Origin of the sequence: Crystallibacter degradans, from assembly GCF_012952295.1 — a bacterium.
Taxonomy (GTDB): Bacteria; Actinomycetota; Actinomycetes; order Actinomycetales; family Micrococcaceae; genus Crystallibacter; species Crystallibacter degradans.
The window spans coordinates 1-57179 of sequence record NZ_JABBCH010000003.1 but is presented as its reverse complement, the minus strand read 5'-3'; the positions used below and the strand labels follow the sequence as shown (position 1 = coordinate 57179).

General features: G+C 63.2%; 56 protein-coding genes and 2 pseudogenes (1 of these 58 running past the window's edge). 32 read left to right on the top strand and 26 right to left on the bottom strand.

Translation table 11 applies throughout. From position 1 onward, the window contains the following. From HGO92_RS06865 to HGO92_RS24240, 9 genes and pseudogenes are all read right to left on the bottom strand, one after another. Positions 1–542: the 5' portion of a type II secretion system F family protein gene (locus tag HGO92_RS06865; protein WP_169993198.1), read on the bottom strand. The gene continues 343 nt to the left of window position 1, outside the view; 542 of the gene's 885 nt are visible here — the first part of the coding sequence; it begins with the start codon at positions 540–542; the stop codon falls past the left edge of the window. Between the two features lie 13 nt (positions 543–555). Further along, positions 556–1473: a type II secretion system F family protein gene (locus tag HGO92_RS06860; protein WP_240974479.1), complete on the bottom strand. Its 918-nt coding sequence runs from the start codon at positions 1471–1473 to the stop codon at positions 556–558. A gap of 14 nt (positions 1474–1487) precedes the next feature. Next, on the bottom strand, positions 1488–2924 hold the full coding sequence (locus HGO92_RS06855) for a TadA family conjugal transfer-associated ATPase (RefSeq protein WP_240974478.1): 1437 nt from the start codon (positions 2922–2924) through the stop codon (positions 1488–1490). A gap of 14 nt (positions 2925–2938) precedes the next feature. Then, positions 2939–4135, bottom strand: coding sequence for a CpaE/TadZ family protein (locus HGO92_RS06850; protein WP_169993194.1), 1197 nt, complete (start codon positions 4133–4135; stop codon positions 2939–2941). Further along, positions 4132–4872, bottom strand: coding sequence for a Flp pilus assembly protein CpaB (cpaB, locus tag HGO92_RS06845; protein WP_169993192.1), 741 nt, complete (start codon positions 4870–4872; stop codon positions 4132–4134). The genes HGO92_RS06850 and cpaB overlap by 4 nt, the downstream gene beginning before the upstream one ends. Positions 4873–5003: 131 nt before the next feature. Then, positions 5004–6008, bottom strand: a complete 1005-nt coding sequence (locus HGO92_RS06840; protein WP_169993190.1) for a pilus assembly protein TadG-related protein — start codon at positions 6006–6008, stop codon at positions 5004–5006. Next, positions 6005–6409 (bottom strand): TadE/TadG family type IV pilus assembly protein, encoded by a 405-nt coding sequence (locus HGO92_RS06835; RefSeq protein WP_169993188.1) that lies wholly within the window; start codon positions 6407–6409, stop codon positions 6005–6007. The genes HGO92_RS06840 and HGO92_RS06835 overlap by 4 nt, the downstream gene beginning before the upstream one ends. Positions 6410–6509: 100 nt before the next feature. Then, the gene (locus tag HGO92_RS24510) at positions 6510–6923 is read right to left on the bottom strand and encodes a Flp family type IVb pilin (RefSeq protein ID WP_346768882.1); all 414 of its coding nucleotides are present in this window, start codon (positions 6921–6923) and stop codon (positions 6510–6512) included. Positions 6924–7389: 466 nt separating this feature from the next. Next, positions 7390–9007 (bottom strand): annotated as a pseudogene (locus HGO92_RS24240) (putative PEP-binding protein). A 109-nt stretch (positions 9008–9116) separates the two neighbouring features. Between HGO92_RS24240 and HGO92_RS06815 the strand changes: the two are divergent. The 7 genes from HGO92_RS06815 (at position 9117) to glmM (ending at position 17218) form a co-directional block, all read left to right on the top strand. Then, positions 9117–9842, top strand: a complete 726-nt coding sequence (locus tag HGO92_RS06815) for a TetR/AcrR family transcriptional regulator (RefSeq protein ID WP_169993186.1) — start codon at positions 9117–9119, stop codon at positions 9840–9842. 64 nt (positions 9843–9906) lie between these two features. After that, positions 9907–11946: a PTS mannitol transporter subunit IICBA gene (locus HGO92_RS06810; protein WP_169993184.1), complete on the top strand. Its 2040-nt coding sequence runs from the start codon at positions 9907–9909 to the stop codon at positions 11944–11946. Further along, a complete protein-coding gene (locus tag HGO92_RS06805; RefSeq protein WP_169993182.1) occupies positions 11946–13094 on the top strand; it encodes a mannitol-1-phosphate 5-dehydrogenase in 1149 nt (382 codons plus the stop codon). The genes HGO92_RS06810 and HGO92_RS06805 overlap by 1 nt, the downstream gene beginning before the upstream one ends. A 146-nt stretch (positions 13095–13240) precedes the next feature. After that, positions 13241–14326, top strand: a complete 1086-nt coding sequence (locus tag HGO92_RS06800) for an inositol-3-phosphate synthase (RefSeq protein ID WP_169993180.1) — start codon at positions 13241–13243, stop codon at positions 14324–14326. A gap of 387 nt (positions 14327–14713) precedes the next feature. Next, positions 14714–15157: a 50S ribosomal protein L13 gene (gene rplM / locus HGO92_RS06795; protein WP_169993178.1), complete on the top strand. Its 444-nt coding sequence runs from the start codon at positions 14714–14716 to the stop codon at positions 15155–15157. A 39-nt stretch (positions 15158–15196) separates the two neighbouring features. Beyond that, entirely contained in the window at positions 15197–15697 is a 501-nt protein-coding gene (gene rpsI, locus HGO92_RS06790; RefSeq protein ID WP_169993176.1) for a 30S ribosomal protein S9, read from the top strand. A gap of 153 nt (positions 15698–15850) precedes the next feature. Then, on the top strand, positions 15851–17218 hold the full coding sequence (glmM, locus tag HGO92_RS06785) for a phosphoglucosamine mutase (protein WP_169993175.1): 1368 nt from the start codon (positions 15851–15853) through the stop codon (positions 17216–17218). Positions 17219–17221: 3 nt separating this feature from the next. Here the strand turns inward: glmM and HGO92_RS06780 are convergent, their stop codons facing one another. Beyond that, positions 17222–18214, bottom strand: a complete 993-nt coding sequence (locus HGO92_RS06780) for an SMP-30/gluconolactonase/LRE family protein (protein WP_240974475.1) — start codon at positions 18212–18214, stop codon at positions 17222–17224. A gap of 138 nt (positions 18215–18352) precedes the next feature. On the opposite strand from HGO92_RS06780, the pseudogene HGO92_RS06775 reads away from it, so the two are divergent. Beyond that, positions 18353–18757 (top strand): annotated as a pseudogene (locus tag HGO92_RS06775) (cation:dicarboxylate symporter family transporter); the annotation flags it as partial. 540 nt (positions 18758–19297) lie between these two features. Next, a complete protein-coding gene (locus HGO92_RS06770; protein WP_169993173.1) occupies positions 19298–21217 on the top strand; it encodes a hypothetical protein in 1920 nt (639 codons plus the stop codon). 142 nt (positions 21218–21359) lie between these two features. Here HGO92_RS06770 and mscL read toward each other — a convergent pair whose 3' ends face one another. The 3 genes from mscL to coaA form a co-directional block, all read right to left on the bottom strand. Then, positions 21360–21740 carry a large conductance mechanosensitive channel protein MscL gene (gene mscL, locus HGO92_RS06765; RefSeq protein WP_169993171.1) on the bottom strand — a complete coding sequence of 127 codons (381 nt, stop codon included), beginning with the start codon at positions 21738–21740 and terminating at the stop codon, positions 21360–21362. A 64-nt stretch (positions 21741–21804) separates the two neighbouring features. Next, entirely contained in the window at positions 21805–22599 is a 795-nt protein-coding gene (locus HGO92_RS23680) for a M15 family metallopeptidase (RefSeq protein ID WP_240974474.1), read from the bottom strand. 103 nt (positions 22600–22702) lie between these two features. Next, on the bottom strand, positions 22703–23680 hold the full coding sequence (gene coaA / locus HGO92_RS06755) for a type I pantothenate kinase (RefSeq protein WP_169993169.1): 978 nt from the start codon (positions 23678–23680) through the stop codon (positions 22703–22705). Between the two features lie 147 nt (positions 23681–23827). Here coaA and glmS point away from each other — a divergent pair, with 147 nt between their 5' ends. Both glmS and HGO92_RS06745 read left to right on the top strand, forming a co-directional pair. Then, positions 23828–25750, top strand: a complete 1923-nt coding sequence (gene glmS / locus HGO92_RS06750; protein ID WP_169993168.1) for a glutamine--fructose-6-phosphate transaminase (isomerizing) — start codon at positions 23828–23830, stop codon at positions 25748–25750. Positions 25751–25860: 110 nt separating this feature from the next. Further along, positions 25861–26211 (top strand): holo-ACP synthase, encoded by a 351-nt coding sequence (locus HGO92_RS06745; protein WP_169993166.1) that lies wholly within the window; start codon positions 25861–25863, stop codon positions 26209–26211. 257 nt (positions 26212–26468) lie between these two features. Here the strand turns inward: HGO92_RS06745 and HGO92_RS06740 are convergent, their stop codons facing one another. The 3 genes from HGO92_RS06740 to HGO92_RS06730 all read right to left on the bottom strand — a co-directional run bounded on the left by HGO92_RS06740 (position 26469) and on the right by HGO92_RS06730 (position 28381). After that, positions 26469–27722, bottom strand: coding sequence for a hypothetical protein (locus HGO92_RS06740; RefSeq protein ID WP_169993164.1), 1254 nt, complete (start codon positions 27720–27722; stop codon positions 26469–26471). 191 nt (positions 27723–27913) lie between these two features. Next, positions 27914–28075, bottom strand: a complete 162-nt coding sequence (locus HGO92_RS06735) for a hypothetical protein (RefSeq protein ID WP_169993162.1) — start codon at positions 28073–28075, stop codon at positions 27914–27916. Positions 28076–28177: 102 nt separating this feature from the next. Continuing rightward, a complete protein-coding gene (locus HGO92_RS06730; protein ID WP_169993160.1) occupies positions 28178–28381 on the bottom strand; it encodes a hypothetical protein in 204 nt (67 codons plus the stop codon). Positions 28382–28448: 67 nt separating this feature from the next. Here HGO92_RS06730 and HGO92_RS06725 point away from each other — a divergent pair, with 67 nt between their 5' ends. Then, on the top strand, positions 28449–28688 hold the full coding sequence (locus tag HGO92_RS06725) for a hypothetical protein (RefSeq protein ID WP_169993158.1): 240 nt from the start codon (positions 28449–28451) through the stop codon (positions 28686–28688). A 195-nt stretch (positions 28689–28883) separates the two neighbouring features. Here HGO92_RS06725 and HGO92_RS24235 read toward each other — a convergent pair whose 3' ends face one another. Beyond that, positions 28884–29012, bottom strand: coding sequence for a hypothetical protein (locus tag HGO92_RS24235; RefSeq protein WP_277351877.1), 129 nt, complete (start codon positions 29010–29012; stop codon positions 28884–28886). A 254-nt stretch (positions 29013–29266) separates the two neighbouring features. Next, positions 29267–29827 (bottom strand): hypothetical protein, encoded by a 561-nt coding sequence (locus HGO92_RS06720; protein ID WP_169993156.1) that lies wholly within the window; start codon positions 29825–29827, stop codon positions 29267–29269. A 451-nt stretch (positions 29828–30278) separates the two neighbouring features. Here HGO92_RS06720 and HGO92_RS24720 point away from each other — a divergent pair, with 451 nt between their 5' ends. Then, positions 30279–30410 (top strand): S26 family signal peptidase, encoded by a 132-nt coding sequence (locus tag HGO92_RS24720; protein ID WP_440915765.1) that lies wholly within the window; start codon positions 30279–30281, stop codon positions 30408–30410. On the opposite strand, the gene HGO92_RS06715 is transcribed toward HGO92_RS24720, so the two are convergent. Both HGO92_RS06715 and HGO92_RS06710 read right to left on the bottom strand, forming a co-directional pair. Next, a complete protein-coding gene (locus HGO92_RS06715) occupies positions 30396–31064 on the bottom strand; it encodes a response regulator transcription factor (RefSeq protein ID WP_169993678.1) in 669 nt (222 codons plus the stop codon). The genes HGO92_RS24720 and HGO92_RS06715 overlap by 15 nt on opposite strands. Further along, positions 31061–32236 carry a sensor histidine kinase gene (locus HGO92_RS06710; protein ID WP_169993154.1) on the bottom strand — a complete coding sequence of 392 codons (1176 nt, stop codon included), beginning with the start codon at positions 32234–32236 and terminating at the stop codon, positions 31061–31063. The genes HGO92_RS06715 and HGO92_RS06710 overlap by 4 nt, the downstream gene beginning before the upstream one ends. A 152-nt stretch (positions 32237–32388) precedes the next feature. Here HGO92_RS06710 and HGO92_RS06705 point away from each other — a divergent pair, with 152 nt between their 5' ends. The 3 genes from HGO92_RS06705 to HGO92_RS23670 are packed head-to-tail and all read left to right on the top strand — an operon-like array spanning position 32389 to position 34358. Continuing rightward, positions 32389–32814 (top strand): hypothetical protein, encoded by a 426-nt coding sequence (locus tag HGO92_RS06705; protein ID WP_169993152.1) that lies wholly within the window; start codon positions 32389–32391, stop codon positions 32812–32814. Further along, entirely contained in the window at positions 32811–33251 is a 441-nt protein-coding gene (locus tag HGO92_RS23675; protein ID WP_240974473.1) for a multicopper oxidase domain-containing protein, read from the top strand. The genes HGO92_RS06705 and HGO92_RS23675 overlap by 4 nt, the downstream gene beginning before the upstream one ends. Before the next feature lie 54 nt (positions 33252–33305). Then, positions 33306–34358, top strand: a complete 1053-nt coding sequence (locus tag HGO92_RS23670) for a multicopper oxidase family protein (RefSeq protein WP_346768880.1) — start codon at positions 33306–33308, stop codon at positions 34356–34358. Here HGO92_RS23670 and HGO92_RS06695 read toward each other — a convergent pair. Then, complete coding sequence (locus HGO92_RS06695) at positions 34323–35441, bottom strand: FUSC family protein (RefSeq protein WP_169993150.1); 1119 nt, start codon at positions 35439–35441, stop codon at positions 34323–34325. The genes HGO92_RS23670 and HGO92_RS06695 overlap by 36 nt on opposite strands. A 103-nt stretch (positions 35442–35544) precedes the next feature. Here HGO92_RS06695 and HGO92_RS23665 point away from each other — a divergent pair, with 103 nt between their 5' ends. Further along, the gene (locus tag HGO92_RS23665) at positions 35545–36702 is read left to right on the top strand and encodes a DUF6226 family protein (protein ID WP_240974472.1); all 1158 of its coding nucleotides are present in this window, start codon (positions 35545–35547) and stop codon (positions 36700–36702) included. A 42-nt stretch (positions 36703–36744) separates the two neighbouring features. Here HGO92_RS23665 and HGO92_RS06685 read toward each other — a convergent pair whose 3' ends face one another. Continuing rightward, positions 36745–38421 carry a glycoside hydrolase family 10-like protein gene (locus HGO92_RS06685; protein WP_169993148.1) on the bottom strand — a complete coding sequence of 559 codons (1677 nt, stop codon included), beginning with the start codon at positions 38419–38421 and terminating at the stop codon, positions 36745–36747. A gap of 101 nt (positions 38422–38522) precedes the next feature. Here HGO92_RS06685 and HGO92_RS06680 point away from each other — a divergent pair, with 101 nt between their 5' ends. Beyond that, complete coding sequence (locus HGO92_RS06680; RefSeq protein WP_169993146.1) at positions 38523–38906, top strand: VOC family protein; 384 nt, start codon at positions 38523–38525, stop codon at positions 38904–38906. Between the two features lie 31 nt (positions 38907–38937). Next, positions 38938–39174 (top strand): hypothetical protein, encoded by a 237-nt coding sequence (locus HGO92_RS06675; protein WP_169993144.1) that lies wholly within the window; start codon positions 38938–38940, stop codon positions 39172–39174. A 19-nt stretch (positions 39175–39193) separates the two neighbouring features. Here the strand turns inward: HGO92_RS06675 and HGO92_RS06670 are convergent, their stop codons facing one another. Next, a complete protein-coding gene (locus HGO92_RS06670; RefSeq protein ID WP_169993142.1) occupies positions 39194–39559 on the bottom strand; it encodes a TfoX/Sxy family protein in 366 nt (121 codons plus the stop codon). Between the two features lie 148 nt (positions 39560–39707). Here HGO92_RS06670 and glgX point away from each other — a divergent pair, with 148 nt between their 5' ends. The 4 genes from glgX to HGO92_RS06650 are packed head-to-tail and all read left to right on the top strand — an operon-like array spanning position 39708 to position 47512. After that, a complete protein-coding gene (gene glgX, locus HGO92_RS06665; RefSeq protein WP_169993140.1) occupies positions 39708–41897 on the top strand; it encodes a glycogen debranching protein GlgX in 2190 nt (729 codons plus the stop codon). Beyond that, positions 41894–44197: a malto-oligosyltrehalose synthase gene (treY, locus tag HGO92_RS06660; RefSeq protein ID WP_169993138.1), complete on the top strand. Its 2304-nt coding sequence runs from the start codon at positions 41894–41896 to the stop codon at positions 44195–44197. The genes glgX and treY overlap by 4 nt, the downstream gene beginning before the upstream one ends. Continuing rightward, positions 44194–45954, top strand: a complete 1761-nt coding sequence (gene treZ, locus HGO92_RS06655) for a malto-oligosyltrehalose trehalohydrolase (RefSeq protein ID WP_169993136.1) — start codon at positions 44194–44196, stop codon at positions 45952–45954. Before treY ends, treZ begins: the two co-directional genes overlap by 4 nt. A 4-nt stretch (positions 45955–45958) precedes the next feature. Then, positions 45959–47512: an NAD(P)H-hydrate epimerase gene (locus HGO92_RS06650; RefSeq protein WP_169993134.1), complete on the top strand. Its 1554-nt coding sequence runs from the start codon at positions 45959–45961 to the stop codon at positions 47510–47512. Between the two features lie 23 nt (positions 47513–47535). Here the strand turns inward: HGO92_RS06650 and HGO92_RS06645 are convergent, their stop codons facing one another. Continuing rightward, positions 47536–48207 (bottom strand): helix-turn-helix transcriptional regulator, encoded by a 672-nt coding sequence (locus HGO92_RS06645; protein WP_169993133.1) that lies wholly within the window; start codon positions 48205–48207, stop codon positions 47536–47538. Between the two features lie 91 nt (positions 48208–48298). On the opposite strand from HGO92_RS06645, the gene HGO92_RS06640 reads away from it, so the two are divergent. Then, positions 48299–48709 carry a hypothetical protein gene (locus HGO92_RS06640; protein ID WP_169993131.1) on the top strand — a complete coding sequence of 137 codons (411 nt, stop codon included), beginning with the start codon at positions 48299–48301 and terminating at the stop codon, positions 48707–48709. A gap of 45 nt (positions 48710–48754) precedes the next feature. Next, the gene (gene mgrA / locus HGO92_RS06635; protein ID WP_169993129.1) at positions 48755–49792 is read left to right on the top strand and encodes an L-glyceraldehyde 3-phosphate reductase; all 1038 of its coding nucleotides are present in this window, start codon (positions 48755–48757) and stop codon (positions 49790–49792) included. On the opposite strand, the gene HGO92_RS06630 is transcribed toward mgrA, so the two are convergent. Further along, positions 49770–50501 (bottom strand): hypothetical protein, encoded by a 732-nt coding sequence (locus HGO92_RS06630; protein ID WP_169993128.1) that lies wholly within the window; start codon positions 50499–50501, stop codon positions 49770–49772. The genes mgrA and HGO92_RS06630 overlap by 23 nt on opposite strands. Positions 50502–50687: 186 nt before the next feature. On the opposite strand from HGO92_RS06630, the gene HGO92_RS06625 reads away from it, so the two are divergent. The 4 genes from HGO92_RS06625 to HGO92_RS06610 all read left to right on the top strand — a co-directional run bounded on the left by HGO92_RS06625 (position 50688) and on the right by HGO92_RS06610 (position 55188). Continuing rightward, a complete protein-coding gene (locus HGO92_RS06625) occupies positions 50688–51284 on the top strand; it encodes a hypothetical protein (RefSeq protein WP_169993127.1) in 597 nt (198 codons plus the stop codon). A 62-nt stretch (positions 51285–51346) separates the two neighbouring features. After that, positions 51347–51985, top strand: a complete 639-nt coding sequence (locus tag HGO92_RS06620) for a TetR family transcriptional regulator (RefSeq protein ID WP_169993126.1) — start codon at positions 51347–51349, stop codon at positions 51983–51985. Positions 51986–51988: 3 nt separating this feature from the next. Then, the gene (locus tag HGO92_RS06615) at positions 51989–54607 is read left to right on the top strand and encodes an MMPL family transporter (protein ID WP_169993125.1); all 2619 of its coding nucleotides are present in this window, start codon (positions 51989–51991) and stop codon (positions 54605–54607) included. An 86-nt stretch (positions 54608–54693) separates the two neighbouring features. Then, the gene (locus tag HGO92_RS06610) at positions 54694–55188 is read left to right on the top strand and encodes a GNAT family N-acetyltransferase (RefSeq protein ID WP_169993124.1); all 495 of its coding nucleotides are present in this window, start codon (positions 54694–54696) and stop codon (positions 55186–55188) included. On the opposite strand, the gene HGO92_RS06605 is transcribed toward HGO92_RS06610, so the two are convergent. Beyond that, entirely contained in the window at positions 55185–55499 is a 315-nt protein-coding gene (locus tag HGO92_RS06605) for an MmcQ/YjbR family DNA-binding protein (protein WP_169993123.1), read from the bottom strand. The two genes, HGO92_RS06610 and HGO92_RS06605, sit on opposite strands and share 4 nt — an antisense overlap. 234 nt (positions 55500–55733) lie before the next feature. On the opposite strand from HGO92_RS06605, the gene HGO92_RS06600 reads away from it, so the two are divergent. From HGO92_RS06600 to HGO92_RS06590, 3 genes are all read left to right on the top strand, one after another. After that, on the top strand, positions 55734–55952 hold the full coding sequence (locus tag HGO92_RS06600; protein WP_169993122.1) for a hypothetical protein: 219 nt from the start codon (positions 55734–55736) through the stop codon (positions 55950–55952). A 265-nt stretch (positions 55953–56217) separates the two neighbouring features. Then, complete coding sequence (locus tag HGO92_RS06595) at positions 56218–56442, top strand: hypothetical protein (protein WP_169993121.1); 225 nt, start codon at positions 56218–56220, stop codon at positions 56440–56442. Between the two features lie 4 nt (positions 56443–56446). After that, the coding region (locus HGO92_RS06590; RefSeq protein WP_205834266.1) for a hypothetical protein at positions 56447–57179 on the top strand (733 nt) is incomplete at its 3' end.

Below are 57179 nucleotides of genomic sequence, written 5' to 3'. Positions count from 1 at the left end.
CCCTTTCCGTTGGCACCGGCTCGAGCCATGGCCGCTTCGAAGCCAAGACCCGCCTCGACAGAGATCAGCATCTGGTCAAGGGTGTTGGCCAATTCCAACTGCATGGCCTTCTGACGTTCCTGCCCTTTGCTGTAGAGCATCAGGTCCGGGATGAAATACCCGAGCACCGTGAGGAAGATTCCGAGCAAAATCATGGTGGAGGATGGATTAGATCTAATCATAACGAACGCAAGCAGTCCGCCAGCAAAAGTGAGAGCAAGTTTTGCCGCAAGCAGTCTCTGAAGTGGCATTGAGGCCGGGCGCCCTGCTAATGCGAGTAACCTGTCCAATTTTCTTGTGTAACTAGGAGGAGTCAATTGCTGGCCTACCCGATAAAGCAACCCCAAATCACGGTGCCGTACAGCTTCGGTAGTTTCGAAGCCACGAGCAAGGTTGGAGCGAATGGCTGATCTCGTTTTTTGCTCACTCGAGAGAATCATCCACAAGAGAAATCCGAGCGAAGTACTGAGCAGGATGGTTCCGATAACAACGGTCAAATCCATGATGAGGCCGCTCCTAGAACTTCAAGTCGATGATCTTGCGCAGCCATAGACCGCCGATGATCATGAGAATGACGGATACACCGATCATGACCCAACCAAGAACTTCGGTGAAAAGTACGGCAATGTAGTTCGGGTTGACCACGCTGAGCATGACGACGATGCCGATGGGCAAAGCCATGAGAATGTAGGCGGAGAACTTTCCCTCGGCGGCGAGCGCCTTGATCTGCCCCTTGATCTCGGTCCGTTCACGGATAGTTCCGCTGACCTGGTCGAGTACTTCTGCGAGATCGCCTCCTACTTCGCGGTTGATCTGAATGGCTTGGGCGATCCACATGAAGTCTTCGTTTGCCATCCGCACAGAAGTATCGTTCAAAGACTGGAGCAGGTCCTTCCCCAAACTTGTTTCGGTGATGATGCGACGCATTTCTTCTGACGTAGGACTGTCCGCTTCCGTTGCCGCGGCATCAATCGCGCGGAGAATACTATGCCCAGCGCGGAGACCGCCGGTAAGTAGCTGAAGAGTGTCTCCCAACTGCGCATCGAACTTGGAGCGGCGTTGCCTTATAAGCTGCGAGAGCACAAGATGAGCTATAAACGGCGCGATTACCGCGAACAGCAGTCCGAGTACCGGGCCGCCTAGGAGTAAGCCGGCCAATCCCGTGACAAGCGACGCAGCCAACACCAGAATGACGAAGTCAGCCTGGCTAAGTTTCAGCCCTGCTAGCTCCAGTAGCTCCTTGCGGTAAATGCGTGTGGGACGTCTGGAGAGCTGTTCTTCAACGAGACGCACCGCCGTAACCGCGAAGCGTGAGAGCTGAGAGGTGGATTGCTCTTCAAAAGGGCGCCGGCGGTCACGTGGAATCGTATAATTCTGCGCCCTAACAGCATGCAGGCCGAGCCCGATGGCTAACAGAATGAGGCCGAGACCCATGACTAAGATTCCGTTCATGACTGGCGCTGTCCGCCAACTGTCATGGGTCGGCCGAAGACTGCCGGCGATACAGTAATCCCCATGTCTTCGAACTTTTCTATAAAGCGTGGCCGAATGCCGGTAGGAATGGGCTTACCCAAGAATCTTCCCTGAGGATCGAGGCCGGCAGAATAGTCAAAGACAAAAGCATCCTGGAGTGTCACGACGTCCCCTTCCATTCCCTGCACTTCGGTCACATGCGTGATCCGTCGCGTGCCATCCCTCAAACGCGCAATCTGAATAATCAGATCTACTGCTGAAGCGATCTGTTCGCGGATAGCGCGCAGCGGTAGATCCATTCCGGCCATCAGGACAAGAGTTTCCAACCGGGCGACAGCGTCACGAGGGGAGTTCGAATGAACGGTGGAGAGCGAACCGTCGTGTCCGGTATTCATGGCTTGAAGCATGTCGAGAGACTCGCCACCCCGCACCTCGCCCACCACTATACGGTCTGGACGCATACGCAATGAGTTGCGAAGCAGATCGCGGATCGTAACTGCCCCCTTTCCTTCCGTATTCGGAGGACGGCTCTCCAACCGCACTACGTGCTGCTGCTGGATCTGTAGTTCCACGGCGTCCTCGATTGTGACAATTCTGTCCGACTCGGGCAGGAACGAGGACAGCACGTTCAATAGAGTCGTCTTGCCAGTACCGGTACCGCCCGAAACAATGATGTTCAATTTCGCTTTGACGCAGGCGTCAAGCAGTTCAGACATTTCGAGGGTCATTGTGCCGAAGTCGATCAAGTTCTGGACTGTGAGTGGTACCTTGCTGAACTTACGAATGGTCAGCGATGATCCGTTGACAGCTAGCGGAGGAATCACGGCATTCACGCGTGAACCGTCTTCCAAGCGAGCGTCAACCAGTGGGGAAGACTCATCGATCCGGCGTCCGACTTTGGACACGATGCGCTCGATCACCTTGCGCAAATGGTCTTCAGAGCTGAAGCGGGAGTCAGTCAACATGACGCGGCCCTGACGTTCCACGTAAATCTGGTCCATCCGGTTGACCATGATTTCAGTGACGGTGGAGTCGTCGAGAAACCGCTGAAGTGGGCCGTACCCCATAACGTCGTCGGCAACGTCGCGGATAAGGCGGCGGCGCTCATCGGCGGACAGAGGCACCTGCTCCTCGTCGATAATCTGTCCAAGTTCCTCGCGTGCCGTGAAACGCAAGTCCTCCTCGCTGAGCGTTGCGTCGTTGAAGCGGGCACCCATTCGGTCAAAAAGGGCTGTCGCAGCACGGTGTTTGAGGCTAGCTAGCGCATCGATTGGAATGGCAGTAGATTCCCCGCTCAGCAGGGGCGCTTGACGTGCTGTGACAGGCAGAGCAGGTGCAGATTCTTGGATAAGACTGGCCGCCATGTGCATATCTGGCGCATCTGATGCCTCTTGCATCCGGGCGGCATTCATTCGCTCTGAGAGTTTCACTGAACTACCGCCCGTCGATGAAGCTTGCGTCGCTTGTCACGCCATTGCGGATCAAAACGTTCAACCAGTTCAGTCAATCCCCTAACAGCGGGGTCTCTGATGGGCTCCTGCAGGACAGGCACTCCTCTGTTTGTCGCATAAGAAAGCGCTTTTGACCGTGGGATCGCAACGTCGATGGGCGCTCCCAAGCTAGCTTCAATGTCCTGGACACTGAGTCCGGTCTTAGTGTCGGCGAAGTTGAGCACTACGTGCCGGGTTTCGGGAATGAGTTCAAGTTTCCTCAGAACGTCCAAGCCTGTGCGTAAACTTCTGACGCTGGAAACGTCCATACCGGATACCCAGATCGCATCGGTGCATTGTTCCAGTGCGGCTAAAGTATGCTCCGTCAGACCGGGTCCGGTGTCCACCACAACGTACTTGAATTGTGTCGACAGTTGCTGAAGCAAGTGAGTCACTTGCTCGGCTGTAATGAGGTCTCCAGCAACAGGATCCAGAGGTGCACAAAGCGTATATATGTTTGCCGCGTGCAAGGTGAGAAACGCTTTGAGAACCATGGCATCTTGACTGGCAGAATTAGACACGGCATCGGTCATCGTGTGCTCGGGGTGCAAATACAGATTTGAGGCTACATCTCCGAATTGGAGGTCTAGGTCAACGATGACTACGTTCATCGGAGCCACTTTCCCGAGTCCTACTGCAACGTTGGTGGCAATTGTTGTCTTGCCTACTCCACCTTTCGGCGAAAAGACGCCCACGACAACTCCTCGCTCGCTATGCGTTGCTGCTCCAGGCTGGTCTGTGCGATAGCGGCTGGCGAAAACCTGACAAGCACGCTCCAACAAGATTCGGATCGATGGAATGTCAGCCAGCGGACTCAGTACGTCGCGGACTCCAGCTCGCATCGCTTGGAGTATCAGCTCCGGAGTCGACTCAGCCACAAGTACGACGCTGAGCGCCGGAAACTGAACATCTAGAATGGTTGCTAGCCGTAGAGCGTCCTCTGCGGGCAAATTGGGGCCAAGGATCAGAACTTCAGGTCGCTCACCGGTCACCAGTGTAAAGAACTCCTGCGGCTGCAAATTGAGGACATCTGGCCCGACTGTAGTAATATCTCCCGATAGACCACCGGCAAGAGCCAAACGCAGCTTTTGCTCGAAGGACCCATCCGATCCGACTAGAATAAATCGGCTCATCGATAAACCTCTGACTTCTCAATGACCTCTGGCTTACTTTCCTTCGCCTCGAGCGGTTCCTTGCTGAGCCATATACGACCGAATTCAGCGGCGAAAATGAGTCGCGCGGCATCTGTATCGGTGGCGGCGACTGTCAGGAGCAAGGATCCTTCCGGCAACGCTTGCGCATCTTGTTCGGGATTTTCCGTCGTGGGAAGTGGGGCGCGCTGGACCGCGGTGACCAATAGTTTGTGCAGCACTAGTTGAGTCGTAGGTTCCTCTGGCCTGCCCTCGATAGCGCCGGCGTCAAGAGAAATATAAACGCCGACATGATCACCCGCGATAACTCTGCCACCAACAACTCTTTGCGGCTCCAGCTGGAAGGACACCTCTTGAAGCCCCTTGGGTATCTCAACGGCTCCAAGGATTTGAAGTTCCTCCGGCGCTAGTAGACGCTCAGCTAAGAGTTGCTCTCCTGGAACCAGTTCTACCGCCGTGACTTTTCCGGCGCTGCTAGTTAGGTCCGCGAGGGCCGTGGAAGGAACGGCTGTCGCGGGCTGCTGTTCAATGTCGACAGACTCGGCCAGTTCTTCCACTGGTGTTCCCGCCGGCACGGTTTCTTGTACGACCACTACATTGACGGTCTCAAGCCCTGCCATAGCTCTGCTGTCGGCATTCGCCGTGTAAGCGAAGACGAGAATGCCGCCCACCAATGCCAGCACGATGGCGGAGGCTCCGGCAATCAATCTAGATTTCACAATGTTTTATTCCTATCGAGTTACCACAAGACGACGGCGCCTTCGTTGTCCTGGCTTGATCCCAACTCCACTGCTTCGTCGCGGGAATCGTTTTGGATGGGCAACGTATTGACCTTCAGTCGTTCGTGTTACTAGTCGCTTAGCTGAACGACAGTTGCACCGAATTCATCTGTTCCGCCAGTCGTCAGGCCATCTTCACTGGAGACATACTCAATGAAGCGTCCTATCAATCCCTTTTTGGAGTTGTTACCGCCTGACACATAGCCCATGCCGGTCGGAGGATCAACCTTGGCGTCAGGGGTCGCAGAGGGCAGATTCCATCCCCACAATTCGAATGCAGCCCAGCCCTTGATCGTGAACTTGCCTTCGTCACCCGCACCGCTGGCGTTAGCGAATATAGGCAAAACAACAGTTTTGCCTTGTAACTCATCTTTGTCGAAGAAACCGCTGCAGGAAGACGGCGGAGGTGCGCCCGATGAGCTGTCACCGATGAACTCCGTGTCTGATATTTTTATCAATATCGCACTACACGTACCATCAGTCTTAAGCCATCCAAACCCCCCAGGCAGATGGGCACCGGAAGGATTTCTTGCAGAGCAATCGTTACCCCCGTGAGTCTGGATCATTTTGAGACCGCCAGTTAAATCAAACTCACACTGCCCGAACCCGACCGGTAGATATGGAACTCCGGAATACGGGCCTCCCCACTGAGAGGTGGCGCCTGCAACAACGGTTGCATTATCAAAGGAACTTGCAGGATCCAAGAGTTCAAATATTGGTCCGAAGAACAATGGCAGCTCGTTTGCGTTTCCATCACTTACTTGGGCGCCCACATTAACCCTGACCGTCCCGCTGCTTAACGTCGCCTCTATCAAGTGGGCCGTGCCGTCATTTGCATTGTCATTGCTGAATTGAACCGCAGTACTGTCGGCAACAGCTTGACTACATTCGTTCCCTTGTGCGCAGTCGGTTGCTATGGCAAGCGCTGCAGCATCGGCGCCATTTTGAAGCTGGGCCTTCTCGGCATAAAGCCGACCAACATCGACAACGAGGGCAACTGTGCCTAAGAGGACAACCATTAGGATGGCTACAATGACAGCAGTTAGTCCGTGCTCATCTTTCTTCTCGACACTCAACCGCCACATCTCATCACTGCCTTACCTTCCAGTTGGATAGGGTAGAGCGGACCTAGGCCTAGGAACTCTGCTTCAAGGAGTCCGGTCATCGAGGAGAGCGAGACACTCGTGGTCACCTCTACGGAATCGAGAGCAGAACACGGCACCCCACCGTCGCTCACAGTGAATGCAAGACCCTGCAAAGACGGGGCGGATTCCGTAGCGTAAGCGGCCACGTCATAATCGCTGGCGTCGTGGTGAATGGCGGCGTAGCGGGCACCCTCTCTTGCCGCCTGAGTGAGTGAGATTTGAACGTTGTAGGCCCGTCCGAATTCTATGACTCCTAGGAGAGCTAGGAGTAGCAAAGGCAGAACCAGGGCAAATTCTACGGCCGCTGCTCCATTCTCGGATTTGCTTTTCATTCACGCTCCGCCCCAAGCCGGCCATGCAACTTGTGTGGTGGCGGCGGCTTAGCCACCACCACACAAGTTGCCAATGAGTTCGATCTTGAAGATTGAAGGACTATGGGGTGCAGGCAGTTGCGCCGGTGACCGGGGTGCCACCCAGTTCACAAGCCGCATCCGTAAACATCTGGTCAAGGGTGCCACCGAGCAGAGTAACGGCCACGATGATGACAACAGCGATAAGGGCGACCATGATGCCGTATTCGACGGCAGTGGCGCCCTTTTCTTCGCGAGAAAGGAGGCCGGAAACGAAATTGCGAGCGTTCATGTACAGACCGAGCATGAGATTCAACTCCTGAAAAGCAAATGACCATAAAGGCCATTGGACGGATATAGACCAATGGCAGGAGGTTTTGCAGAAATTGCCCCCAACTAATTCGAGAAGGGAAGTCTCGAAAGGAGTTGTTTGATTGCCCCCAACCGAGAATATCGTAAGGGGTAATTGGAAGGTTTCACCAACTTTTTCTGACACCGTTATAAAACCGTTATAAAAATGTCATCACCTTTTGCGGCGGGAGCGGCTATTGGACGAGGTGCGCCCTCTTGAAGCAGAGGTTTGGACGGCCGCAGAGCGGCACATCGTCATGGTAGATCCGCCCCTCGAATGCGCCCGCCGCGCCCCCGTTGAGGAGGCTTGCTCTGTGTCGAGGTCTGTTTGCAGCAAGGCCACCAAGGAATCCAGAGCTGTTGCGGCGCCGTCGCCCTCGGCCCTGAGAGCCACAGAGTCCCCTTGGTGCGGCGCCGAGTGTCATGAGCGAGAGGATGTTGCCGCGTCGAGGGCTTTATGGGCAGGCGTGCCCCCCCATCCCGATGCTTACGTCAAGGGGCGATTCCCTGCAGATTCGGCGAAGAGAGCAGCGGGACGGGCGTGGAGGCCGGAGCGGCTGGCGATGATAGCGGTGCGTTCATGCATGGAATTTCTCCTGAGGTAAGGACGGTTAGAGGTCAAGTCCTTCGAGGATGGAGAGTTTGGAACGGACCGGGCCCTCGCGTCGAGCGCGTCGGCGGCGTTCAGTGCCAAGCGGGCAAGCTCCTGCGCCTGCTCCAGCGTGACCGACTTCAGCACGGTCCCGACGGCGGCCAGGGAGTGGGAGGTCATCGTGAGCTTCGAAACGCCGAGGCCAACCAGCACGACGGCGAGGGCCGGGTCGGCCGCTGCCTCACCGCAGACACCTATGGGTTTGCCGTTACCTTTCTAGGACGCGCCCCCACCGTGAGCTGGATGAGTCGCAGGACGGCGGGTTGCCACGGGGAGTTGAGCTGGGCCAGCGGCCCGAGCTGCCGGTCTGCAGCCATGGCGTACTGGTCAGGCCGTTGGTGCCGATGGATGCAAAGCCCACGTGGCTAAGCACCGAGGCCGCGGTCAGTTCGGAGGACGGAACTTCCACCATGACGCCGGGCGTCTGGATTCCGGCGGCAGTGCACAGCGATGCAAACCGGGCTGCTTCATCCGCCGTCGAAATCATTGGGGCCATGACCCAGACATCCGCGGAAGATACGTTGGCGGCCTGGGCAGTTGCTTCCAACTGGTGTTCCATGACACCGGGGTGGTGAAGTCGGTGAGGTAGCTGCGTACGCCGAGGGCGGGATTGGGCTCGGTGGCGTCTGTGAGGAGGGGCAAGGGTTTGTCGGCGCCAGCGTCGGGCGTTCGGAGCACCACTCTCTTGCCCGGGAAGGCGTCGAAAACGCCCTGGTGCACGGCGGCCTGTTCCTCAACGCTCGGCTCGATATCGCGTTCAAGGAAACAAAATTCCGTGCGGGAGCCCTACGTCCTGAGCTCCCAGCGCTGCATCGGCCCCTGCGTCCTTTGTTCCGCCCTCGTTGGCGAGGAGCGGGACCAGATGGTCGTCCGCCGTCGTGCCATTGCCGTCATAGACCTCAAGGGTGGCGGCCGTTTCGGCCGAGGCCCTGGCGGCGGGCGCGCTGCTCGCCCGACGGATCAACCGTGATGTTGCCGGCCGCTCCGTCCGCAAAGACCTCCGTGCCATCCGGTAGTTCGTCCACGCCGGGAGCGGCGACGACGGCGGGCAGTCCGAGTGAGCGGGCGATGAAAGCAGCGTGGGATTGCGGCTAGCCGTCCGAAGTCGCCAGGGCAAGCACGACGGGGTCCAGCGTCGCTGTGTCGGCTGGGGCAAGATCCTCGGCCACCAGGATGAAGGGCGTGTCCGAGGCTGGAATGCTTGGAGCGGGCACGCCGCGCAGCCGGACGACGATTCGGGCGCGGACGTCCAGGACATCGGTAGAGCGTTCGGCCATGTAACCGCCCAAATTGTGCAGCATCTCGGCGACGGAAGCACCGGCTTCCTAACTGGCGCGTTCGGCCGAGGTGCCTGCGTTGATGAGCTTGGCTGCCGACTTCAGCGGCATGGTGTCTTTGGCCATCAGGTCCGTGGCTTCCAGTACTGCCTTGCCGTCTCCGCTGGCTTTATCCGCGCGGCCCTTGAGCTCGTCGTGCACGGCTTGCGCTGCCGTTTTGAGGCCAGCGACGGCGGTCTCCGCGCTGGTCGAGGCATCGAGGCGCTCGCCGGAAGGCGGCTCGCTGACTGGCTTGGGCATCTGGCGGACGATGCCGATGACGCGGCCGGTGCTGACGCCTACTTGTGGAAGTGAAGATTAGTTGTGATTCACTTCATATAGCGATGCTATAGGTGCTAGGGTAGCGGCTATGAGTGTCGATGACCAGCTTCCGGCTAAGACCCGGTTGCTTCGGGCGGCTGCAGAGCTTTTGGCGAATTCGCAGTGCTCAGCGGTCTCTACTCGCCAGATCACGAAGCTGGCGGGCGTTACGGCGCCAACGCTGTATCACCACTTCGGCACCAAGGAAGGCCTCTTCGACGCCGTCGTTGCCGGCGGTTTCGAGGAGTATGTGGCGCGGGAGCGGAAATTCGCCCCGACAGGGGATTCCCTGGAGGACATCAAGAGGATGTGGGACAACCACGTCCAGTTCGGCCTGAGCCAGCCGCACCTCTACCTGGTGATGTTCGGCAACATCCGTCCCGAGAGCCGGCCGGCCCTCGTGGCCGATGCCGAGGCACTCATGGAGGAGATGCTCAACAAGGCGGCAATCGCGGGAAAGCTCAATGTGCCGCCCCGCGAGGCAGCCCGGAGCACCCTCGCGGCCAACGTGGGCGTGACCCTCATGCTCATCTCGGAACCTGCCGAGGAGCGGAACCTGGAGTTGTCCACGATGACCCGGGACTCCATGATCTCCGCGATCTCGGCCGATCAGGCCAATGCGGCTGCAGCGGAAGACTCGGGCAAGTCATCCGTCGTCGTTGCAGCCATCGCCCTGAATGCGGCCCTCCAGGCTTCGCATTCGGACCAACTATCCGGCTCGGAATTGAGGCTCTTCCTCGAATGGCTCCACAGAATATCGAGCAGCTCGTCATGAGCTCACTCCTTCGACAGGTATCGGCTGACCCCGCATCGCTGCGGGACTCACGTTAGGAATTCACATGGCAACAGAGACCGCTGCGAAGCCCAAAACAAGTTTGCGCGTGGGTGTCCAGAAGTTCGGCACCTTCCTCTCCGGCATGATCATGCCCAACATCGGGGCCTTCATCGCCTGGGGCATCATCACGGCCCTCTTTATCCCGGACGGGTTCCTGCCCAATGAGACCCTGGCCGCACTGGTCGGGCCGATGATCTCTTTCCTGCTGCCGTTGCTCATCGGCTACACCGGCGGCCGGATGATCCACGGCGTCCGCGGCGGCGTGGTGGGTGCAGCCGCCACCATGGGCGTCATCGTGGGAACCGATATCCCGATGTTCATCGGCGCCATGATCATGGGGCCGCTCACGGCCTGGATCATGAAGAAGCTGGACAAGGTGTGGGAAGGCCGGGTCAAGCCGGGCTTCGAGATGCTGATCGACAACTTCTCCGCCGGCATTCTCGCCTCCATCATGGCCATTGTCGGCATGCTGGTGATCGGCCCGGTGGTGACGGTTTTCAGCAACGCTGCTGCCGCCGTCGTCGAATTCCTGGTCAATAACGGCCTCTTGCCGCTGACCAGCATCCTCATCGAGCCCGCCAAGGTGCTGTTCCTCAACAACGCCATCAACCATGGCATCCTGACCCCGCTCGCCACCGAACAGGCGCTCGCCGAAGGCAAGTCCATCCTGTTCCTGCTCGAGGCCAACCCCGGCCCGGGCGTGGGCATCCTGCTCGCGTACATGGTCTTCGGCAAGGGGCTGGCCCGCGCGTCGGCGCCCGGTGCGGCGCTGATCCAGTTTGTCGGCGGTATCCACGAGATCTACTTCCCGTACGTCCTGATGAAGCCGATCATCATTCTCGCTGCCATCGCCGGCGGCATGACCGGCATCTTCACCCTGGTGCTCACCGGTGCCGGCCTGCGTTCGCCCGCCGCCCCCGGCAGCATCCTCGCGGTCTATGCGGCCACGGCGAGCGACAGTTACTTCGGCGTGACGCTGTCCGTGGTGCTCGCGGCGGCCGTTTCCTTCCTGATCGCCTCCGTCATCCTCAAGGCCAGCAAGACCACGGACGTGGACGGCCTCGGCGAGGCAACCGCCAAGATGGAAGGCCTCAAGGGCAAGAAGAGCTCGGTTGCTTCCACCCTGGGCGGCGGAACCGGGGACACCGCAGTCCTGGCCGGTCCCGTCCGGAACATTGTCTTCGCGTGCGACGCCGGAATGGGCTCCAGCGCCATGGGCGCCTCGGTGCTGCGCAACAAGATCAAGGCCGCAGGCTTCCCGGACGTGAAGGTCACCAACTCGGCCATCGCCAACCTGAGCGACACGTACGACGTCGTTGTAACGCACCAGGACCTGACCGAGCGTGCCCGTCCGGTCACCTCGAGCGCGGTACACGTGTCCGTGGACAACTTCATGAACAGCCCGCGGTACGACGACATCGTTGAACTGGTCAAGGACAGTGCGGAAGGTTCAGTCGCCGAAGGTTCCAATGGAGTGCCCGCTGCCGAAGCTGCAGCCGAAGAGCTGACTGCAGATGGAGTTGCCGCCGCCGGTTCCGATCCTGCAGCTGTGGCCGCAGCTCCAGCCGCCGAGGTTGGTTCGGGGGCACATGCCGCGGAGCCAGCCACCGGCAGGGGAGTCCTGCTGGAGGAGAGCATTGTTCTTACCGGCACCGCGAAGGACCGCGACTCGGCGATCGACGAGGCAGGCCAGCTCCTGCTGGACCGCGGCGCCGTCGATATGAGCTACGTGCACTCGATGCATGAGCGCGAGGAATCCGTCTCCACCTACATGGGCAGTTTCCTGGCCATCCCCCACGGCACGAACGCCGCTAAGGACCACATCATGCACTCGGCTGTCTCGCTGGTCCGTTACCCCGAGGGCATCGACTGGAACGGCAAGCAGGTCAAGTTCGTGGTCGGCATCGCCGGCGTCAACAACGAGCACCTCCAGATCCTGGCCTCCATCGCCAAGATCTTCACCAACAAGGCGCAGGTGGCCCAGCTTGAGCAGGCCACCACGGTGGAGGAAGTCATGGAACTCTTCGGAAAGGTGAACGCATAGTGAAGGCAGTGCACTTTGGAGCCGGCAATATCGGCCGCGGCTTCGTGGGGCTGCTGCTCCACGAAGCCGGATATGAAGTGGTCTTCGCCGACGTGGCGGACGCCCTGATCGACCAGCTCGCCGCGGCCTCCTCCTACGAGGTCCACCAGGTGGGGGAGAACCCTTCGACCAAGACCGTGAACAACTTCCGTGCGCTGAACTCAGGCAAACAGGAAGCGGACGTCGTCGCGGAAATAACGACGGCGGACGTGGTCACCACCGCTGTGGGCCCGCACATCCTCAAGTTCGTGGCACCGGTCATTGCGCGCGGACTGGCCGGACGCGGACCGGAACTGCCGCCGTTGCAGGTCATGGCCTGCGAGAACGCGATCAATGCCACGGACATCCTGCGCCAGGAGATCGAGGCCGTCTGGGACGCCTCGGCGGGGGAGCTGTCCGCCGTGGCCGTGTTCGCCAATACCGCCGTGGACCGGATTGTGCCCAACCAAGCGGAAGGCCAGGGCCTGGACGTGACCGTGGAGACGTTCTGCGAGTGGGCCATCGAGCGCGCGCCTTTCGGTGCGGCCACGCCGGAAATCCCGGGCGCCACCTTCGTCGACGAGCTGGGGCCATATATCGAGCGGAAGCTGTTCACGGTCAACACCGGGCATGCCTCGGCCGCTTACTTCGGCTACGCGGCGGGAATCGAGAAGATCTCCGACGCGATGGCGGACGCAGCCGTCGCGGCGAAGGTGCGCGCGGTGCTGGACGAGACCAAACAGCTGCTGGTGGCCAAGCACGATTTCGCCGAGGCCGAGCAGGAAGCCTACGTGCAGAAGATCCTCTCCCGCTTCACCAATCCGTACCTTCCGGACACCGTGAACCGGGTGGGCCGGGCCCCGCTGCGCAAGCTGAGCAGGCACGAGCGCTTCGTCGGCCCGGCAGCCGAACTCGCAGAGCGCGGCGTGGTGCCCGTGGCACTGCTCGAGGCAATGGCGGCCGCGCTGCGTTTCGACGACGCGGCAGACACGGAAGCCAAGGAGCTGGCGCGGATCCTGTCCGACTCTGAACCTGCCGAAGCAACGGAACTGATCACCCGCCTGACGGCCGAGCACCCGCTTTTCCCGCAGGTCCAGAAGCTGATCGAAGCCCGCCAGGCCGAGATGTAGCCTGCAGCCAAGGAGTTCGAGCCAGCGATAGTCGCGCTCACAGGCACGAAGATGGCGCACGTGGGCACCGTTTTCGTGCCGTTAGAATGGACAGGCCGCTTCCACCGGACGCGGCCCCAAATCGCAGTGTTTGTCAAAGGAGAACCGTGGCAGAGAATCCCATCAGGGTCGCGATCGTTGGCGTTGGTAACTGTGCGGCCTCGCTGGTGCAGGGCGTCCAGTACTACCGGGACGCGGATCCGGATTCGACCATTCCCGGCCTGATGCATGTGCAGTTCGGCAAGTACCACGTGAACGACGTCGAGTTCGTTGCCGCGTTTGATGTGGACAGCAAGAAGGTCGGGCTGGACCTGGCGGACGCCATCGGTGCCAGCGAAAACAACACGATCAAGATCGCCGATGTCCCGGCCACGGGCGTGACGGTCCAGCGCGGCCACACCCTGGACGGCCTGGGCAAGTACTACCGCGAAACCATCGTCGAGGCCCCGGACGAGCCCGTCGACATCGTGGCCGAGCTGCGCGCGGCCAAGGTCGACGTGATGGTCTGCTACCTGCCGGTCGGTTCCGAGGCGGCCGCGAAGTTCTACGCGCAGTGCGCGATCGATGCCGGCGTGGGCTTCGTCAACGCGCTCCCCGTCTTCATTGCGGGCACCAAGGAGTGGGCCGATAAGTTCACCGCCGCCGGTGTCCCGATTGTCGGCGATGACATCAAGAGCCAGATCGGTGCGACGATCACGCACCGGGTGATGGCGAAGCTGTTCGAAGACCGCGGCGTGACCCTGGATAGGACGTACCAGCTGAACGTCGGCGGGAACATGGACTTCAAGAACATGCTCGAGCGGGACCGGCTGGAGTCGAAGAAGATCTCCAAGACGCAGGCCGTGACCTCCAACGTCGAGGCGAAGATGCATGCGGACGATGTGCATATCGGCCCGTCCGACTACGTGGCGTGGCTCGATGACCGCAAGTGGGCTTTCGTCCGGCTGGAGGGACGCAACTTCGGCGACGCCCCGGTGTCGCTGGAATACAAGCTCGAGGTCTGGGACTCGCCGAACTCCGCCGGTGTGATCATCGACGCCGTGCGCGCGGCGAAGATCGCCCTGGACCGCGGGGTGGGCGGTCCGATCCTGTCGGCGTCGAGCTACTTCATGAAGTCCCCGCCCGAGCAGTACAACGACGACATCGCCCGCGACAAGGTCGAAGCCTTCATCCGCGGCGACATCGAACGCTAACCAGGCACCTCGCACCCAACGCGTCCGCAGTAACCGTTTGGAACAGGTCGGTATCCGGCCCCGTTCCGGCAATAACTGCGGACGCGTTTGCGTCTCCCGACGGCTGTACGCGAGGAGCCAGTGGCGCAACACGCAGGTCCTTTTGACCTGATCCACTCAAACACGGTAACCTTGGTAGTCGTTGTGCGTGTCCAACCTCGATACGTCTATGTCCGTGAGACGGCTCAGTTGCAGAGTCACCTGGTCCATGGAAATAGCCGAGATTCTCTGGACCACTGGTTACATTTCAGTCCTCACCTGAAGTTCCGGTAGCGCATAGATGAACTTGCGTGCGTGTCCGCTACGGATGCGCCGCTACCCTGAGAACAACAAACGAAGGCAAAAACCGTGCGTACGTACACCCCGAAGCCCGGCGATATCAACCGCCAGTGGCACGTCATTGACGCCACCGACGTTGTCCTGGGTCGTCTTGCCAGCCAGACCGCAACACTGCTGCGCGGAAAGCACAAGCCGACCTTTGCTCCGCATATGGACATGGGCGATTTCGTCATCATCATCAACGCCGAGAAGGTTGCCCTGACCGGCGCCAAGCTCGAACAGAAGCGTGCCTACCGCCACTCCGGTTTCCCGGGTGGCCTGTCCTCCGTCAACTACGCAGAACTGCTGGAGAAGAACCCGGTTCGCGCAGTCGAGAAGGCAATCCGCGGCATGCTGCCCAAGAACTCCCTGGCTGCCCAGCAGCTGGGCAAGTTGAAGGTCTACGCAGGTGCCGAGCACCCGCACGCTGCCCAGCAGCCGAAGACCTTCGAAATTACCCAGGTCGCCCAGTAGTCCTGGCCACCAAACTAAAGAATTTATTCAAGGAGAATCGTGGCTCAGAATACTGAAGAGCTGAACACCGCTGGCGAGAACCTCACCAGCTACACCTCGGAAAGCGGCACCGAGGCAACCCAGGCCGTTGCCAAGGAGCGCCCGGCCCTGACCGTCCCCGGTGCCGCCGTTGGCCGCCGCAAGGAAGCCATTGCCCGCGTCCGCATCGTTCCGGGTTCCGGCAAGTGGACCATCAACGGTCGCGAGCTGGCCAACTACTTCCCGAACAAGCTGCACCAGCAGGAAGTCAATGACCCGTTCAAGCTTCTTGAGCTGAATGACGCTTACGACGTTTTCGCACGCATCAACGGCGGCGGCCCTTCCGGCCAGGCCGGTGCGCTGCGCCTGGGCATCGCCCGCGCGCTGAACGAGATCGACCGCGAGAACAATCGTCCGGCACTGAAGAAGGCCGGCTTCCTGACCCGCGACGCCCGTATCATCGAGCGTAAGAAGGCTGGTCTGAAGAAGGCCCGTAAGGCACCGCAGTACTCGAAGCGCTAAATCTGCGCTTTCCGGGAAGCGCTATCAGCGCTACTCCGGACTGCTTCAAAAACCCCGTCCAGTGGATTCCACCGGGCGGGGTTTTGGCTTTAAGAGGTGCTTTGCGAGCCATATGTCATGCTGCTCTGTTTCCCTCCCGTAAAATGGTCTCCTGTGTCTAGATTATTTGGTACCGACGGTGTCCGCGGATTGGCCAATGGACTGATCACTGCAGAACTGGCCATGGAAGTTTCCCAGGCCGCCGCAGTAGTCCTTGGCCACCGGCAGGTTCAAGACGGAAAGCGCCCCACCGCCGTCGTCGCACGGGATCCCCGTGCCAGCGGCGAGTTTATTAGCGCTGCCGTCTCCGCAGGGCTCGCCAGCGCCGGCGTTGATGTTTACGACGCCGGCGTGCTGCCCACACCTGCGGCCGCCTACCTCGTGGCGGACCTGGGCGCGGACTTCGGCGTGATGATCTCCGCCTCGCACAACCCGGCGCCGGATAACGGCATCAAGTTCTTCGCCCGCGGCGGCCACAAGCTGGCCGACGAGGTCGAGGACGCCATCGAGACCGAGATGAAGAACCCCCGCCGCCGTCCCACGGGCGCCGAGGTCGGGCGTATCTCCCGTTTCGCGGATGCCGAGGACCGCTACATCGTCCACCTGCTGCAGACCCTGCCGGCGCGTCTGGACGGCCTCAAGGTTGTCCTCGACTGCGCGCACGGGGCGGCCAGCGGCTGCTCCCCGCAGGTCTTCTCCGACGCCGGTGCCGAGATCGTTGTCATCGGCGCCGAGCCCGATGGCCTGAATATTAACGACGGCGTGGGCTCCACCCACCTCGAGGAGCTGCAGAAGGCCGTGGTGGCCCACGGCGCGAACCTCGGCATCGCGCACGATGGCGACGCCGACCGCTGCCTTGCCGTGGATGAGAACGGCACCGTGGTTGATGGTGACGAGATCATGACCATCCTGGCCCTGGCCATGAAGGACTCCGGGCGGCTCAAGGACAATGTCCTGGTGGCCACGGTGATGAGCAACCTGGGTATGAAGCTGGCGCTGCAGGCGGCCGGAGTCCGGATCGAAGAGACCGCGGTGGGGGACCGCTACGTGCTCGAAAGCATGCGCGCCCACGGTTACTCCCTGGGCGGCGAGCAGTCCGGCCACGTGATCTTCTCCGACTACGCCACCACCGGCGACGGCGTCCTCACGGGCCTGCAGGTCGCGGCCCAGGTCGCCAAGACCGGCAAACCACTCTCGGAGCTGGCGAAGGCCATGAACCACCTGCCGCAGGTACTGATCAACGTCAAGGACGTGGACAAGGCCGCGGTGAAAACCAACGCCGAGCTGCAGGCCGCCATCGCCGCCGCCAGCGCGGTTCTCGGCGAAACCGGCCGGGTGCTACTGCGACCCTCGGGCACCGAGCCCGTGGTCCGCGTGATGGTCGAGGCAGCCGACATGGCCACGGCCCAGACCACGGCAGACCAGCTCGCAGCGGCGGTCAAGCAGCACCTCGGGTTGCCGCAACCGGTCGCCGCAGACTAGCCGCTAGTCTTCGCCGAAGGCATCTACGATAACCACCTCATAGGTATCGGCCGTCGGTGGGAGCCCGGTGTCGAACTTGGCGTTCACCACGGCCAGCTCATCCCCGATGAGTGCCGCCGTCGTCGGTGTTTGGAAGAACTTGTCGGTGATGACTTCCTTTACTTCACCGCGGCGCAGGTCATCGGAAACCCTGATCCGGCTTACCTGGTTGATCATGTTCTGAACGGCCCAGATATTGCGGCCGTCGACGACGATACCGTCCACATGGGGCAGGTCCAGGTTGCGGATGAGCCTGCTTTCCCCGCTTCGGGCATTGACCGTGAAGAGTGCGGCCTTGGCCGAGTGGGCGACTACCAGGGTGCGGCCGTCGTCGGCCACGGCAATGCCGTTGAGGTTGAAGTCCCCGGGTGTCTGGCTGGCCGGTCCCTTCAAATCCAGTGTTCTCGCCTTCCCAAGATCGCCGTCGTGGCGGTCGATGGGTACGAAGTACAACTCGCCCTGGAGCGAGTTGGTGAACCAAGCACCGCGTCGGGTCAGCGTGACATCGTTGATGAACGATGTCCCCGCTTTAGCCAATTGGTACTTGGCCACGGTTTCGCCCGTGTCCGTGTCGTAGAAGTAGGCCTGGCCGGTATCGCCGCCTGCAACGGCAAGCAGATCATGCCGTTTGCTGAAGTCCATGCCCACTGCCTTACGGCCGTCCGGAGCGTCGATGATCTCCTCGGCCGTTCCGCTGCGCAGGCTGCCGCGGTAGATGTCTCCCTCGAAGAGGTCACCCGCGTAGAAGGCACTGCCCCTTCCGGCGGTGATGCCCTCGGCCGAGGAGGCGTCGGGAAGTTCGATGCTGTCCGGCGGATTGTCCGGACGGTCATGGTGACCGGGGTGGGCCGAGACGGGGCCGGCCGAGGCGATCAGGGCGGCCATGCCGAGAATTCCGGCGACGGTCTTGCCGACCCGCGGGCGCCGGGAGGCGATTGAAGCTGGGTTGTTGTGCATGGGTGTCTCCGTGCGGAAAGAAGTCCGGGAGTCACGGAGCGGGCTCCCAGTGTCTTCTCCAATGCTACGCGGGAAAGAAGGCTTTTGACCCTTGTAAATGGACGTTTTCTATGGTGCTGGAATCTGCCCGGTGGGACAGTTATTGCGGCAACAGGATCACCCCTCCAGCTGGGGGAGCAGATCTCGCTCCTGATCTTCATGATCATCGCCTCGAAGGGAGCTGCCGGCGTCACCGGGGCCGGACTCGCAACATTGGCCGGCGGCCTGCAATCCCACCGGCCGGATCTCGTGGAAGGTGTTGGCCTGATAGTGGGCATCGACCGGCTCATGTCGGAGGCTCGTGCCTTGACCAACTTCACCGGAAACGCAGTGGCCACGGTCCTGATCGGCAAGTGGACCCAGGAAATGGATCCGGAGCAGGTGGACAGGGTGCTCGCCGGGGCCGATCCCTTCGATGAGACCACCATGGACGAGGACCACGGATATACCGGGACGGAACCGGTAGGAACACCCGGACATCCGTACAAGCAGCACGCGCACTGAGCCGGCTACTTGGTCCAAGTGGCAGAGCCCGCGGCGAACGCAAGCCCTAAGCTCGGGGTTCAGCGACCCCTAAATGCCAAGGGCTTGACAGGGGGATTGGTCCCAAGGTTTCCGCAGGAACACGGACTTAGCATTTAAACCATCAACCTTCGGTTCGGCGGTTGATCTTCTTAGGCCGCAAGCTGTAACGGCCTTAGACCGTCGTCACCGTTCACTCGCATACGGACGAAGACGACAAATGCCGGGGTGGCTGAAACTTTTCAGCGTAGGAGCACCTCGGTAGAAAGTGTCCCGGACCTCGACCTGCAACGAGGTCCGGGACACCTATTCCCAGGGCTTCCGCTGCGTAGCCTCCCGGATCACTGCGGACGCGGCAGCCGGCACCTCAGGCTTTTTTCAACATTTAACAGCCACGATGGCCTCCTCCTAACCAAACCATTGCAGGAGCAAGTCATGTTAAAAGCACGTTTGCTACAACCCCCAAAGCCGGTGGCAGCCCGGCGCACACCAGGGCGACGCACTGTCGCCACTCTCGCAGCGGTGGCACTGACCGCGACCGGAGCAGGTGCGGCAATCGCCGCAACGGAAGTCACCGTCAAAAACACCGATCACCTCACGACCGTGGGACCTGTCAATGCCGAGCACGGATTCCCCGCTTGGTATGGCGACAGCACAGGCACTCGAGTGGAGCTGTGCCTCGATCTCCAGAACCCCCTCTGTGGACTCCTGCTCGACGAAATACCGGCCCCGGAGTCGCCGATTTCGTTCCCGGAAAACTTCCCGGAGGAAGCGTTCTACATGCTCGCAGGATCGGAGCTCGACCTGCCCGGCGGCGGCTCGGCAATTCTGACCCTCGGACTGGAAGCCGCGTTCTCCAATACGGTGACTGCGGGCGACCAAGTCGTCTTCGGCCGCCAGCGCATTGTCGTCAAGGAAGGGCCGGCCAACACCACGCTGACGTTCCAGCACCCCTACGGAACGGTGACCGTGGACACGGATGCCAGCGGCGACGGCCGGTTGGTGGAGGACATTTCGCCAGCCAACGGTAACTTCACTACTGCCCTGAAGAGCAACATCGGACCCTTCCTGAAATGGGATACGGGAGCCCCCGAGGGCTATCTGGGCAATCCCGACGTGGAACACAAGGTGATTGGCAGCCCGTCAAACTTCAACCAGTTCGCAGCCACCGGCGAAGGCATCAATCTGTCAACCGACCTCTTCACCGTCCAGGGCAAAATCGCCACCAACCACGGTGTACAGGCAGACCAGGCCATGGTCAACGGCAACATGATTGACGTTTTCGCCACCAGCGGCGGCACGCAGCTGCAGGTCGAGGGGCAGGAGGGAATGTTTGCCACGACCCCGATGGTGACCGACGACGGATCCAACCGCTTCTACGCCCGGATCCAGTTGACGGGCGAAACGGCACCGACGCAGATCAAGATCACCAACATCAGTGACCAACCAGCCAGCAGCAACATCGTCGACGTGACAAAGCCGACCGGTATCAGCGTCACTCAGGCAACCTACGACGGCACACAGCTGACGGTAGCCGCCAGCTCCGCCGTTGGATGGCCGCTGGCCGTGACCGGTATGGGAGACCTCCCCGACACTCAGCCCGTGTCGTGGCCGGTCAAGGCGCCGCCGTCCAAGGTCACCGTGACGGCTGCGAACGGTGACACAGCAAGCCTGCCGGTCATGGTCACGGCGGGAGCCGCGACACCGATCGGTCTGGAGCCGACTACTCCGGCTCCCGATCCCGGACCGGTCACCGAAACCGGAGGCGGAACCACACCGACCGAACCTGAGACGCCAACTCAGCCTGAGACGCCGACGGAGCCTGAAACCCCCGCAGAGCCCGAGACCCCGGCAGCACCGGAAGCCGTGGCAACGGCAGCATCGGCGAGCGTCGCACGAGGTGCCAGCGTGGTGCTCGATGGCAGCACCTCCACAGGCGCCGCCGCCTTCACCTGGTCTCAGACGAGCGGCCCGAAGGTGACCTGGAAGGATGAAACCACAGCGACGCCGACGGTCACGGTGCCGTACGCTGTCAAGACCTCGGACACCGCGCCGGCAACTCTCGACAATGATCCCGTCCAGCTGCAGCTGATTGTCACGGGCGAGGATGGGACGCAAAGCGCTCCGGCTACCGTGGAACTAGCGATTCAAACGGACACGGTGACTATCGGTGCGGATGCCCGTTACCGGCAGGGCAGGGAGTTCCGCGTCAACGGGACCTCGACCCTTGCGGGCAACACCGCAATCCTGACGCCGGCAACTTCGGTGGTCATTTACGACAACACGCCGGGCCGGGCCATCAAGAAGCTGGGGACGGCCCAGGTCGACACGCTCGGTAACTGGACCCTGCGGATGCGGCCTCCGCCCAGCCAGGCGGTGCGCTCGGTTCTGGTCCAGTCCACTCGCGGCGGATCTGCGACCGGGACGGTAACAAACCGGTAGGAAAGCTCCCGGGAAGTGGTCCCCGTCCTGACAGAATGGGGGCCACTTCGTCCCAGGCGGCGCCGGCTTCCGGACTGAGCCGCCTGACAAGAACGGAGGCCTCCCGCTGGGGAGGCCTACGTTGTTTGAACTGTTCGGTTTCTTACTGGCGGGAGCGCAGGGAATCGCGGATTTCGGTCAGCAGCACGACCTGCGGATCCGCTGGTTCGTCCTCAGGCAAGATGCCCAGGCGGCGGTGGCGGCGTTCGATCATGTGGTTCATGGGAACGACGACGACGAAGTAGATGGCGGCGGCTACGAGCAGGAAGTTGATGACGACGGTGAGGAAAGCGCCGAACTTGACCGCACCGAAGACCAGGAAGTTGCTGAAGTCGGGCGTTCCGACCAGCATCGAGATCAGCGGCATCAGGACATCCCCGACGAGGGAGTTGACCACGGCGGCAAAAGCGGTGCCGATGACAACAGCGACGGCAAGGTCAATGACGTTGCCCTTCATGATGAATTCTTTGAATCCTTGTAACATGCGCCTAATGTACCGCGAGTCGTACCGATTGCAATGGATCTTTAGCGGGCTCTAGGGAAACAGTTCAAAGATAATCAGGTGCTGCGGGCAATCCGTAGTAAGTCTCCAGGGCTTTCGCACCGCTGTTGTACATGTCGACCGCGTCGGCTTTGCCGATGAAACGCAGGTGCCACGGCTCGGGTGAATATCCCGTAATGTCTTGCTGCCCGGGCTGGTAACGGACCACAAAACCGAAGCGGTGGGCGTTCTGCGCGGCCCAGCTGCCGGCGGCGGTGTCCGCGAAGCAGGCGCTGAGGTTGCAGGCGCCGCTGCTGTCGCCGATGTCCAGGGCCAGGCCTGTCTGGTGTTCCGAGTAGCCCGGGCGCGCCGAAACCTCGTCGGCGCCGGCCTTGCCATTGACGTTGACCCAGTGCTGGTAGGTGGAGACCTGCGTGTCGTAGGAGCGGAATCCGCTCACGATGGTCATGCCCACGCCCTCCGTAGCGGCGGCGGCGAACATTTCCTCGGCGGCAGTGGCCGCGGCCTCCCGCAACTGCGCACCGGCGCCGCCCGGGCCGGTGGTCACGTTGGGGGAGCGCAGGTCGGCCGGGGAGTAATCTGCCGGTTCAAGCGGCCGGGCCTTATTAACAACGACGTCGATGCTCGCCGGATCGTCGTGGCCTTCCGCGCCGGGCTGGTCAGTCTGCTGGCCCGGTTCCTCCGGCTGTTCGGGCCGGCTGGTCTCCTCCGGCTCCGCAGGGGCCTGGGGCTCGTCCGTCTCGGCCACGCTGGATTCTCCCGCTTCAGGGGCGGCTGTTCCCTCGTCGCGCCCCGCCCCCGAAGGTGACGGTGACGACGCAACGGCGGATGACGCCGTCATACTTTGGTTGGAAGGTTCAGGGGAGGGACCTGCGCAGCCGGTGAGCACGGCAACGGCCGCGGCGAAGGCGACCGTCCTCGAAGCGATCCTGGGCGGGTTCATGTCAGGTCTTCCGCAGCAGCATTCGGCGGACCGAGTGATCCGCGTCCTTGGTGAGCACCAGTTGTGCCCGGCCACGGGTAGGAAGCACGTTCTGCTCCAGGTTCGGTTCGTTGATGCGGCGCCAGATGCTCAGCGCCGTTTCCACGGCTTCCTCGTCCGTCAGCGAGGCGTAGCGGTGGAAGTACGATTCCGGATTCGCGAACGCGGAGGTGCGCAGTTTCTGGAACCGGTTGACATACCACTGTTCAATATACGAGGTCTTAGCGTCCACATAAATGGAGAAATCGAAGAAATCGCTCAGCGCCAGTCCGGAGCGGCCGTCCGCGCGGGGACGTGCCGGCTGGAGCACGTTCAGCCCCTCGACGATCAGCACGTCGGGACGGCGGACCACAACTTCCCTGCCCGGGACAATGTTGTAGGTCAGGTGCGAGTACCAGGGAGCCCGGACTTCCTCGGCGCCGGACTTGACCTCGCTGACAAAGCGAAGCAGGGCGCGGCGGTTATAGGACTCGGGGAAGCCCTTGCGGTCCATCAGGCCGCGGCGCTCAAGTTCCTCGTTCGGGTAGAGGAAACCGTCCGTGGTGATCAGCTCGACGTTGGGGGTGCCCTCCCAGCGGCGGAGCATCTCGCGCAGCACGCGGGCGGTAGTGGATTTTCCGACGGCGACCGAACCGGCGACGCCGATAACGAACGGCACGCGCCTGGTCTGTTCGCCAAGGAAGGTGGTGGTGGCTTTGTGGAGTTCGCCGGCCGCGCCCACGTAGAGGTTCAGCAGCCGGGACAACGGGAGGTAGACCTCGCGCACCTCGTCCATGTTCAGTTGTTCGCCCAGACCGCGCAGCCGCTCGACATCTTCCTGGTTGAGGGGCTGTTCAATCTCGTTGGAAAGTCGGGACCATGTTTGCCGGTCCAGCTCGACAAAAGGTGTGACGTTACTCTCACCATTGGACGACGCCGTCTTCGGTGTCTCATCACTCACTTAACGAATTGTGCCTGTTGGGCGGCACATTACCCAAAATCAAGACGACGTATACCCGGCGTCAAGAATCGGGTGCTAGCTGGTGGTGCCGCGTTTCATGCCCGGCCGGTGCGGCTCTCCGGCGGTGGGGCAGGTACGCTTTATGGCATGTGTGGAATCGTAGGTTATGTAGGCCGCCGCGACTTGCCGGCCGGAAGCAGCAGTGCTGATCTTGCTCCTGGAATTGACAGCCACAGTGCCCTCGACGTGGTGCTGGAGGGGCTGCGGCGCCTGGAGTACCGCGGGTATGACTCTGCCGGCGTTGCCGTTATTGCCGACGGCGGCATCGAGTCCCGCAAGAAGTCCGGCAAGCTCAGCAACCTGGTCACCGAGCTGGAAGAGCGTCCGCTGCCGGTATCACTGACCGGCATTGGCCACACCCGGTGGGCCACGCACGGCGGACCGACCGACCAGAACGCCCACCCGCACCTGGCCGATGACGGCAAGCTCGCCGTCATCCACAACGGCATCATCGAAAACTTCGCCGAGGTCAAGGCATCGCTGCTGGCCAAGGGCCACACCTTCCTCTCCGAAACGGACACCGAGGTAGCCGCCGTACTGCTCGGCGACATCTACCGTTCGCTGGCTAACTCCAACGGCGGCAAGGCCGTTCTGGCCCAGGCGATGCAGCAGGCCTGCCAGAAGCTCGAAGGCGCATTCACGCTGCTGGCGATCCACGCCGACGAGCCCGACGCCGTCGTTGCCGCCCGCCGCAACTCCCCGCTGGTAGTGGGCCTGGGCGAGAACGAGAACTTCCTGGGCTCCGACGTGTCCGGCTTCATCGACTTCACCCGCCGCGCGGTGGAACTGGGCCAGGACCAGATTGTCACCATCACCCCGGACAGCTTCGAGATCACCGACTTCTTCGGCAAGCCGGCCGAGGGCACCGAGTTCTACGTGGACTGGGACGCTGCCGCCGCGGAAAAGGGCGGCTTCCCCTCCTTCATGGAGAAGGAAATCAACGACCAGCCCGAGGCCGTGGGCCAGACCCTGCTGGGCCGCTCCGACGCCGATGGCCGTCTCACGCTCGACGAGGTCCGGATCGACCCGGCGGAGCTGAAGAACGTCAACAAGATCATCGTGCTCGCCTGCGGTACCTCCGCGTACGCCGGGCAGGTGGCCAAGTACGCCATTGAGCACTGGGTCCGGATCCCCACCGAGGTGGAGCTCAGCCACGAGTTCCGCTACCGCGACCCGATCGTGGACGAGCGCACCCTGATCGTCTCGATGTCCCAGTCCGGCGAGACCATGGACACCCTGATGGCCGTGCGCTACGCCAAGGAGCAGGGCGCCAAGACCCTGGCGATCTGCAACACCAACGGCTCCACCATCCCGCGTGAATCCGACGCCGTGCTCTACACGCACGCCGGCCCGGAAATCGCCGTCGCCTCTACCAAGGCGTTCCTTGCGCAGATCACCGCCGCCTACCTGCTGGGCCTGTACCTGGCGCAGTTGCGCGGGATCATGTTCCAGGGCGAGATCAAGGACATCCTCTCCGACCTCGCCGCCATCCCGGCCAAGATCCAGTCCGTCCTGGACAACGCGGACCAGATCAAGAAGCTGGCCCGCGAAATGTCCGAAACCCGCTCCGTGCTGTTCCTGGGCCGCCACGTCGGCTACCCGGTCGCCATGGAAGGCGCGCTGAAGCTCAAGGAACTGGCCTACATCCACGCCGAAGGCTTCGCTGCCGGTGAGCTCAAGCACGGCCCGATCGCGCTGATCGAGGAAGGCCAGCCGGTCTTCGTCGTCGTGCCCTCGCCGCGCGGACGCCACTCGCTGCACTCCAAGGTTGTCTCCAACATCCAGGAGATCCGCGCCCGCGGTGCCAAGACCATCGTCATCGCCGAAGAGGGCGACGAAGCGGTCAAGGCCTACGCCGAGCACGTCTTCTACATCCCGGAGACCCCGACCCTGCTCGCACCGCTGCTGGCCACCGTGCCGCTGCAGATCTTCGCCTGCGAACTGGCCAACGCCAAGGGCTACGACGTAGACCAGCCGCGCAACCTGGCCAAGAGCGTCACCGTCGAGTAGAGGCTTCAAGCCATAACTGACGTAAACAATAGCTGTCCGATGGGATCTCCCAACGGGCAGCTATTGTTCATTCAAGGCCTGAGCGGCCGCTGCATGGATAGGTATGAAACATGATCGTGGGAATCGGCGTTGATGTGGTGGAGGTGTCGCGCTTCCGGAAGCAACTGGAGCGGACGCCGGGACTGGTGGACCGGTTGTTCACACCGGCCGAACGGGTGCTGAATACGCGCTCCTTGGCGGCGCGCTTCGCAGCTAAGGAAGCGATTGCGAAGGCTCTTGGTGCGCCGGTGGGGATGAACTGGCAGGACTGCACCATCTGCGTCGACGACGGCGGAGACCCCTATCCGGAGTTCACCGGGACGGTGGCGGCTGCATCCGAGGCTAAGGGTGTGAAGTTCTGGCACTTGTCCATGAGCCACGATGGCGACCTTGCGACCGCGATGGCTGTCGCCGAGAGGTAGCTAGGTTGTAGTGTCCCCTCGGCGACGCACGTTTAGTAACAGATGGACGGATTCTCGAGTGCTGCCGGCGCGGGGAGCGTTCGGAAAAGAAAACACAATGAAGGTCGTCAAGGTGCACGATTAACAGTTCTCAGCGGAGGCCTGAGCTTGAGACGTCAGCTCGACGGGCTACCTTCAACAACTCCTCCCGCCAAACCAGTCCGAGACCCTCTTGTCTTGACGGCGTAGCAGTTCGGACACATGGCCAACTTGCCTATCTACCTATTTACGACTTTCCCGAGAGCAGAAATAATCTCGGACATAGCCGATACCGTCACGACTTCTTCCTGTGTCCCTGCGCCCACGGACTGCACATAACCTTTTCCAAATGCACGGTCCACCAGTTCGAGACGGGCGTTGTCGACGTCGCCCTTGTCATCCACATTTGCCAGGAAGGGGCCGAAGGTACGGAGCTCAAGCTCCATTCGCTTGCTGGCGTTAGCTTCGTCCATTCTCTTTGAACCAAGGCGGATAGCAATCGTCGCTCCGGTGGCAAGCAGCGCGCCGATAGAAAGTCTTATCGCAAAGGACACCCATGGGTCACCCTCGCCGGGAGAGAACGCTTGAAGAATCAGCGGGATAACTGCACCCACTATAAACAGCACACCGAAGCCGAAAAATATCCAAGACTGTATGCGTCCGGACATGGCCTCTGTTTCGAAGTGTTGGGCCATCTTGGTCGCCGCAACGGCACTGGTTAGATTGGCGTATTCAGTCTCTTTGCTTTGCAATTCCCTCAGAGACGCCGTGGCCTCATCTAAGCAGCCTTGTATCTGGTCGACGTTGCCTTGAACCCTGCTTTCCCATTCGACTGCTCTTCCCTCAGTCCAAGTATTGAAAGCTTTTTGGTTCGCGGCGGTCAATCCTTCGACTGCCTGCAAACCGTCCTGAACGACCGTATCGATCCTGCCTTTTTGATCCGTGATTAACTTCGCGACATCCGCTGCTTCCGCAGCAATGTCTTCTTCCGCTCGATTCACGTCTTGCCGAAGTGCCTTAGCGTCTTCTTTGTAAGCATCCAGTTCATCGCGAAGGGAAGAATAGTGATCCTTGAGTTTCTCCGATTCTGCTTTTTGCCGATCGAGGAGACCCTCAAAAAGGGTAGTCATTTGTGTTACCTGGGCGCCCTTGGTATATGGGCGAGGCCATGGCGCCATGGTCACGAGGGCAGACTCTATTTGCGCCAAAGCTTGCTGAGTATGGTTCGGGTTTGCTGCGTTCTGGCGTGCATTCAACTGGGTGGCCGCACTGGCAAGCGGGGCGACTACTGAATCCAGCATTCCTTTCGTGAACAGCGGGCTGTGAGTAGTTCCGAGAGTTTTGAAGCTGCTGATGTAATTTGCGATAACCGAGATTGCGTCGAGTTGTTCCTGTTCTTGTGTCGCCAGTGCTTCAGGCATCGCTCCAACAGCAGTCTTGATAGCCTTTATCTGTCGCCACACATCATGGCCATCGAATTCTTTACGCAGCACGATTTTCCCCTCACGGTCAAGCCCAGCTCTAAGGTTATCTAACCATCGGCTTAAACGATCATGCGGAAGTTCGGTAGGCCGACGCCGGGGAATCATGTCGGCCTATCCGGACAGTTCATGGGGTCATCAGACCCACCACGGTAGATGCTTGGGGCCGCGTGACCGCGGGGCCTCAAACCGCGAATTTCGGTTCAGAGCGCGACTTCGTTGAATTCCCATAGTGAGCCGTAGATTTGGCCTTCGGCGTTGCGGTGCGGTGTACCGTCCATGGCTGTGAGCCTGACGCCGTCCCCGGCCTTGGAGACAACGGCGGCCGGGTTCCAGTCGCCGAGGACGGCCTGGCCTGCGGGCACTTTCGGTCTTGGAAGACGGGTAGGTTGCCGAGGATTTCGCGCAGGGCTTGGAAGCGGCCCGGGTCGTCGGTGAAGAGGTCGATCTGCTCGGCATCCGTCGGGTTAACGAGCCAGGCGTTCGGGCGCTCGTCCACGTTGGCGAGGGTGGTCCTGGCTCGCCGTAGCGTCGTCGCCGGCAGGGAAGCGGCGTAGGCCCTCTGTGGGACGCCCTTGGTCTGGAGGATGCCCGGTGAGCCCGGTGTCCCAGCCTTCTCCGTTGATGATTTCCCGGCCGATGACGCGGTAGAGGTCGTGGGCCATGTTCACCTGCAGGTACTCCTTGAGGGCGTTGTAGTCCTCCAGGTAGCGGGTAGGAAGGGATCGGCTCGCTGATGTGCGCGATGAACTTCAGCTTGTCGTGCACTTCCTTCAGCTCGTACTCGGAGACCGGCTTCCGTGTACCGTCGGGGACGGCGGCGGCGTTGGTGATCTTCGTGAACTCGCGCGGGGAGGCGAACTGGTTGGTTTCACAGAAGGTTTACTCGTCGAACCGGACGAGGCCGAGGACGCCGAGGGCCGGGTCGGACCAATGATGTCCTGCTCGATGCCGGTGGTGAACGGGGTGCAGCGGTGAAGGCGCCCTGTGCGTTTTCGTATTTCGCGCCACCGTTACCCCAGCCGGAGCGGCTGGCTGCGTTCACCGTCGGGGTGCCGCCCTTGCCATCCGGGCTAGCAGGGTTGAAGTCGGCCTCGGCCTTAAGCAGGTCGCCGACTTCGTACATGAGCCGCTTGGACTCGGCTGCCTTGGACAGGATGGTGTTGATTTCCTTCACCCGGTCGATGTCCGTCTCATCTTTGCCTGCTCGGCGCCGGTGAAGTCGCGGCGCAAGGCATCAGCTTTCGCAGCGAGGGCTCGGACGTTCTTGAGCAGGTTGTCGCGTTCAGTTCGGGGATCCATGATGGTCCGTCTCTCCCAAACCCGGGTGCGCCGAATGGATGGCCGACTTCGGGTCTGCTTTGGCAGGCCGGCGGCGTGAGGGGCGCATTAGGGGAAGGGGGATCCTGGCGGGTTACGGCTTGGCGGGTCACGCGAAACAGCCAGCTACCTGGCTGGGAAGCTACCGAGGCGGACCGGGCTAGGCAGGCCATGCGGGGCTGGCTGACCGGTTTCAGTGTTGCTTCGCGCCCTATTCTGGACGTGGTTGGCGGAAATTAATAGAAGAGTGGAAGTGCTTCCCGACCGCTGTTGTCTGGGGGGAAGTGAGCGTCCCACGCCTCGTCCGTTATTTTGGCGATGTTGAGGGAGGCCCTCATTGTCTCCACGATGCCGGCGCGGTTGCCGAACGGAGCCCGGACCCAGGAGGCAATCTGCATGGAGAGCCAGGACACTTGGGCGGTGGTCACGGAAGCTGCGAACTGAATCCGAACTATTTCCTCCTCGTCCACCTGAGGAGAAATCCCCAAGGCTCCGCTCTGCTCCATGTCTCTGTCCCTGACTTCGGCCATAGCGCGATGGTGCGGCTTCCGCGTCAGAAGGAATTTCACCCAATCGGCCGTGACATCGTAGAAGCCGTAATCCTCCGCCCTAAGGTCAAAGTAGACGCGGTTGAGGTCTATGTGCAGTTTCTGGGAGATTACGACCAGATCGTACTCCTCGCGGTCCTGGGGGTCGGTGGCTGCCCGCGCAAAGAGTGCAAAGTCGGCCAGCAGATCGGCGGCGGCCTGGTGCATGCGGTCCGTCTCGTCAAACAACTGCTGTGCTCTGATTTGCATGGCGAGCGCGTCTTCCTGCTTGACGAGCTGGGCTTCGTGATGCCGGCCACGCCGGCGCCGACTGCGGCACCGACCAGCCCGTCGAGCAACGTTTCTACCCAGTCCCACAAATCCATGCTCGGAGTCTATCGGCACCGGTCTGCTGCCCTCGTTTGTTTCGCCATTCCCCGCGGCGATCAGAGACAGATAACGTTACGGCTTTAAGTCCGCCGGCTTCCTGGTCAGGAGGGGGGCCACCGTCGCCAAGGCGAGGGAAACGGTGCGTAGCTCGTCCACGGTATAGGGACAAGGAACGCTACGACGTCGCGGTCCCTGCCTCGGTCTAGGAGCCGGACGATCGTAATCGCGTCCAGCAGGTCCGAGTTCTGGAAATCCTACATGCCGATACCCCTGTTCTTTGGGTGAGCCCTACGTCAACAGTGATCAGCTGGGCGGCATATTTTTCTGGCCGGTGAGCGTACCCGCCGGCCAGCTCTTCCTGATGGGAGACAACAGGCTTGAGTCCGTGGACTCCCGGCAGTTCGGGGCGGTCGACGCCGCGCGAGTGGACACGACAGTTCTCCTGGTCTTACCTTTCGGCTGACCCCGGCGAGACCAGGCCTGTTTCGTAGGCAAGGACTACCAGCTGGGCGCGGTCGCGGGCGTGTAGTTTCGCGAGCAAACGGCTCACATAGGTGCGGGCGGTTGCAGGGCTGATGAAGAGCTTCTGTGCAAGCTCGTCGTTGGACAGGCCGCGGCCGATCTGGGCGAGGACTTCGCGCTCGCGTTCCGTCAGGTGCAGTAAGGGCCGGTCGTCGACCTTCAGCGCAGCACCGCTGGCCAGGGACTGCATAACCTTGCGGGTGATCGAGGGCGAGAGCAGGGACTCGCCCTCGGCCACCACCCGGATAGCGTGGCGGAGCTCGGCTGGCGAGATGTCCTTGAGCAGGTAGCCGGCGGCGCCGATCCGGATGGCCTCAAAGACGTTCTCGTCCTCGTCGAAGGTGGTCAGGATCAGGACGCGCACTCCGGCGAGCGACTCATCGGCGATGATCTTCGACGTCGCTTCCAAGCCGTCCATGACCGGCATCCGGATGTCCATGAGCACAACGTCGGGCTTGTGCCGGCGGACGGCGTCCAGCCCGGTCTCGCCGTTGTCGGCCTCCGCCACGGCCTCGATATCGCCGTCGCGCTCGGCGAGGGTGCGCAGTCCCGTGCGTACCAGTTCCTGGTCGTCGACCAGCACTATCCGGATTATGGTTCCAGTCTCGCGGGTAATTGCGCGCGGACCACAAATCCGGCCGAGGTCTTCTCCGCGCTGAGGTAGCCGCCGAGTTGGGTGGCCCGCTCCCGCATGCCGATCAGTCCGTGGCCGGAAGGGTCAGCGGTTGCTCCAGCATCGGCCGACGCGGACCCACGACCGCTGTCTGTTATCTCCAGCCGGAGCACCCCATCCTCCACACCGGCCGAAACTTCCACACGGGAGGCATGGGCGTGCCGGATCACGTTGGTCAGCGACTCCTGGACGATCCGGTAGGCCGCCGCATCGATGGTGCCAGACAGCTCGCCGGGAGCCACCGTGATGGCGGCATCCACTGCCAGCCCTGTTTCGCGCGCCGAGCCGAAGAGCTGCTCCACGCCGTCGAGCCCCACCGCGGTGCGGCCGTTGCCGGACTCCGGGGAGCGGAGCAGCTTGACCGTGGACCGCAGCTCCTTCATCGTCTCCGAGGTAGCCGTGCGGATCTGTTCGATGGCCCGGGCGGCGGCGCCGTCGTCGTTCCCTATCGCTTCTGCGGCTACGTTGCTGTGGACCGAGATGACCGACATGGTGTGGCCGATGACGTCGTGCAGATCCCGGGCCATGCGGATGCGTTCCTCGTGGATGCGCTGTTCGGCCTCGCGCGCGTGCTGGGCGGCGGTGAGCAGGGTCAGGCGCTCCTGCTGGGCACGGGACTCGCGGCGCATCCGCACCGTCACGCCGAGGGCGATCGCCGCCGCAATGAGGGCGATGTTGGTGATGAGCTCGTAGCTGACCAGGTACGCCGTGGGCTGGCCTTCCTTGATCCGGAAGTAGGCGGAGACGGCGATCAGCACCGCGCCCGCGCCGGCGGCCCAGCGCGTGCGGTTTGCCTCGGCCGCGGAATAGACGGCGGCCACGGCGGGAAGCGAGATGCCGATGGGCGGGTAGCCCAGGGCGTAGTAGGCGAAGATGCCGAGGATGGTCGCCGCCAGGACGATCCGGGGGAAGCGCCGCCGGGCCAGCATCAGCAGGCCGAAGCAGACCGCGAACAGATACGCCGCCGGCTGGGTCTGGTCGGTGCCTTCCAGATCCGCGGCGATGACCACTGAGACCGCCAGTGCCATGCCGACCGCCAGCAGGGCATCGACCAGCCGGGGATGGGCCTCTTCGGTCCTGGCAGTTCTGTCCATGCTTGCCATCGTAGGAGTTGCCGCCGGGGCGCGTCCGCCTGCTGCAGTATCCCGTTGTCGCTTTTCAACGACAATCCGCCACACACCTGCCTACTGCAAGTGACGGCAGGGGGCCGATGTGGCTGGCCCGTCCGCTTCCTAGCGTTGAAGCCATGGAACAAACACGTAAATCCTCCCTCCAATGGCCGCTGATTTTGGGGCTCGGCGCGTTGGGCCTCATCCATCCCCTCGCGCGCATGACCGGCGTCGTCGAGGCCCTCGGCATGCGGGCCGTGGCCCCGATCCTGATTCTCGCGATCGCGCTGGCCTGGATCCTGATTGTCGGACTTGGCAACGTCGGACGCCCCGTCCTGACGCTCGTGCTGGCCGGTGTGGCGTACGCGGTCTACCTGATGGTGATCAGCGCCCTCCTGACGCCGATCCTGACCGGCGAGCTGCGCGGGCCGTTGGCGATGCCGTTTGTCCTCGTCCCGCTGGTACTGAGCAACGCATTCTACGGGCTGGTTGCGGGTTTGCTGGCGTGGGGCGTGCAGGGGCTGCGGCGCGTGCAGGCTGGACAGGCTGGGGAGGCGCGATGAAGCGGCGTTCTCCCAGACTCCTGGCGCTCGGCGCCGCGGTGATGCTGGCGCTCGCCGGCTGCGGGTCAATCTCCGAAGTGACGGTGCCGGCTGACTTTGACCAGCCGCTGCACATCCCGCCGCTGGCTGAATCCAGGATTGACGACGACGGCACGCGGGTTTTCGACCTGACGGCCCAGTCCGGCACAACCGACTTCTCAAACTACTTCTCAACCGATACTTCCGCCACTGAAACCATGGGCTTCAACGGCAGCTTCCTCGGGCCCACGCTCCGGGCCAAGCGCGGCGAGAAGGTTGCCGTGAACTTCAGCAATCAGCTGGAGAGGACCACCAGCGTCCACTGGCACGGCATGCACCTGCCCGCGGCGATGGACGGCGGCCCGCACCAGGAGATGGAACCGGGCGGGACCTGGCATCCGGAGTGGCTGATCGACTAGCCGGGCGCCACCCTCTGGTACCACCCGCATCCGCACGGCGAGACCGAGGACCAGGTGTACCGCGGCCTGGCCGGCATGTTCATCCTCGACGATGAGGACACCGCCGCTTCCGGCCTGCCCTCGGAATACGGCGTGGACGACATCCCGGTGATTGTGCAGGACAAGCAGTTCACCGAGGACGGCCAGCTGACCCTGCAGAACGATGGCAACGAGATCGGTCTGCTCGGCAGCACGGTCATGGTCAACGGGACCATCGGCGCGCACCACAAGGTGACCACTGAGAAGGTCCGGCTCCGGCTGCTCAACGGCTCCACGGCGCGCATCTACAACTTCGGCTTTGAGGACGGCCGGCCGTTCCAACTGGTGGCCACCGACGGCGGGCTGCTGCGCTCGCCGCTGGAGCAGCGCAACATCCAGCTCTCGCCGGGAGAGCGCGCCGAGATTGTGGTGGCGGTGGAACCGGGAACCACGGCGATGCTGCGCTCCTCGGAGCCGGATCTTGGTGCGGTGGCCGCTCCGTTCGCTTTCGGTGCCAACGATTCCTTCGACGTCCTGGAGTTGCGCGCCGCCGGTGAGCTGGCGCCGTCGTCCGCTGTTTCCCCCACCTTGAGTGATTTCGGGACGGACGAATTCGACGCCTCCGTGACCCGCTCTTTTGAACTCGAGGGGCGCAAGATCAACGGCCGAACCATGGACATGGGCAGGATCGACGAAACCGTCACGCTCGGCGCCACCGAGGTGTGGGAGGTGCGCAACAAGAACCTGTTCCCGCACAACTTCCACATCCACGACGTGCAGTTCCAGATCCTGAGCATCGACGGCGAAGCCCCGCCCGCTCACCTGGCCGGCCGGAAGGACACGGTGTACCTGTCGCCGCAGAAAACCTACCGGTTGATCATGACTTTCGAGGACTACGCGGATCCGCAGCTGCCGTACATGTTCCACTGCCACCTGCTGCTGCACGAAGACGAGGGCATGATGGGCCAGTTCGTGGTCGTCGAGCCGGGGCAGTCTGCCGGTGCAATTCCAACCAACGACGGCGGTGCTCACCACGCGCCCTCGGCGCACCCGCTACCGGGCGTCCGTGACATCCGGCACGACGCGTAGGCGGATTCCGTCGATGATGCGTTTGAGGGCCATCGCTACCGAGGCGGTGGCAGTTAATGCGGCGGCGCCCTGCTGGCGTTCCTGATCCATCTTTTCCTGCAGCATCGCAAGCGCGGCGTCGGCTTCGGCGAGACTGGGGTGATCCTCGGTCCAGGTGTCCCATGCGCGCAGCAGCGCGGCAACGGCGTGCATGGCGTCGCTGATGGGCGCGCACATTTCCGGTGGGAGTTCGGCTGGAAACGGCTTTCCCCAGACGGCTGAGGAGAGCACGTCGCTGATGTCGCGGACGTGGAATGTGATGTTTTCCAAGGCATACAGGTCCGCGAAGTCGGTCTGCAGGTTCCGGCGGTATCGCAACGCGCGGGGGTTTCCCTTGCGTCCCTGGTCTGCTTTCGATACCGCGCTGCGGACCGCAGCGGCACCTTCCATCAAGGCCTGGCTTCGGGTGGACCAGTCCTCATGTTCCGGCGGCCAGCGTTCGGTCAGTGCTTCTCCGATCTCGTCCACATGCCGTGCTAGAAGAGTACGGAAGTCCGAGAGCTTCAGGGCTGCCGCGCTAAAGTTCAGGGGCGGGAATATCAGGGCGTTGACGGCCAGTCCCACGGCAATACCCACGGCCATCTGGACGATGTACCCGAGCGAGAATGCCTCCGCATTGGGGCCGCCGATGATCAGGACAAACAGCGCCGTTACCGGCACATACTCCTGCCCATTGCCGAGCCTTTTGCTGCCCGCGATCAGAACCCCGGCCCCGACGACGAAAGCAACCCCCGGCAGCGAAGGGATTCCAGTGAACAGGATGATCGAGGCCAGGAAGATTCCGATGGCGAGGCCGGTCAGGGTCTGCAGTCCTGCCTTCGCCGAGCCCATCAGCGTTGGATACATGCTGATGACGGCGCCCAGCGGGGCGTAGTACGGGTAGTCATCGACGACGCCCGGCATGAACGTTGCGATGAAAAAAGCCAGCGCTGCCGCCAGCGCAGCCTTAAACGCCAACAGTGTACGGGGAGCGGTCAGCTTCGACTTTACCCATGACCAGCCGCGTCTCCAGCCGCTGGCCTGCTCATCTGTTTCCACGGCCATGGTCCAATGATCACAGGACCGCTACGCATATGGCCAGACGCAGCGCGGCCAGCCCGCACACCCTCGGTGCCCACATCCGGACGATGCGGGCTAGGATCTGGTCATGGGAGATGCTGAGGATGTTTTCGAGGGACCCGCGGTAGAACTGCCTGAACCGATGCGGCGCTCGCGGGCGCTCTATCGGCCGGAGTCCGAAACCCAGCGGCCGGTCCGGCACGCGCGTGGGTACGGGCCATTCGTCGCCTTCTGCATCGAACAGGACGTGGACGCACGCCAGCTGGCATCCGATTCGGCCCGGCTCGTGGAATTAATGCACTCGTCCGGTGCCACGATCGCCAATGACAGTGCGCTCGAAGCCGCGGCAGGAGTATTCGCTGGAAACGTGCTGGCCAGCCTGCGGCCGGACGCCCAGTGGCGGACTTTCGAGGGTGGTTCACCGACCGTCGGAAACGATGACCTGCAGTTCGAGATCGAGGGTCTGCCCGGACGGATCCGCGATGCCGATGCCGAGTGGCTGCAGGGATTCATCTCCGTCATCCAGGAGTGGGAGAGCGAAGAGGCAGAAAACCTGCCCGCCATGCAACCGCGGCCGGCGCAGCCTGCGCCAGACCAACCCCCGTACATCCGGCCGGCGCTGCCGGTGGAAGTGTTCAGCTCGCCGGACGGACAGCCCATTCCATACGGGAGCAGGTGGGGCGAGGACGGCCCGCTGCCCGAGGCCTACAGCATGGACAGCAATACTGAGCGCTTCGCCGGACTGCACACCGTGGCCCGCGCACTGATCGAGCACCTTGGTGAGGTCTACGACGTCGATGTGGATCCTGACCCTGAGCACGTGCCGGATCTGCTGGTGCACTCCGATGAGGTGCGGGAAGCGGTCCGGCTAAGTCCCCGCGACCCTGGCGCCGCGGTCCTGACTATCGGGTTTACCAGTTACCCCGGCGTGGTGGTGCATGCCGGGTTGCTGCACGAGTTCATCTTCCCGTCCTGCGGCTGCGACGCCTGCGACGAAACTGCCGAATCGGAGGCCGACCGGCTGGAGCGGCTGGTGCTTGCGGTAGCCGCCGGCGGCTACGGTGAGCGGTATCCGGTGGGCCGGCGCGGGTGGAGCGAATATGCGTTGACGGCGGCGGACGGTGCCTGGGAGGAAGGCGGCAGGGGAGAGCCCGATGCCGTCGCCGGGATCCGGCTCCGCGAGGCTGAGCTGAAGCTGCAAGAAGTTCCGGAGGGCTGGCGGCCCTGGCCGTTGCGGACCAGCTGATGGCCAGGCCGTCCAAGCGGGCACCTGGCTCGTCCGGCTCCCTCAGGCGCGGATGAAGATCGCGGAGGCGGCCGCGGATTCGACCATCAGGTCGCTTAGCCCGACGAGGACGTACCAGTACGTACGTCCCCGCACCGCTCCCGTGTCCACGAACTTCTCGGGATTGCCGCGGCGGCGGTGCACGCGTCGCAGGGCACCGGCCTGGGAGGGGATGAAAGCGCTGGAATCCGCTTTGGCTTCCCAGCGGTAGATGGCGTAATGCCGCGGCAGGGTCCCGCTGTTTGAACCGCGCCAAATAAGCTCGACGCCGGAGCCGTTCCAGCGGGCACTGCTGATCACGGGGGTGTAGGGACGCTGGGCGCCAAGATGGGACATGACCGGCGTCATCGCCACCCGGTTGTAGTACTTGTCCTTCACCAGAGTGATGCTGCCCAGTTTGTTGGCCCGCACGGACTTCGCGGAGAAGTACACCTGGCCGCTGACCCGCGGCGTCGCCCGGCACTTGGCGGTGTGGTTGTACAGCTCGCGCCGGTCCTGCCAGTCGGCGCCCTGGGCAGGGTCGCCGACCTTGTAGGCGGCCTCGCCGATGTAGAGCTTGCAGTTGGTGCCGTTGACCTGCGCCGACCACCAGTTGACCAGCGTGTTGTAGTCCGCTGCCGGATTGCCCTGGTGCCAGTAGAGCTGCGGCACCACGTAGTCCAGCCAGCCCTGCTTCACCCAGAGCCGCGAGTCGGCGAAGATCCCGTCGTAGCTCTGGAATCCGGACGTGGCCGAGCCGCGGCTGTCCGTCGACTGGTTGCGCCAGATCCCGAACGGGCTGATGCCGAACAGCATCCGTGGCTTGGTGGCGGCGATCCTGGTGCTCAGGTCGCGGACAAAAACGTTCACGCTGCGCCGCCGGAAGTTCGCCAGGCTTTCGCCCGGCAGCCGGTAGGCGTTGTAGGCGGCCGAGTCCGGAATGCTTTGGCCGGTTACCGGATAGGGATAGAAGTAGTCGTCCAGATGCACGCCGTCGACGTCGTACTTTGCCACGACCTCGGCAATCACCTTGATGATGAAACTGCGCACGGCGGGGATGCCGGGGTTGTAGTAGCGCCGGCCGCCGTAGGCGAAGGTCCAGCTGGGATTCTTCCGCGCGGGGTGCCAGGAGATCAGGTCGGCCAGGTTCGCCGTCATGCCCGCGCGGAACGGATTGAACCAGGCGTGCAGGTGCAGGTTCCGGGCATGGGCCTGGCTGACTGCGTAGGCCAACGGATCATAGCCGGGGTTCCTGCCCTGCGTGCCGGTCAGGTAGCGGGACCACGGTTCGCCAACTTTGGACGGCCAGAAGACGTCGCCGGCCGGGCGGACCTGCAGCAGAACCGCGTTGAGGTTCCGGCTGCGGGCCAGGTCCAGCCAGCCGCGGAGCTCGGTTTGCTGGACGGCTGCGGTCAGACCGGACCTGGACGGCCAGTCGATGTTGACCACGCTGGAGAGCCAGAAGCCGCGGAACTCGTGCTTCGGCGCGTCCGTGACCCGGGCGCGCTCCCGCGCGGTGATGCGGTAGACCCGGTTGGGGACGGCCGCGGCGAGGCTGACCGCGAGCGGGCGTGGACCTGTCTCCGTCACCGCCCTGGACAGGCTGCCGCCCAGCAGACCTGCGGCACCGAGCACTGTCAGGGCCGCCGCAGCATTGAACTGCCGCCGCGAGAATGTAGACCCCACATCGCTGCCAGTCATGGCCAGCCCACCTCGATAAAGAATGCTGCTAGCTCAACGATACGCTTGCGATCATCACCGCAACAGGGGAGTGTTGAAAACGCGTTCGAAGGAGAAAAGCCGTGACAACACCAGACCAGTACGCAAGTGTCCGCTACCTCGTCGACGACGTTCAGGCGGCGGTCGATTTCTACACCACCCACCTTGGCTTCACCGTGAACATGCAGGCCCCCGCCTTTGCCGACGTGGTCCGCGGCCCGCTGCGGCTGCTGCTCTCCGGGCCGGCAAGCTCGGGCGCCCGCGCCACCCCGCAGGGTTACGCCGCGCCCGGAGGCAACCGCATCCACCTGATTTTTGAGGACCTCGACGCCGAGATCGAGCGGCTGCGCAGTGCCGGCTTGTCGTTCCGCAGCGACCTGGTTACCGGACCCGGCGGGCGCCAAATCCTGCTCGCCGACCCCGCGGGGAACCTGATCGAACTGTTCGAATCCGCCCACCGGCCCTGACCCCGCAAACGACTATCGAAAGGCACGCCCCATGACGACCAAGATTTCCAAGGGCATCGCCACCCTCGTAGCGCTGTGCGCGCTGCTCCTGACCGGCTGTGACAACCCCAACGAGGACGAAGGAAACAACCAGGACGTCCAGCAGGAACAGAACGAGAACAACGGCGAGGAACAAGAGAACGACGGCGGCGAGGGCGGCGACAACGAAGGCGGCGGCCAAGAGGGCGGCAACGAGCAGGACGGGGAAGGCGGCGAAGCCGACGACTAGCCGCTAGCTTCCCGAAGCTTCACTCGGAGCCGAGGCTTTTCACGTAGGCATACGCCTCGTCAACCGCGCGGGACCAGCGTTGCTCGGTTTCCTGCGGCTCGTCCGGGACGGCCGGGTAGGCCACCCATTCCTTCATGGTCCGCGTACCCATCGTGACCGGCTCTGCTTCGCCGGCGGCAATGATCGCCTCCGCGCGGTGCCGCGGGATCTTCACGATCAGCCGGTCACCGCCGCCCAGGAAAGCGAAGATCTTCCCACCGACTTTCATGCCGGGGCTGCGGAACATGGTGCCGCTTTCGACCAGAGGATCCTCGGAAAACCGCGCCGCGAGCGTCTCCAGAAGGGCAAGCGAGGCCTGGTTGCCTGGCCGGTCCCGGTCCGTCATGATCCGGTCCTTCCTTCCTGGATTGGTGGGATTCGAGCGATAGCCGCTTCCCGCCGTCGTAATTCGTCCGATGTTCCCGAATCATCATCAAACTGACATTCGCATACTGTATGAAAGATACAAGAGCCTCGAGTGTCAGGAGCAGTACATGGAAGTTTGGCCCGGAGAAGCCTACCCGCTGGGTGCCACCTACGACGGCAATGGAACCAACTTTGCCCTGTTCAGTGAAGCAGCCGAGCACGTTTACCTTTGCCTGTTTGACGAGGACGGCGAGGAGACCAGAGTCAAGCTTAAGGACGTGGACGGCTACGTCTGGCATTGCTACCTGCCGCATGTTTTGCCGGGACAGAAGTACGGCTTCCGCGTTGACGGTCCGTATGACCCGGCGAGCGGGCAGCGCTGCAACGTCAACAAGCTGTTGCTGGACCCGTACGCCAAGGCGGTCCACGGGGAGATCGACTGGGACCAGTCCCTGTTCGGCTACAACTTCGGCGACGAGAACTCGCGCAACGACGAGGACTCCGCCGCGCACATGATGATGGGCGTGGTGGTCAGCCCGTTCTTCGACTGGAACGGGGACCGCAAGCCCCGCATTCCCTACCACCGCTCGGTCATCTACGAGGCGCATGTGAAGGGTCTGACGCAGCTGCACCCGGACATTCCCGAGGAGCAGCGCGGCACCTACGCCGCCATTGCGCATCCTTCGGTGATCGCGCACCTGCAGAAGCTGGGCGTCACCGCGATCGAGCTGATGCCGGTGCACCAGTTCGTCAATGACAGCACCCTGCAGGAAAAGGGCCTGTCCAACTACTGGGGCTACAACACCATCGGCTTCTTCGCCCCGCAGAACACGTACTGCTCCACCGGGGACGCCGGGCAGCAGGTGCAGGAGTTCAAGGCCATGGTGCGCGAGCTGCATCTGGCCGGCATCGAGGTCATCCTGGACGTGGTCTACAACCACACGGCCGAGGGCAACCACATGGGCCCCACGCTGTCCTTCCGTGGCATCGACAACTCCGCGTACTACCGCCTCATGGAAGATGAGAAGCAGTACTACATGGACTACACCGGTACCGGAAACTCGCTCAATGTGCGCCACCCCCATTCGCTGCAGCTGCTGATGGACTCGCTGCGGTACTGGGCGACAGAGATGCACGTGGACGGTTTCCGATTCGACCTTGCCTCCACACTGGCGCGCGAGTTCTACGACGTGGACCGGCTGTCCACCTTCTTCGAACTCTGCCAGCAGGACCCGGTGGTGTCGCAGAGCAAACTTATTGCCGAGCCGTGGGACGTTGGCCCCGGCGGCTACCAGGTGGGCAACTTCCCGCCGCTGTGGACGGAGTGGAACGGGCTCTACCGGGACACCGTCCGGGACTTCTGGCGTGGAGAGCCCTCAACCCTGGGCGAGTTTGCCTCCCGTATCACCGGTTCGGCGGACCTGTACGAGGATTCCGGCCGCCGCCCCGTGGCCTCGATCAACTTCGTCACCGCCCATGACGGCTTCACGCTGCGGGACCTGGTCTCCTACAACGAGAAGCACAATGAGGCCAACGGCGAAGACAATAACGACGGCGAATCCCACAACCGCTCGTGGAACTGCGGTGTGGAGGGGGAGACGGACGATCCGAAGGTGCAGGGCCTGCGCGCCCGGCAGCAACGGAACTTCTTGGCCACGCTGCTGCTGAGCCAGGGCGTGCCGATGATCGCGCACGGCGACGAGCTGGGCCGCACCCAGCAGGGCAACAACAACGTGTACTGCCAGGACTCCGAGCTGTCCTGGGTGGACTGGGACAAGGTGGACCAACCGCTGCTCGAGTTCGTCGCCGCGGTGAACAAGCTGCGCACCGAACACCCCACGTTCCGCCGTCGTCGTTTCTTTGATGGCCGGCCGGTCCGCCGGGGCGAGGGCGAGGCGCTGCCGGATATTGTTTGGCTGACCGCGGATGGAACCCTGATGGAGCCCGAGGACTGGGACGCGGCCCTGGGCCGGTGCATCGGCGTCTTCCTCAACGGCCAGGGGATCCAGGGCCGGGACGAGCGCGGGCAGCGGATCACGGACGAGAACTTCCTGATCTACTTCAACGCGGACGACAACGATGTGGAGTTCGTCCTGCCGCCGAAGGAGTACGCGGAAAAGTGGGACGAGGTTATTGACACCGCCGGCAAATATGCTGATTCCGAACCGATTGCGGCCGGAAAGAAGATGACGGTGCAGGCCAAGGCCATGGTGGTGCTGCGCGCGCACACCCCGCCCACCGAGGATCCGGACCATTCCGTGGCGGCGTCGCTGGCGGCCATGGCGGATGCCAAGGGCACTGGCAAGGGGGCCGCGTGAAAACGCCGCTCTCCACCTACCGGCTGCAGATCCGCGAGTCCTTTAACCTGTTCGACGCGGCACGGCTGGTGCCGTATCTGCGCGAGCTCGGGGCGGACTGGGTGTACCTCTCGCCGATCCTCACCGCGGAGCCCGGTTCGGACCATGGGTACGACGTCGTCGACTTCACCATGGTGGACCCCGCGCGCGGCGGGGCCGAGGGGCTGAAGGCACTCTCCGAGGCTGCCCACGCGGCCGGGATGGGCGTGCTGGTGGACATTGTGCCCAACCACGTGGGGGTGGCCACGCCGGTGAACAACCGCTGGTGGTGGTCGCTGCTCGCCGAGGGGCGCGGATCGCGGTATGCGGAGGCGTTCGACGTCGACTGGGACGCCGCGGGCGGGAAGCTCCGGCTCCCGGTGCTAGGCGACGGCGACACCGAACTGGACGCGCTGGAGCTGGTGGACGGCGAGCTGCGCTACTACGGGAACCGTTTTCCCGTGGCCGCGGGAACGGCCGATGACGGGGCCGATGCGCGGACCGTCCATGAGCGCCAGCACTACCAGCTGGTGAACTGGCGCCGTGCGGACAGCGAGCTGAACTACCGCCGGTTCTTCGGCGTGAACTCGCTCGCCGGAGTGCGCGTGGAAGTGCCCTGGGTGTTCGAGGAATCGCACGCCGAAATCAGGCGCTGGTTCACCGAGGGCCTGGTGGACGGGCTGCGCATCGACCACCCGGACGGCCTGGCGGATCCCGGCGGCTACCTGCGCCAGCTGCACGAGCTGACCGGCGGGGCCTATGTCCTGGTGGAGAAGATCCTGGAACCGGGGGAGAGCCTGCCCGCGGGCTGGTTCTGCCACGGCACCACCGGATACGACGCGCTCGCAGACGTGGACCGGCTGTTCGTGGATCCGGAGGGCCGGGAGCAGCTGACCGACGTCGCCCCCATGGAGCCCTACCGGCACATGATCCACGACACCAAGCGCGCCATCACGGACGGCATCCTGCGCTCCGAGGTGCTGCGGCTGACCCGGCTCATCCCCGCGGAAGCGGACCTGGAGCAGGACGTCGCGGCGGACGCGCTCGCCGAACTGCTGGCCTGCTTTCCCGTTTACCGCAGCTACCTGCCACAAGGCGCGGAGTACCTGGAGGAAGCGGTGATCGCCGCTCAGGTCCGCCGCCCGGACCTTGCCGAAGCAATCACCGCCCTGCAGCCGTTGCTGAACCCTGAAGGCGAGCTGACAGCGCTGGCTATCCGCTTCCAGCAGACCTCGGGCATGGTGATGGCCAAGGGCGTGGAGGATACCGCGTTCTACCGCTACTCGCGGCTGACCTCGCTGAACGAGGTCGGCGCGGATCCGTCCATTTTCGCCATCGAGCCGTTCGACCTGCACACCAAGCTGGTCCGCCGGCAGCTGGAACAACCGCTGGCGATGACCGCGCTGAGCACGCACGACACCAAGCGCAGCGAGGACACCCGCGCCCGGATCAGCGTCCTCTCCGAGATGGCCGGCGAGTGGTCCGGAAAGTTCGCGAAGCTGGATGCGGCCGCGCCGTTGGGCGATGTGCCGTTCGCGGACCTGCTGTGGCAGGCGGCCCTGGGCGCGTGGCCGTTCAGCCGCAAGCGCGCCCATGCCTACGCGGAGAAGGCGGCGCGTGAAGCGGGTAACAGCACCTCCTGGTTGAACCCGGACGAGCAGTTCGAACAACAGCTGCACGCGGCCGTGGATGCAGCCTTCGACAATCCGGAGGTCAACCGGATCCTGAGCACACTGGCGGAAGAGACCAAGCTGCCCGGCTGGACCAACTCGCTCTCGGCCAAGCTGGTGCAGCTGACCATGCCCGGTGTACCGGATGTCTACCAGGGCACGGAGTTCTGGGACCATTCGCTGGTGGATCCGGACAACCGGCGGCCGGTGGACTTCGATGCCCGGCACAAGGCCCTCGCCCGCCTCAGCGAGGGGACCGTTCCGGCGATCGACGAAGGCGCCCAAGCCAAGATGCTGGTGGTGGCCCGGGCTTTGCGGCTGCGCCGCGACCGGCCGGACCTGTTCACCGGCTACGAAGCTGTCAACGCCGAGGGGCCTGCCGCCGAGCATGTCTTCGGTTTCGACCGCGGCGGAGCCATCACGCTGGCCACCCGTCTGCCGCTGGGACTGCAGCGCGACGGCGGATGGCGGGGCACCGCCGTCGTCATTCCGGCCGGACGCTACCAGGACGTGCTGACCGGGCTGGTCTTCAGCAGCACCGGGGCGCTCCCCGTGGTGGACGTGTTCGCCGGCCTGCCCGTGGCCCTGCTGATCAAGGAGGAAGAACAATGAGCACCGGATTTGCCCCAGGGCGCTTTGCCGTCTGGGCGCCGCTGGCCAAAACCGTCGAGCTGAAGGCGGCCGGCCAACTGCTGGCCATGGTTCAGGGCGAGGGCGGCTGGTGGACGCTGGCCGATCCGGCCGCTGCGCCGGCGGGGGAGACGGACTACGGCTACCTGCTGGACGGGGAAACAACCCCCTTGCCGGATCCGCGCTCGCGCCGCCAGCCGGACGGCGTGCACGGGCTGTCCCGGACGTTCGACGCCGGTGCCCACCAATGGACGGACGGCGGCTGGCAGTCGCCCGGGCTGAACGGCGGCGTGATCTACGAGCTTCACCTCGGTACCTTCACTCCGGAGGGGACGCTGGATGCCGCCGCGGCGAAGCTGGACTACCTCGCCGGGCTCGGTATCGACTTCGTGGAACTGCTGCCGGTCAACGCGTTCAACGGGACGCACAACTGGGGCTATGACGGCGTGCACTGGTACGCGGTGCAGGAAACCTACGGCGGTCCCGCGGCCTACCAGCGGTTTGTGGATGCCGCGCACCGCCACGGCATCGGCGTGATCCAGGACGTGGTCTACAACCACCTGGGCCCCAGCGGGAACTATTTGCCGCGCTTCGGCCCCTACCTCAGCGCTGCCGGCGGCAACAGCTGGGGCGACTCGGTGAACCTGGACGGCCCGGAGTCGGACGAGGTCCGCGGCTACATCCTGGACAACGTGCAGATGTGGTTCCGCGACTACCACGTGGACGGGCTGCGGCTGGATGCCGTCCACGCGCTGCAGGACGAGCGCGCGGTGCACATCCTCGAGGAGTTTTCGGCCGCCACGGATGAATGTTCCCGGGAGCTGGACAAGCCGTTGTTCCTGATCGCGGAATCGGACCTGAACAACCCGCGGCTGCTGGAATCGCGGAGCGTGAACGGTTACGGGCTCACCGGGCAGTGGAGCGACGATTTCCACCATGCCGTCCACGTGAACCTGACGGGTGAAACGGCCGGCTACTACGCGGACTTCGAGGGCCTGGACGTGCTGGCCAAGGTGCTCACGGAGGGCTTCTTCCACAACGGCACCTACTCCTCCTTCCGGCACCGGCACCACGGCCGGCCGATCGACAAGGAGCGGGTGAACGCGCGCCAGCTGGTGGTCTGCACGCAGAACCATGACCAGATCGGCAACCGCGGGGCGGGGGACAGGCTGTCCGGAACGCTGGGCTACAACCGGCTGGCGATGGCCGCCGTGCTGAACCTGACATCGCCGTTCACACCGATGCTCTTTATGGGCGAGGAGTTCGCCGCGTCCACCCCCTGGCAGTTCTTCACCTCCCATCCGGAGCCGGAACTGGGCGAGGCCACTTCGGCCGGACGGCTCCGGGAGTTCGAGCGGATGGGCTGGGATCCTGACCTCGTGCCGGACCCGCAAGCGGAATCCACCTTCACCAACTCCAAGCTGGACTGGTCCGAGCCGGAGCACGGGGACCACGCACGGCTGCTGGCCCTGTACAAGGACCTGATTGCGCTGCGCCGGCAGACCCCGGAACTCACGGACCCGGATTTCGCTTCCATCTACGTGGACTTCGACGAGGAACACGGCTGGTTCATCCTGCGCCGCGGCCGGATCAACGTGTGCTTCAACTTCGCGGACAGAACCCTCACCCTCGATGCGGGAACGGGGCGACTGCTGCTGGCCACCGAGGACGAAGTGAAGCTCGACGGCGTACTGACACTGCCGGCTAACTCCGCCGCGATTATCCGCGGGCAGGGCTAGGGGCATGATTAGCGCCTGGACCGGTGGCCAGATCCGCGCCGCCGAGCAACCGCTGCTCGACGCCGGCCACGGCGACCGGCTCATGGCCACCGCCGCCCACGGGCTGGCCAACGCCGTGGTCCGCGCGGTATGGGAAACCCGCGGGCGGATCTACGGCGCGCGGTTAGTGGTGCTCGCCGGTAGCGGCAACAACGGCGGAGACGCGCTCTTCGCCGCGGCCGCCCTTGCGCGACGGGGAATGAGCACGACGGCGGTGCTCACCTCGGCGCGCAGCCACTGGCAGGCGCTGACCGCGTTCGAAAACGCCGGCGGTACCGTGCTGCGGTTGGTCGCGGGTGACGACGGTACTGCCGCGGGCACCGATGTCTCCGCCGCCGCAGCCATCTGCTCCCGTGCGGATGCGCTGATCGACGGGATTCTCGGCACCGGCGCCTCCGGCGGTTTGCGCAGCCCGGCGAAGGATCTGGTGGAGGACATTATTGCGCTGGGCACCCCGGCACTGACCGTCGCTTGCGACCTGCCGAGCGGAGTCTCTGCCGATACCGGTGAAGTCTTCGGGCCCGTCCTGCCAGCCGATCTCACCGTGACTTTCGGCGGAACCAAGGCCGGGCTGCTTACCGATCCCGCTGCCGGACTCGCCGGCCGCGTGCGGACCGTGGACATCGGCCTCGGTCCGCATCTCCCGGCACCGGAACTTCGGCAGCTGGAACCGGCGGACCTGGCAGGCTGGTGGCCGGTGCCGCAGAGAACCAGCCACAAGTACACGCGCGGCGTGCTCGGCATCGTTGCGGGGTCGGTCCAGTATCCGGGAGCCGCACTGCTGTGTACGCAGGCTGCCGTGGCCACCGGCGTGGGCATGATCCGCTATCTGGGGCCGCAGGAGATCTGCCGCCTGGTAAACCTCTCGACGCCGGAAGCCGTCTGCAGCCAGGGCAGCGTGGGGGAGAGCAGGGTGCAGGCCTGGCTGGTGGGCCCCGGCGCCACAGGGGACCCGGACCAGCAGGCCCGCGCCCGGGACGCGCTCGCTTCCGGGTTGCCGGTGGTAGCAGACGCCGGTGCCCTGGACAGCCTGCCTTCCGATCTGGGTCCGCAGGTCATCCTGACGCCGCACGCCGGTGAACTCGTCCGTATCCTTGCTGAGCAGGACGTGGAGGTGACGCGCGAGCAGGTGGAGGCATCGCCGTCGGACTTTGCACGCCTTGCCGCCGGGCTGACCGGTGCCACCGTGCTGCTGAAGGGCGCAACAACCGTCATCTCTTCACCATCCGGTGCTCTCTTTACCCAGGACAACGCCACGCCCTGGCTGGCGACGGCAGGTTCCGGGGACACGTTGGCCGGGATCCTCGGTGCGCTCGCCGCCACGATCCAGCGCGAACTCCTGACCGAAGCCGGCATAGCGGAACCGGACCATTGGGCGGCAGTGGCTGCCATGGCCGCCGCCGTACACGGGATCGCCGGAACCAGAGCCGCTGCCGGAGGACCCGTCGCCGCATCTGACATCAGCCGCGCCCTGCCGGAAACCGTGCGGACGTTGCTGAATCTCCTGCAGGATGGCTAAAGTTCACGCCGACCTGCCGAACCTTAGGCGGGATCGGGCGGCAGGATCCTGACGCAGCAGCGCCCGGGCGCGGGATCCAGCACCGCGGTGCAGCCCGCAGGGCCGGTCTTGCCGGTCACTGCCGACAACAGATCCAGGTTCAGCCCGCAGATGGTGGCGGTGTGGCTTTGCGACAGGCGGTGGAACGGACAGTTCTGCAGGACGATGCTGCCGTCTGCTTCCGTCTCGGGCTTGAACCCGTACTTCTCCAGGGCCTGCTCCAAGCTGTCCGCGTCCTTGCCGATGGAGTTCCCGGCCTCGGCGGCCACCCGTTGCAGGGACTCGTCCACCGGCGTTCCGGTGCGGTGCGAATTCTCGACGGCGGCCGCAAGGAGTTCGGCCGCCAGATCATAATGGCGTTGGGGCAGGCTGACCGAGACTTCCCGGACCGCCGGGGCATACAGTTTGGTCGGCCGACCCGACCCGGGCCCGCTGCGGCCGGTGAGCCGCCGGTAGCTGACAGTCAGCAGTTCTTCCCGCGCCAGCCGATCCAGATGGAAGGCCGCCGTGCCGCGCACCATGCCCAAGGCGCCCGCGACGTCGTCCCGGCTCACAGGTCCCTCCGCGTCGAGGATGTATTCGTAGACACTGCGCCGGGAGGAATCCGCTAACGCGGCAACTGCGCTGACCGAATCGGACTCCGTGCGTGCTTTCATACCAGTGATTTTACTCTAAAAACAATAACCATTGACATAACAGCCTGCACTTTCTAAAGTCAAGTATCACTACTTTTAGAAAGGAACGGTCATGGTCACCCACCAGCCCCGCCTCGCAGACCGCCCCGGTCTGCGCAGCCATACGCACCAGGCCTTTTTGCTGCTGCGTACCGTCTTCACCATCGCGCCGATTCTCTTCGGCCTCGATAAGTTCTTCAACGTTATGGTCGACTGGACCACGTACCTGGCCCCCATCGCGACCGACATCATTCCGGTTTCTCCGCAAGGATTCATGTATGCCGTCGGCGTTATAGAAATCCTCGCCGGCATTCTCGTGGCATGGAAGCCGCGGATTGGCTCGCTGGTCGTCGCTGCCTGGCTCGCCGGCATCATCATCAACCTGCTGCTGGTGCCCGGTTACTTCGATGTCGCCCTGCGTGATTTCGGACTCCTCGTCGGCGCTCTGGCCCTAAACCGCCTGTCCTCTGGCGACAAGCACTGAATTTTCGACTTGAAAGCGACCGGAGGGTAAACGCATGATGGACGAATGACGTTTGAGGCCGCGGGCAACCGCTACGAGAAGATTCCATACCGCCGGGTAGGACGCAGTGGACTGCGGCTCCCGGCGGTTTCTCTGGGCCTGTGGCACAACTTCGGCGACGACAAGCCCTTCGAAACCCAGCGCGCCATCCTGCGCCGCGCCTTCGATCTGGGCGTCACCCACTTCGACCTCGCCAACAACTACGGCCCGCCGGCCGGCAGCGCCGAGACCAACTTCGGCCGGCACATGCGCGAAGACTTCCTGCCGTACCGCGATGAACTCATCATCTCCACGAAGGCCGGTTACTTGATGTGGCCCGGCCCGTACGGCGAGTGGGGGTCGCGGAAGTACCTGCTCTCCAGCCTTGACCAGTCCCTGAAGCGGATGGAACTGGACTACGTTGACATCTTCTACAGCCACCGTCCGGATCCGCAGACCCCGCTCGAAGAGACCATGGGTGCCCTGGACCAGGCCGTCCGCTCGGGCAAGGCGCTTTACGCCGGCATCTCCTCCTACACACCGGAGCAGACCCGCGAGGCTGCACGGATCATGCGCCAGCTCGGCACGCCGCTGCTGATCCACCAGCCCTCCTACTCCATGCTCAACCGCTGGGTCGAAGACGGCAGCCCCAACCTGCTCGAAGTCCTCGAGGAAGAGGGCCTGGGTTCCATCGCTTTCTCTCCGCTGGCGCAGGGTCTGCTGACCGACCGTTATCTCGGCGGGATCCCGGAGGACTCGCGGGTTGCGCAGAACAAGTCCTTCGCTGCGGACTGGCTGAATGAAGACCGGCTTTCGCGGGTCCGTGCCTTGAACCAGATTGCCGCCGGCCGCGGTCAGTCCCTGGCGCAGCTCGCCATCGCCTGGGTGCTCCGCGAGCAGCGCAAGGGCGGCCCGGTCAGCTCGGCGCTCATCGGCGCCTCCAGCGTGAAACAGCTCGAGGACAATCTGGCCGCCGTCGAGAACCTGGAGTTCTCCCTGGAGGAGATCGACATGATCGACCAGTACGCGGTGGAATCCGGCATCAACCTCTGGGCCCAGCAGTAGCGTCAGGCACAGCGGTCCCGGTCTCCCCAGGACCGGAATCGTCGGATCCTGAACGGTTCCGCGGAGGACGCAGCAGGAACGTGTACTTGTCCAGCAACCGCGCCAGCAGATCCAACGCCTCATCTACGTCCGACGGCGGTGGCATGGTTGAGTGCGGGTCGAGCTGGGCGTGGGTCACATGCTGGTCTACATAGCACTTGATCCCCGCGGTCTTCCCGGTCAGCGCGGCCAGATCCGCGCGAGGCACAGTGGGATTCAGGTGCCCGAAGTCCAGCGTGTCTGCCTCTGCCTTGAAAGCAAGATCCAATTCACGACGGCGTTCCCCGGTTGAGTTGCCGAGGAACCATTCAGCGGCCAACAACTTAGGCTCCTCCGCCATCTTCTGCAGGAGACGCTTGAGCGAACCGGTCCGGCGGTCGCCGTCGACCATCCGCCGAATTCCCAGTGCTGCATCGCGGTAGTAGAGCGAGGCCAGCCAGCTTTGCCCGTCAGGTGAAGCTGCAGCAGTGTCCCATCCATCGGCAATCTGGAAGTGCCTGTCGGTCTCCTGCTCTGTAGAACGCGCAGTCATTCTCAACCACATGCGCCGGTTTTCCAGCAGCTCTGTGATCTCAGCCGTGATTCGCTCCAGCAAGATAAACCAGTCGGCAGGAGGCTGTTGGAGTGCAGCCTGTCCTTCTTCCTTCTCCCCACCGTGAAGTGATGCCATGTAACCATCGTGTCAGTTCGCACTGGCGGTGAGCCAGGGAGCAGCAGTACCGCACTCGACTCATCTCATCGCACGTCTGCCGACTTGAATCGCAATCTGTGACCGTAACACTCCTAGTACGGTCACTCGATAAATGCCGTGTCGCATAGTCTTCTAACGTTATTCGCACTGTTGGGGAGAAATATTTTGAGGAAAGCACTGAGCGTTAGTGCTCTGGTACTGGCTCTGGCGCTGACTGCAGGGGCGGTTATTCCGATGGATGCATTGGGTGAAATCAGTATCGACCAACTTGGCGCGGTCAGCTGGATACTGGCCATCCTGATGGGGTTGTCGATGTACCTGTGGCATCCGCGAAAACTGCAATGGGCGACGCTTGGTGCCATGTTCACCTTCATCGCGGCCAACGTCGCTTTCGGGATATATGTGGTCGCGCATCCGAAGGATCCACGTTGGACACATGACCCATCGCTGTCAGCACCATCATTATCTGATGCCCCGATGATCGGGCAGCACCTGCAACCGCTGGACCTTGTTATGGACAGTGTGGTGGAAGGGATTAACGACTTCAGGGACTATCAGCAGGCCATTCCGGTCGCCCTCGACTTCTTCACAGCGGCCGGCTGGGGATGCTTGGCGGTGATTCCGTTGGCGCTATTCGCCCTCGTTTACAGCTACGTCCAGAAGAGGCAGCAAAAAGCAGAATTTGTGGGCTGCAAGCAGACCATCGAAGATCTCCAGCAGGAGCTCGACGAAGTGAAGCGGTTCGTGAATTACCAGGGCTGACCGTAGGCAGTGCCTCGTGTGCAACTTTGCATGGTGTGCAAGTTAGGGTTTATTGTGGACAGGTGACATCTGAACAACCACTAACAGCCGACTCGGGCGGGCGGCGCGAGCTAAACAAACGCGCCACCCGCACCGCCATATCGACGGCGGCGCTCAGCCTTGCCCGCGCCCATGGGCCCGGCGGCTTCACCGTTGACCAGCTTGCCGACGAGGCCGGAATCTCCCGCCGCACGTTCTTCAATTACTTTCCATCCATCGAAGCCGCACTCACGCGCCCGGTGGAGGAGTTCCTGGAGGGCGCCTTCGCGCAGCTCTACGACCGCCCGGCCGACGAGCCGATCATGGACGCCGTACTGGCCACCTTGGGCGGGGATGTGTCCCAGGAGCAGATGGCGCTGCTCTGCGAGATCTACGCCATGGGCGAGGACGATCCCCAGCTGGAACGGATGCAGCTGCAGGTCTGGAACAAGGCCCAGCAGAAACTCGAAGAGGGCCTGCACGTCCGTTTACCCCGGTCCGAGAGCGACCTGCTGATCAATTCGCTCGCCGGTGCCCTGATCGCGTGCGGCCAGGCCGCAATGCGCGAGGCCGCCGCCGAAACCGCCGGCCGCTCGCCGGACGCGGGCTCGTTCCAAAAGCATCTGCTGGTAAGCATCGGCATGCTCCGCACCGGCTTCAATTCACTTTCGAAGGACTCCTGACGCATGGCCTCGTTGCTGTATTCCCTTGGCAAATTCGCCGCCCGCAATCGGTGGTGGTTCGTCTCCGCCTGGCTGGCCATCATGGTGGCAGTCGGCGGCTCCCTCGTGGCCTTCAGCGGCACGTTGTCCAACAGCTTCACCATCCCCGGCACCCCTGCGCAGGGTGTGCTGGATGAGCTGAAGGAGAAGATGCCGGAGGCCTCAGGAGGCCTCGGCACCATTGTCTTCACCACCGAGGACGGCAAGGTCTTCACGCCCGAGCAGGAAGACGCGATCGCCGCGATCTCCGAGGAACTCACGGAGAACGACGCCGTCAAGAGTGCCACCGATCCGCTCGAACTGCAGAGCTCCCTGGACAACGCGCCGGAGATGATCGACGACGGCGAAGCCGAGCTGGACGCCGCCAAGCAGCAACTGGAGGCCGGCCAGGCCGAGCTGGACGCCGGCAAAGCCCAGCTGGCACCGGCCCAGCAGCAGCTCGAGACCGCCGAGGCACAGATCCAGCAGCTCGAGGCCGCTGGCCAAACCGCGATGGCGGAGCAGGCCCGCGCCCAGTTGGAGCCGCAGCGCGCACAGCTGGAAGCGGCCCAGGCCCAGTTGGCCGAAGCCGAGCGGCAGCTCGAAGACGGCCGCGCGGAGTACGAGTCCGGTCTCGCCGATCTTGAAGCAGCGAAGCTGCAGCAGCAGTCCTCCGAGGGCTTGCGCTTTGTTTCCGAGGACGGATCCGCCGCCTTTGTGCAGGTCCAGTTCGAACAGCCCATGATGGAGGTCGCCAAAGCCGACCGCGACCAGGTCCAGCAGATCACCGAGGCGGGCCTCGTTCCGGGCCTGCAGGCGGAGTACAGCAAGGACATCGTCGAGGACATTTCGCAGCTCTTCGGCGCCGCGGAAATCATCGGTATCGCCGTCGCGGCAGCCGTCCTGATCCTTATGCTCGGCACCCTTATCGCCGCCGGACTGCCGTTGCTGATGGCGGTGATCGGCGTCGGTGTTGGCGTCGGCGGCACAATGGCCCTCAGCGGCGTCGTGGAAATGAGCTCGATCTCGCCGGTCCTGGCCCTGATGCTCGGCCTAGCTGTGGGCATCGACTACTCGCTCTTCATCGTTAACCGCCACCGCACGCAGCTGCTCTCCGGCGTCCCGCTGGTCGAATCCATCGGCCGCGCCACCGGAACCTCGGGCAACGCCGTACTCTTCGCGGGCCTGACCGTGATCATCGCCCTCGCCGCGCTCGCGGTCCCGGGCATCCCGTTCCTGACCGTGCTGGGACTTGCCGGCGCCGCAACGGTGGCGGTCGCCGTCGTCGTTGCTTTGACGTTGACCCCGGCCATGCTGGCCTTCATGGGCAAACGGATCCTATCCAAGCGGGCCTGGGCCAAGGCCGGAATGAGCGGCCCCGCCAGTGAAAACACCGCTCAAACAACGACGGCGGTGCGCGAGTTCCACAACGATCCCAAGCGAAGCTGGGGTAAGGCCGTTACCCGGCATCCGTGGCTGTCTTTGGTGGCCGGCGTCGCCGTTCTGGGGCTCATGGCGGTTCCCGCCGCCGAACTGCGGCTGGGCCTGCCCGATGGTAGCTCCGAGCCCGCGGATTCCACGGCGTACCAGGCCTACACGCAGCTCGGCGAGAACTTCGGCGAAGGCATCAACGGCCCGCTGATCATCGTGGCGGATCTGCCGGAAGGACTTGAAGGCACTGCCAAGGACGAGGCGCTGCTGGAGCTGTCGCAGGAACTGCGCGCCATGGAGCATGTGTCCGCCGCCGTGCCCACCGGCACCAGCGAGGACGGCCGTACCGCGGTCCTGCAGGTCATCCCGGAGGAGGGCCCGGCCGCGCAGAGCACCGAGGACCTAGTCCACAATCTTCGGGCCGAAGCCAGCGTGCTCGAGGCGAGCACCGGCGTCGGGGTTTCGCTGACGGGCCAGCCCGCCATGCAGATCGACGTCTCGGATAAGCTCGCGGATGCCATGCCGGTCTACCTGGCCATTGTCATCGGGCTCTCGCTGATCCTCCTGCTGCTGGTCTTCCGCTCCATTCTGGTGCCGCTGCTGGCGACCGCCGGCTTCCTGCTGTCGCTCGGAGCGAGCTTCGGCGCCGTGGTGGCGATCTACCAGTGGGGCTGGCTGAGCGAGGTGTTCGGCGTCCATCATCCGGGCCCGATCCTGAGCTTCCTGCCGATGATCCTGATCGGGGTGCTCTTCGGCCTGGCGATGGACTACCAGATGTTCCTGGTCTCGGGCATGCGCGAATCCTTCGCCCACGGCGAGGATGCGCGTACCGCAGTGGTCAGCGGCTTCAACCATGGCGCCAAGGTAGTCACGGCCGCCGCGATCATCATGGTTTCCGTGTTCGCCGGCTTCATCTTCTCCCACCTGACCATGGTCCGGCCCATCGGGTTCGCGCTGGCGCTGGGCGTGCTCCTGGATGCCTTCGTGGTGCGCATGACGCTGATCCCCGCGGCCATGCATCTGCTGGGCAAGTCGGCGTGGTGGATGCCGAAGTGGCTGGACAAGATCCTGCCCGATGTTGATGTCGAAGGGGCCAAGCTGGTTTCGGGCGGTCCTGCCGCCGCAGCAGCCGACGGCGCCACGGATACGCTTGAGGAAGCATCCGTCCGCTAATCGGAAGCTGACATCTTTTGCACGGCGGACGAAAGTTGCCGCCCGCCGTGCAACCATCCGGCGGCTGGCCTGGAGAGAAGGGCACTATGTACATTCGCGACGCCACGGCTGACGACTGGCCCGGCATCTGGTCCGTCATGGAACCGATCATCCGGGCGGGGGAGACCTACACGCTGGACCCCGACAGCTCGGAAGAGTCGCTTCGCGCGAAGTGGCTGCATCTGTCCGGCCCGGGCCGCACCTTTGTAGCAATTGACGACGGCGGTGCGGTCACCGGGACTGCCGAGCTCCACCCGAACTACGGCGGGGCTGCGGCCCGGGTAGCCAACGCCGGGTTCATGGTGCACCCGGACCACGGTGGCAAAGGCATCGCGAGAGCCTTGGCCGACCACGTCCTGGAGCAGGCGCGGGCAGGCGGCTACCACGCGATGGTGTTCAACGCCGTCGTTGCTTCCAATGTCCGGGCAGTGCAGCTATGGCAATCCCTGGGCTTCGAAATCCTGGCGACCATTCCGGACGCCTTCGACCATCCAGCTGATGGGCTGGTGGGACTGCATGTCATGTACCGGAAGCTGGATTAGCGGGCTTTCCTGACCGTGCCGGCGATCCGGTACGACTCATCCAGCAGTTCGGCCAACTCATCAGCGGAGATCTGCTCCAGCCGCACCAGCACCAGTTCGGGCGAGCGTTCATGGTGCGGCGTCCAGAAGAAGGTATCCGGGGACGTTCCGGCGAGGGCGTCGCGTTCCCGGGTCTTGACCGTGAGCACGCCATCCTCCCAGAAGCGGGCCATCAATGTCCGCGCGAACCATGCTGGATTGCCCCAGCTGAGCCTCTCGGTGACTCCCGGAAATGACAAGCAGATGCGGCGGACGTCGTCCTCGGTTTGCATGGCACCACCTTGGCATGGCGGTTGTGGAACGTCTAGGAACCTCTCCGCCGGACGTTCAGGGCGGTACCTTTTCAGATATTGCCGGCTCTGTCGGAGGCTTGGGGTACTTCACATGCGGCAACTATTGCCAGTTTGGCGGAACGGCGGTCAAATGGAGAAGTCGACACGGCAACAGCCATGTCGCCGAATTCATGGAGGGGGCCCAGCGCGGTGTAGCTGGAGAAGGGATCTGACATGCCGTTCTCTGCTCTAAAGCCATCGGACGAGTTTCCGGAAGATCTGTCGAGCCTGTCCGAGCCTGATCTGGAGGTTTTGCAGAGGCGTGTTAATGAGGAACTCTTTCAAGAGTGCAATGAACGGCTGGTCGCGGACACTGAAACGATGTTCAGGTTCAACGCAGTTGCCCACGAGGTAGCCATCCGTGAAGCCTTTCGCGATCTCAGCGGCCTATAGCAGGTAACTGTTCTTCTACGCGATAGCGCTATCTTCATCGCGTTCCCGCCACTATTTAGCGCGGCCCGTCGTTGGCAGAGCCCTTTTCACAGGTTCGCGGGATCCCCCCGGCCGGGCTGCAGCTTGGCTGTATGGTTCCTGCCGGAGTACTTCCCGCGAGGTTCGAAAACTGGTGCGGAAAAGAATTTTAAAGAACTTTCGCGAAACCCCTCAGACGATGTGAATACGTCTCCGTATTGTCATGGCCGGATGATGGACTGAAGTCATGGCAACGGAAGATCATTCGGCACCGGTTCCCGGGGTACCCGCGGCTTACTGGCTCGCTGGATATCCACTGCCGAAATGCGCGCCGTGCCGTGTGGTCGGTGCCGGTGTGCTTCCTGCGGTGCTCAAGGAAACTGGTGCGGAAAAGAATTTTGAAGAAATTTCGTGGAACCCGTCAGACGATGTGTTTGAGCGTCCGTATTGTCATGGCCGGATGATGGACTGAAGTCATGGCAACGGAAGATCATTCGGCACCGGTTTCCGGTTCCCCGGCCCCCGGACAGGGGCCCGCGGAGCAGGCGTTTTCGCTGCGGTGCCTTCAGCCGGGCCGGCCCGTGACCGCTGCGCAGCGGCAGGAAGCCCTGCGCAAAGCCCTGGAGCGGCTGGATATCCATGCTGCGCAGGACCGCAAACGCGGCCTGGCACAGGCACGCGAATATATCGCGGCCGGGAAACCGCCGAAGCACGCCACGATGGCCGGCTATATGGAGGAGATCTACGCCGAGGCGCGCGGCCCGGTCCTTGACCCGCCGAAGCTGGAATTCTACGGCGAGGATCCGCTGGCCGGGCAGGAGGTTCCCGGCCGGGTCGGGGAGCCGGAGCATCTGGGGGCCAGCGCCGGCCTCGATGACTTCGCGGCCTGGGAACGCGAGGAAACCTGGTCCAGCTGGCCGCCGTCGGGCCCGTTCCCCGAGAACTGGGGCCCCGCCGAAGACCTCGAAGGGCTGCCCGCGGAACTGTTCTCCGAAACGCACGGGGAGTACTACGCCGAGCGCCTGCGCCGGATCACCGAAGGCACCCCCGCCGACTGGTTCCGCCTCTTCGAAGCCACCGCCAACTCCAGCAACCCTGGCACCAACGCCAGCGACGCCGGTGATGCCGCTGATGCCAATGATGCGGCCGACACTGGTGACGCCAGTAGCACCAACGACGCGGCTGATGCCGAGGCCGCCACCGCCATCA

Bases quoted from the DNA above. Each gene is read 5' to 3' on its own strand.
- HGO92_RS06860 (WP_240974479.1), bottom strand. From the start codon at position 1,473: ATGGGTCTCGGCCTCATTCTGTTAGCCATCGGGCTCGGCCTGCATGCT.
- HGO92_RS06855 (WP_240974478.1), bottom strand. From the start codon at position 2,924: ATGAATGCCGCCCGGATGCAAGAGGCATCAGATGCGCCAGATATGCAC.
- HGO92_RS06850 (WP_169993194.1), bottom strand. From the start codon at position 4,135: ATGAGCCGATTTATTCTAGTCGGATCGGATGGGTCCTTCGAGCAAAAG.
- HGO92_RS06835 (WP_169993188.1), bottom strand. From the start codon at position 6,409: ATGAAAAGCAAATCCGAGAATGGAGCAGCGGCCGTAGAATTTGCCCTG.
- HGO92_RS06815 (WP_169993186.1), top strand. From the start codon at position 9,117: ATGAGTGTCGATGACCAGCTTCCGGCTAAGACCCGGTTGCTTCGGGCG.
- HGO92_RS06810 (WP_169993184.1), top strand. From the start codon at position 9,907: ATGGCAACAGAGACCGCTGCGAAGCCCAAAACAAGTTTGCGCGTGGGT.
- HGO92_RS06780 (WP_240974475.1), bottom strand. From the start codon at position 18,214: ATGCACAACAACCCAGCTTCAATCGCCTCCCGGCGCCCGCGGGTCGGC.
- mscL (WP_169993171.1), bottom strand. From the start codon at position 21,740: ATGTTACAAGGATTCAAAGAATTCATCATGAAGGGCAACGTCATTGAC.
- HGO92_RS23680 (WP_240974474.1), bottom strand. From the start codon at position 22,599: ATGACGGCGTCATCCGCCGTTGCGTCGTCACCGTCACCTTCGGGGGCG.
- glmS (WP_169993168.1), top strand. From the start codon at position 23,828: ATGTGTGGAATCGTAGGTTATGTAGGCCGCCGCGACTTGCCGGCCGGA.
- HGO92_RS06745 (WP_169993166.1), top strand. From the start codon at position 25,861: ATGATCGTGGGAATCGGCGTTGATGTGGTGGAGGTGTCGCGCTTCCGG.
- HGO92_RS24235 (WP_277351877.1), bottom strand. From the start codon at position 29,012: ATGGATCCCCGAACTGAACGCGACAACCTGCTCAAGAACGTCCGAGCC.
- HGO92_RS06720 (WP_169993156.1), bottom strand. From the start codon at position 29,827: ATGCAAATCAGAGCACAGCAGTTGTTTGACGAGACGGACCGCATGCAC.
- HGO92_RS06710 (WP_169993154.1), bottom strand. From the start codon at position 32,236: ATGGACAGAACTGCCAGGACCGAAGAGGCCCATCCCCGGCTGGTCGAT.
- HGO92_RS06705 (WP_169993152.1), top strand. From the start codon at position 32,389: ATGGAACAAACACGTAAATCCTCCCTCCAATGGCCGCTGATTTTGGGG.
- HGO92_RS23675 (WP_240974473.1), top strand. From the start codon at position 32,811: ATGAAGCGGCGTTCTCCCAGACTCCTGGCGCTCGGCGCCGCGGTGATG.
- HGO92_RS06695 (WP_169993150.1), bottom strand. From the start codon at position 35,441: ATGGCCGTGGAAACAGATGAGCAGGCCAGCGGCTGGAGACGCGGCTGG.
- HGO92_RS23665 (WP_240974472.1), top strand. From the start codon at position 35,545: ATGGGAGATGCTGAGGATGTTTTCGAGGGACCCGCGGTAGAACTGCCT.
- HGO92_RS06685 (WP_169993148.1), bottom strand. From the start codon at position 38,421: ATGACTGGCAGCGATGTGGGGTCTACATTCTCGCGGCGGCAGTTCAAT.
- HGO92_RS06675 (WP_169993144.1), top strand. From the start codon at position 38,938: ATGACGACCAAGATTTCCAAGGGCATCGCCACCCTCGTAGCGCTGTGC.
- HGO92_RS06670 (WP_169993142.1), bottom strand. From the start codon at position 39,559: ATGACGGACCGGGACCGGCCAGGCAACCAGGCCTCGCTTGCCCTTCTG.
- glgX (WP_169993140.1), top strand. From the start codon at position 39,708: ATGGAAGTTTGGCCCGGAGAAGCCTACCCGCTGGGTGCCACCTACGAC.
- treZ (WP_169993136.1), top strand. From the start codon at position 44,194: ATGAGCACCGGATTTGCCCCAGGGCGCTTTGCCGTCTGGGCGCCGCTG.
- HGO92_RS06650 (WP_169993134.1), top strand. From the start codon at position 45,959: ATGATTAGCGCCTGGACCGGTGGCCAGATCCGCGCCGCCGAGCAACCG.
- HGO92_RS06645 (WP_169993133.1), bottom strand. From the start codon at position 48,207: ATGAAAGCACGCACGGAGTCCGATTCGGTCAGCGCAGTTGCCGCGTTA.
- HGO92_RS06640 (WP_169993131.1), top strand. From the start codon at position 48,299: ATGGTCACCCACCAGCCCCGCCTCGCAGACCGCCCCGGTCTGCGCAGC.
- mgrA (WP_169993129.1), top strand. From the start codon at position 48,755: ATGACGTTTGAGGCCGCGGGCAACCGCTACGAGAAGATTCCATACCGC.
- HGO92_RS06630 (WP_169993128.1), bottom strand. From the start codon at position 50,501: ATGGCATCACTTCACGGTGGGGAGAAGGAAGAAGGACAGGCTGCACTC.
- HGO92_RS06615 (WP_169993125.1), top strand. From the start codon at position 51,989: ATGGCCTCGTTGCTGTATTCCCTTGGCAAATTCGCCGCCCGCAATCGG.
- HGO92_RS06610 (WP_169993124.1), top strand. From the start codon at position 54,694: ATGTACATTCGCGACGCCACGGCTGACGACTGGCCCGGCATCTGGTCC.
- HGO92_RS06605 (WP_169993123.1), bottom strand. From the start codon at position 55,499: ATGCAAACCGAGGACGACGTCCGCCGCATCTGCTTGTCATTTCCGGGA.
- HGO92_RS06600 (WP_169993122.1), top strand. From the start codon at position 55,734: ATGCCGTTCTCTGCTCTAAAGCCATCGGACGAGTTTCCGGAAGATCTG.
- HGO92_RS06595 (WP_169993121.1), top strand. From the start codon at position 56,218: ATGGCAACGGAAGATCATTCGGCACCGGTTCCCGGGGTACCCGCGGCT.